The organism is Nocardiopsis akebiae, assembly GCF_018316795.1.
Lineage (GTDB): Bacteria > Actinomycetota > Actinomycetes > Streptosporangiales > Streptosporangiaceae > Nocardiopsis > Nocardiopsis dassonvillei.
This window is the reverse complement of sequence record NZ_CP074132.1, coordinates 2752185-2809150: the sequence shown is the minus strand read 5'-3', so window position 1 is coordinate 2809150 and position 56966 is coordinate 2752185. Positions and strand designations below refer to the sequence as shown.

At 72.6% G+C, this 56966-nt stretch carries 45 protein-coding genes (2 of these 45 cut by a window edge); 15 read left to right on the top strand and 30 right to left on the bottom strand.

Going from position 1 to position 56966, the window contains the following annotated elements:
• The 7 genes from KGD83_RS12115 to KGD83_RS12085 all read right to left on the bottom strand — a co-directional run.
• On the bottom strand, positions 1-3057 hold the 5' portion of the coding sequence (locus KGD83_RS12115) for a HelD family protein (protein WP_212643859.1). The gene continues 90 nt to the left of window position 1, outside the view; only the first 3057 of its 3147 coding nucleotides appear in the window; it begins with the start codon at positions 3055-3057; its stop codon lies beyond the left edge, outside the window.
• A gap of 412 nt (positions 3058-3469) precedes the next feature.
• Positions 3470-4231 carry a hypothetical protein gene (locus tag KGD83_RS12110; RefSeq protein ID WP_212643858.1) on the bottom strand — a complete coding sequence of 254 codons (762 nt, stop codon included), beginning with the start codon at positions 4229-4231 and terminating at the stop codon, positions 3470-3472.
• Positions 4228-6264 carry a protein kinase family protein gene (locus KGD83_RS12105; RefSeq protein WP_212643857.1) on the bottom strand — a complete coding sequence of 679 codons (2037 nt, stop codon included), beginning with the start codon at positions 6262-6264 and terminating at the stop codon, positions 4228-4230. Before KGD83_RS12105 ends, KGD83_RS12110 begins: the two co-directional genes overlap by 4 nt.
• Positions 6254-7099: a hypothetical protein gene (locus KGD83_RS12100; RefSeq protein ID WP_212643856.1), complete on the bottom strand. Its 846-nt coding sequence runs from the start codon at positions 7097-7099 to the stop codon at positions 6254-6256. The genes KGD83_RS12105 and KGD83_RS12100 overlap by 11 nt, the downstream gene beginning before the upstream one ends.
• Positions 7100-7213: 114 nt before the next feature.
• Positions 7214-7924 (bottom strand): Crp/Fnr family transcriptional regulator, encoded by a 711-nt coding sequence (locus tag KGD83_RS12095; protein ID WP_212643855.1) that lies wholly within the window; start codon positions 7922-7924, stop codon positions 7214-7216.
• Positions 7925-8088: 164 nt separating this feature from the next.
• Positions 8089-9105, bottom strand: a complete 1017-nt coding sequence (locus KGD83_RS12090) for an SEC-C metal-binding domain-containing protein (RefSeq protein ID WP_212643854.1) — start codon at positions 9103-9105, stop codon at positions 8089-8091.
• Positions 9106-9172: 67 nt separating this feature from the next.
• On the bottom strand, positions 9173-9880 hold the full coding sequence (locus tag KGD83_RS12085) for an MgtC/SapB family protein (protein WP_212643853.1): 708 nt from the start codon (positions 9878-9880) through the stop codon (positions 9173-9175).
• A gap of 264 nt (positions 9881-10144) precedes the next feature.
• Between KGD83_RS12085 and KGD83_RS12080 the strand changes: the two genes are divergently transcribed.
• Positions 10145-12382 (top strand): N-6 DNA methylase, encoded by a 2238-nt coding sequence (locus tag KGD83_RS12080; RefSeq protein ID WP_212643852.1) that lies wholly within the window; start codon positions 10145-10147, stop codon positions 12380-12382.
• 148 nt (positions 12383-12530) lie between these two features.
• Here the strand turns inward: KGD83_RS12080 and KGD83_RS12075 are convergent, their stop codons facing one another.
• On the bottom strand, positions 12531-13493 hold the full coding sequence (locus tag KGD83_RS12075; RefSeq protein WP_249352290.1) for a helix-turn-helix transcriptional regulator: 963 nt from the start codon (positions 13491-13493) through the stop codon (positions 12531-12533).
• A 63-nt stretch (positions 13494-13556) separates the two neighbouring features.
• On the opposite strand from KGD83_RS12075, the gene KGD83_RS12070 reads away from it, so the two are divergent.
• A complete protein-coding gene (locus KGD83_RS12070) occupies positions 13557-14699 on the top strand; it encodes an epoxide hydrolase family protein (protein ID WP_212643850.1) in 1143 nt (380 codons plus the stop codon).
• Between the two features lie 122 nt (positions 14700-14821).
• Here KGD83_RS12070 and KGD83_RS12065 read toward each other — a convergent pair whose 3' ends face one another.
• From KGD83_RS12065 to KGD83_RS12040, 6 genes are all read right to left on the bottom strand, one after another.
• On the bottom strand, positions 14822-16225 hold the full coding sequence (locus tag KGD83_RS12065) for a purple acid phosphatase family protein (RefSeq protein ID WP_212643849.1): 1404 nt from the start codon (positions 16223-16225) through the stop codon (positions 14822-14824).
• Between the two features lie 105 nt (positions 16226-16330).
• The gene (locus KGD83_RS12060) at positions 16331-17980 is read right to left on the bottom strand and encodes a hypothetical protein (protein WP_212643848.1); all 1650 of its coding nucleotides are present in this window, start codon (positions 17978-17980) and stop codon (positions 16331-16333) included.
• Positions 17981-18121: 141 nt separating this feature from the next.
• A complete protein-coding gene (locus tag KGD83_RS12055; RefSeq protein WP_212643847.1) occupies positions 18122-18556 on the bottom strand; it encodes a YchJ family protein in 435 nt (144 codons plus the stop codon).
• Between the two features lie 125 nt (positions 18557-18681).
• Positions 18682-19659, bottom strand: coding sequence for a serine hydrolase (locus tag KGD83_RS12050; RefSeq protein ID WP_212643846.1), 978 nt, complete (start codon positions 19657-19659; stop codon positions 18682-18684).
• 297 nt (positions 19660-19956) lie between these two features.
• Entirely contained in the window at positions 19957-20574 is a 618-nt protein-coding gene (locus KGD83_RS12045) for a DUF4352 domain-containing protein (RefSeq protein ID WP_212643845.1), read from the bottom strand.
• 504 nt (positions 20575-21078) lie between these two features.
• The gene (locus KGD83_RS12040) at positions 21079-21942 is read right to left on the bottom strand and encodes an SDR family oxidoreductase (RefSeq protein ID WP_212643844.1); all 864 of its coding nucleotides are present in this window, start codon (positions 21940-21942) and stop codon (positions 21079-21081) included.
• 200 nt (positions 21943-22142) lie between these two features.
• Between KGD83_RS12040 and KGD83_RS12035 the strand changes: the two genes are divergently transcribed.
• On the top strand, positions 22143-23045 hold the full coding sequence (locus KGD83_RS12035; protein WP_212643843.1) for a helix-turn-helix domain-containing protein: 903 nt from the start codon (positions 22143-22145) through the stop codon (positions 23043-23045).
• Positions 23046-23213: 168 nt separating this feature from the next.
• Here KGD83_RS12035 and KGD83_RS12030 read toward each other — a convergent pair whose 3' ends face one another.
• Complete coding sequence (locus tag KGD83_RS12030) at positions 23214-24059, bottom strand: alpha/beta hydrolase (RefSeq protein WP_212643842.1); 846 nt, start codon at positions 24057-24059, stop codon at positions 23214-23216.
• 436 nt (positions 24060-24495) lie between these two features.
• Between KGD83_RS12030 and KGD83_RS12025 the strand changes: the two genes are divergently transcribed.
• Complete coding sequence (locus tag KGD83_RS12025) at positions 24496-25164, top strand: hypothetical protein (RefSeq protein ID WP_212643841.1); 669 nt, start codon at positions 24496-24498, stop codon at positions 25162-25164.
• Between the two features lie 65 nt (positions 25165-25229).
• Positions 25230-26330, top strand: coding sequence for a helix-turn-helix domain-containing protein (locus tag KGD83_RS12020; RefSeq protein ID WP_212643840.1), 1101 nt, complete (start codon positions 25230-25232; stop codon positions 26328-26330).
• Positions 26331-26360: 30 nt separating this feature from the next.
• Here the strand turns inward: KGD83_RS12020 and KGD83_RS12015 are convergent, their stop codons facing one another.
• Complete coding sequence (locus tag KGD83_RS12015) at positions 26361-27407, bottom strand: glucose 1-dehydrogenase (RefSeq protein WP_212643839.1); 1047 nt, start codon at positions 27405-27407, stop codon at positions 26361-26363.
• A 341-nt stretch (positions 27408-27748) separates the two neighbouring features.
• On the opposite strand from KGD83_RS12015, the gene KGD83_RS12010 reads away from it, so the two are divergent.
• The 3 genes from KGD83_RS12010 to KGD83_RS12000 all read left to right on the top strand — a co-directional run bounded on the left by KGD83_RS12010 (position 27749) and on the right by KGD83_RS12000 (position 31514).
• A complete protein-coding gene (locus tag KGD83_RS12010; RefSeq protein WP_212643838.1) occupies positions 27749-29149 on the top strand; it encodes an acyl-CoA synthetase in 1401 nt (466 codons plus the stop codon).
• A 386-nt stretch (positions 29150-29535) separates the two neighbouring features.
• A complete protein-coding gene (locus KGD83_RS12005) occupies positions 29536-29955 on the top strand; it encodes a Fur family transcriptional regulator (protein WP_212643837.1) in 420 nt (139 codons plus the stop codon).
• A gap of 59 nt (positions 29956-30014) precedes the next feature.
• Positions 30015-31514, top strand: coding sequence for a catalase (locus tag KGD83_RS12000; protein ID WP_212643836.1), 1500 nt, complete (start codon positions 30015-30017; stop codon positions 31512-31514).
• A gap of 178 nt (positions 31515-31692) precedes the next feature.
• Here KGD83_RS12000 and KGD83_RS11995 read toward each other — a convergent pair whose 3' ends face one another.
• Positions 31693-32070 (bottom strand): ankyrin repeat domain-containing protein, encoded by a 378-nt coding sequence (locus KGD83_RS11995; protein ID WP_212643835.1) that lies wholly within the window; start codon positions 32068-32070, stop codon positions 31693-31695.
• A gap of 208 nt (positions 32071-32278) precedes the next feature.
• On the opposite strand from KGD83_RS11995, the gene KGD83_RS11990 reads away from it, so the two are divergent.
• Entirely contained in the window at positions 32279-33067 is a 789-nt protein-coding gene (locus tag KGD83_RS11990; protein ID WP_212643834.1) for an SAM-dependent methyltransferase, read from the top strand.
• Positions 33068-33322: 255 nt separating this feature from the next.
• Positions 33323-33757: a hypothetical protein gene (locus KGD83_RS11985; protein WP_212643833.1), complete on the top strand. Its 435-nt coding sequence runs from the start codon at positions 33323-33325 to the stop codon at positions 33755-33757.
• A 108-nt stretch (positions 33758-33865) separates the two neighbouring features.
• Here KGD83_RS11985 and KGD83_RS11980 read toward each other — a convergent pair whose 3' ends face one another.
• A complete protein-coding gene (locus KGD83_RS11980; RefSeq protein WP_212643832.1) occupies positions 33866-34867 on the bottom strand; it encodes a glycoside hydrolase family 11 protein in 1002 nt (333 codons plus the stop codon).
• Between the two features lie 391 nt (positions 34868-35258).
• Between KGD83_RS11980 and KGD83_RS11975 the strand changes: the two genes are divergently transcribed.
• Complete coding sequence (locus tag KGD83_RS11975) at positions 35259-35552, top strand: SelT/SelW/SelH family protein (RefSeq protein WP_212643831.1); 294 nt, start codon at positions 35259-35261, stop codon at positions 35550-35552.
• A 97-nt stretch (positions 35553-35649) separates the two neighbouring features.
• Here the strand turns inward: KGD83_RS11975 and KGD83_RS11970 are convergent, their stop codons facing one another.
• Together KGD83_RS11970 and KGD83_RS11965 are read right to left on the bottom strand one after the other, a co-directional pair.
• The gene (locus KGD83_RS11970; protein ID WP_212643830.1) at positions 35650-36837 is read right to left on the bottom strand and encodes an FUSC family protein; all 1188 of its coding nucleotides are present in this window, start codon (positions 36835-36837) and stop codon (positions 35650-35652) included.
• 490 nt (positions 36838-37327) lie between these two features.
• Positions 37328-38950: an IS200/IS605 family accessory protein TnpB-related protein gene (locus KGD83_RS11965; protein WP_249352288.1), complete on the bottom strand. Its 1623-nt coding sequence runs from the start codon at positions 38948-38950 to the stop codon at positions 37328-37330.
• 399 nt (positions 38951-39349) lie between these two features.
• Between KGD83_RS11965 and KGD83_RS11960 the strand changes: the two genes are divergently transcribed.
• Entirely contained in the window at positions 39350-40210 is an 861-nt protein-coding gene (locus KGD83_RS11960; RefSeq protein ID WP_212643829.1) for a styrene monooxygenase/indole monooxygenase family protein, read from the top strand.
• A 13-nt stretch (positions 40211-40223) separates the two neighbouring features.
• On the opposite strand, the gene KGD83_RS11955 is transcribed toward KGD83_RS11960, so the two are convergent.
• The 5 genes from KGD83_RS11955 to KGD83_RS11935 all read right to left on the bottom strand — a co-directional run bounded on the left by KGD83_RS11955 (position 40224) and on the right by KGD83_RS11935 (position 49842).
• Positions 40224-41474: a TIGR02679 family protein gene (locus tag KGD83_RS11955; protein ID WP_249352286.1), complete on the bottom strand. Its 1251-nt coding sequence runs from the start codon at positions 41472-41474 to the stop codon at positions 40224-40226.
• Positions 41465-45610, bottom strand: coding sequence for a TIGR02680 family protein (locus KGD83_RS11950; RefSeq protein WP_212643828.1), 4146 nt, complete (start codon positions 45608-45610; stop codon positions 41465-41467). The genes KGD83_RS11955 and KGD83_RS11950 overlap by 10 nt, the downstream gene beginning before the upstream one ends.
• Complete coding sequence (locus KGD83_RS11945; protein WP_212643827.1) at positions 45607-46797, bottom strand: TIGR02678 family protein; 1191 nt, start codon at positions 46795-46797, stop codon at positions 45607-45609. The genes KGD83_RS11950 and KGD83_RS11945 overlap by 4 nt, the downstream gene beginning before the upstream one ends.
• Entirely contained in the window at positions 46794-48425 is a 1632-nt protein-coding gene (locus tag KGD83_RS11940; RefSeq protein ID WP_212643826.1) for a TIGR02677 family protein, read from the bottom strand. Before KGD83_RS11940 ends, KGD83_RS11945 begins: the two co-directional genes overlap by 4 nt.
• Before the next feature lie 736 nt (positions 48426-49161).
• Positions 49162-49842: a hypothetical protein gene (locus KGD83_RS11935; RefSeq protein ID WP_212643825.1), complete on the bottom strand. Its 681-nt coding sequence runs from the start codon at positions 49840-49842 to the stop codon at positions 49162-49164.
• Between the two features lie 64 nt (positions 49843-49906).
• Here KGD83_RS11935 and KGD83_RS11930 point away from each other — a divergent pair, with 64 nt between their 5' ends.
• Positions 49907-50503: an HD domain-containing protein gene (locus tag KGD83_RS11930; protein ID WP_212643824.1), complete on the top strand. Its 597-nt coding sequence runs from the start codon at positions 49907-49909 to the stop codon at positions 50501-50503.
• Positions 50504-50740: 237 nt separating this feature from the next.
• Positions 50741-51682: a VOC family protein gene (locus tag KGD83_RS11925; RefSeq protein WP_212643823.1), complete on the top strand. Its 942-nt coding sequence runs from the start codon at positions 50741-50743 to the stop codon at positions 51680-51682.
• A 48-nt stretch (positions 51683-51730) separates the two neighbouring features.
• Here KGD83_RS11925 and KGD83_RS11920 read toward each other — a convergent pair whose 3' ends face one another.
• The 5 genes from KGD83_RS11920 to KGD83_RS11900 form a co-directional block, all read right to left on the bottom strand.
• Positions 51731-52090 carry an MmcQ/YjbR family DNA-binding protein gene (locus tag KGD83_RS11920; protein WP_047868143.1) on the bottom strand — a complete coding sequence of 120 codons (360 nt, stop codon included), beginning with the start codon at positions 52088-52090 and terminating at the stop codon, positions 51731-51733.
• 114 nt (positions 52091-52204) lie between these two features.
• Positions 52205-52753 carry a CG0192-related protein gene (locus KGD83_RS11915; RefSeq protein WP_212643822.1) on the bottom strand — a complete coding sequence of 183 codons (549 nt, stop codon included), beginning with the start codon at positions 52751-52753 and terminating at the stop codon, positions 52205-52207.
• A gap of 127 nt (positions 52754-52880) precedes the next feature.
• Positions 52881-54860: a caspase, EACC1-associated type gene (locus KGD83_RS11910; protein WP_212643821.1), complete on the bottom strand. Its 1980-nt coding sequence runs from the start codon at positions 54858-54860 to the stop codon at positions 52881-52883.
• Complete coding sequence (locus tag KGD83_RS11905; protein WP_212643820.1) at positions 54857-55237, bottom strand: effector-associated constant component EACC1; 381 nt, start codon at positions 55235-55237, stop codon at positions 54857-54859. Before KGD83_RS11905 ends, KGD83_RS11910 begins: the two co-directional genes overlap by 4 nt.
• A gap of 484 nt (positions 55238-55721) precedes the next feature.
• Positions 55722-56546 carry a peptidoglycan recognition protein family protein gene (locus KGD83_RS11900; protein ID WP_212643819.1) on the bottom strand — a complete coding sequence of 275 codons (825 nt, stop codon included), beginning with the start codon at positions 56544-56546 and terminating at the stop codon, positions 55722-55724.
• Positions 56547-56640: 94 nt separating this feature from the next.
• Here KGD83_RS11900 and KGD83_RS11895 point away from each other — a divergent pair.
• Positions 56641-56966, top strand: a protein-coding gene (locus KGD83_RS11895) for an IS5 family transposase (RefSeq protein ID WP_212643818.1); it runs 470 nt beyond the window's last position. Within the gene, positions 56641-56966 belong to an annotated coding region that runs on past the window's edge; the region does not span the whole gene.

Genomic DNA, 56966 nt, shown 5'->3' with positions numbered 1-56966 from the left:
CCCCAGGGCGCCGAGCAGCGCCGGGGCCGACCAGTCCTCCTCGGGAGGAGCGGGGAGGACGAGGCACACCCGGTCGGCTTCCGCTCCCCGGGCCCAGCGCGCCTCCAGCAACTCCAGGGCCTCGCGGCGCAGCCTTTCGTAACCCGTGTCCTCCTCGGGCAGAACGCGGTACAGCACGGACAGGCCGGAGAGATGGCAGAGTACGTCGCCGTTCTCCTGGTCGTCCGGTCGGCTCCCCGCCCGGTACAGGTCGGCGATGAGGCTGTGGCGCAGGAAGCCGTACACGCTCTGGTCCCGGGCCTCCTCCCGCTGTGCGATTCCGGCAAGGAAGAGGCGCAGGTGCTCGGCCGCGGTGGGGTCCTGGGGCCCGGGCTGCGGCGGAACCGGTGGTGTGGGCGCGCTCATCGGCTGCTCCTCGATCCGCTCGGTCGCGGTGTCACGGTGCCTTGTGGTGGTGTCGCTGTGCCTTGTGCGCTGGGAGATCCGGGAGCCGATCCCCGCCCTGTGCTGGGCCCAGCTGCGTTCGGCGTGCACGGTCTGGTAGTCGACCACCGACGCGGCGGACCGGTCCAGGACCAGCCGGTAGCCGTCGCGCTCCAGGTGCCAGCACCCGTCCGTGCGCCGGGCCTGTCGGCCCTCGGTCAGGAAGTCGCCGAGCATGGCGCGGATCTCCACCTCGGCCTCCCTGGCCGTGGCCCTGTGGCGGACCGCGAAGCGGGCGCGCGCCGCGGCGCTGACGGTGATCGTGGCAGCCCGTACGGAGGGCTCCAACCGGGCTCCGGTGTCCAGCCCGGCGGGCGAACCCAGCACGGTCGGCTGGCCCTCCGGGCGCCGGACCCGCCTGGTGCGGTAACCGTCGCATCCGGGCTGCCGGCACCAGCCGTCCGGGGAACTCGTGCGGTTGCGGCACCGCTGACCGTCGGCGTGGTGGCGGGTGCAGGTCCTCTCGTGGTCTGTCACGGGGGCGGAGGGGTCGACGAGGGTGTCGGGCAGAGGTCCGGTGTGCAGGACGGTCAGGGTCTGGGTGCACCGGGTCAGCGCGACGTAGAGCCGTCCGTGGCCTCCGGGGCCGGAGTCGGATATCTGGCGCGGCTCCACCAGGATGACGTGGTCGAACTCCAGGCCGCTGACGTCGGAGGCCGCCAGGGCTCGGACGGTGCCCTCGACGGGTGCGGGGCCGGTCGCCAAGGCGTCCGCGATCGACTGCAGGTACGGGGAGGCGTCGTCGGCGATGACCGCCACGGAGCGCTCGCCTCCCTTGGCCAGCAGTTCGGTCGCGCGCTCACGGACACCATCGATCAGGTCCTCAGGGGCGAGACGGGCCATGGTCAGCTCCCCGTCCCGGGGCTCGCGGAGCGTTTCGGGGAAGGTGGTCAGTTCGGAGGCGGCCACGGCGGCGGGGACGGCCGTGTGCATCACCTGGCTGGGAATGCGGTATCCGAGGGTGAGTTCCTGTAGTTCCCAGCCGTCGGGCAGTTCCAGGTGGTCGGTCAGGGCCGCCCAGTCGGTGTGGCTGTGCGTGCCCGTGGACTGGGCGAGGTCGCCCAGGATGGTGAGGGAACCGCTCGGGCAGCGGCGGGCCAGGGCACGCAGCTGCATGGGGGTGAGGTTCTGTGCCTCGTCCACCACGATGTGCCGGTAGCGGTCGGGGGTGTCTCCGTTGAGGAGGATCCGCAGTTCCTCCAGACAGAGCAGGTCGGCGCTGCTCCAGGACTCCTGCCCGGTCCGGTTGGCCGCGGGCCGGTACAGGGCGGACTGCTCCTCGGCGGTGAGGACGCCCTCGGACGCCTGTCCCAGGACCTGGGCGTCGCCGAGCAGCCTTCGGTAGAGGCGGTTCTCGGAGACCCGGGGCCAGGTGGCGTTGACTGGACCGGCCAGGGAGGACGTGATGCGACGGCGCAGTGCCTGTCCCTGGCGGCGGTGCCGGTAGGAGACCTGGTCGAGCATGCGGTCCACGAGCAGGTCGGTGAAGCGCTGGCGGCGGGTGTTGAGGGGTGCGTCCGACTCCAGCACCTCACCGAAGATCCGCTCGATGTCGGCCTCGGCCACGGCCAGGGGGCTCTCATCGACCCGGATTCTGAGCTGATCGCCGTCGAGGAACTTCGACCAGGCTCCCGCGCGTACCGTCTGGCGGACCGCCTGGCGCAGGACCCCGGCCATCCGGGCATCGGACTTGATCCGGTGCTGCTCGGCGGTGTCGTGGCCTCCGCTTCGCCCCGGGCACAGGTCGTCGACGCGCAGCGAGGTCACGCCGCGTGTGCCCAGTGAGGGCAGCACCTCGCTGACGTAGTCGAGGAAGTACTGGCTGGGGCCGACGACGAGGATCTGGCCCGGGGTGAAGTGGTCGTTGTCCAGCAGCCAGGTGACACGGTGCAGGCCGATCGCGGTCTTGCCGGTTCCCGGACCGCCCTGGACCACCAGTGCCCCGGGCCGGTCGTGGCAGACCAGGTCGAGCTGGTCGCGGTGTATCGTCTCGACGATGTCGCGCATGAGACCGTCTCGGGAGCGGTCCAGTTCCCGGAGGAGGAACGGGTCCTGTGCCGTGCCCGCCTCCTGCTCCTTCCGGGCCCGGATCGCGGCCGCCACCTGGGCCGGGGAAGCCTGCTCCGAGGAGGGGTCGTCGGCCTTGCGGACGAGTTCGTCGTGGTAGTCCACCACGCGTTCGCCGTGGCAGCGCAGGCGTCGGCGAAGCGTCACCGCGCCCTTCTCGGTTCCCCGCTCACGGCGCCAGCGGACCGCCGCCGGGCTGGACCACTTGATGACGAAGACGTTCCCGTCCTCGTCCCGGACACTTCTGCGGCCCACGTAGAAGGTCTCGTCGCCGCTCTCCTCCTGAAGGTCCACGCGTTGGACGACGAGCTGCTGTCCGCCGAGTTCGTACTGCGCGACCCAGCGTGCGTACTCCTCGTGCTGGGCCACGCTGTCCTTGGCGCTGGCGGCGGCGTCGGCGGTGGCCAGCCGTGTGGTCTGTCCGCGCTGCCGTTCCAGACATCGGTGGGCCCGGTCCACAGCGGTCTGTTCCTGCTCGATGATCCGTTGGCGGGCGTTGCTCCCCATCGTTTCGCCTCCCTCACGGAGAAAGGTGCGGTGGGCGGCGCCACGGGGGGCGTTGGCGTCACCCTGGTCGGACCGGTCACGGAACAGTCGGCATGCAGAGCCGGGGGGCTCGCGTTCGGAACTCGATCCGGTTGCCGGGGCTGTGTGCACTCACAGAAACCGTAGGTTCATGACAGCATAGATCTTCCTGTGAATATAGCCAACCATGATGACGAAGAAGTTTTTCGACTCTGGTGACCGTGTGTGGCCACACCACTGAGGCGCCCGTCCCCCCGCCCTCGCCTCGACCGCGACCTTCCTGGTAGCGGCACAGGGGACAGGACGGAGCAACCAGGCCTGAGGAAGCCACGGCAGCCCGCACACGGCGGGCCACGGACGCCCATGTCAGCGCCCATGGCCCACCTGTCTGGAGTCAGTCCTGCGGCCACCTGTTCCGAAGGCGTTCAACCAGGTCGCGGCGCTCGAAACCTTCCAGGAGGATGGCCAGCTTCTCCAGAACCGGAGGGACCTCCCACTCCTCCAGCCCGGACAGGAAGGCGTCCAGAACTGGATCGTCCGCCCTGCCCCCTTCGGTTTCCTCAGCTTCTCCACCCGGTGTGGCCATGGCGTCGAGGGCGGCTCCCGCTTCCTCGATGTCGTGCAGCAGATTGGGATTTTGCTCGTACCACCAGACCCGAGCGATCTGGGGGTCGCTGAGAACGTCACGGCGCAGCTCCCTGACACGCTCCATCCGTGCCTGGTGGAGTGCCTTGCGGACCTCGTTGTGGGGCCCCACGCGTTCACGTTCGCGGTCCAGTGCCATGTCCTCGTCGTCGACGGTCAGGGTCACCGACACCGCCACCTCGCGTACCGCCTCCTCGTGGACCCCCTTCATCTCCGCGACAGCGCAGGCGATGTCGGCTTCGGCGGTTCCCCGGTCTCCCAAGGCGAAACCGGCACTGACCTCAGCGGCGACTCTGATGAGTTCACGCTGGATTCTGGCCAGGGCTCGCGATCGCGCAGCGACACCCGACCCGTTCCAGGAGACCGTGACCTCGAAGGCGCCTTCGAACCACATCCCCTCGGCACTGGAGGGCACACGGGCTTGGAAGGTCCGTGTCTCGTCCGGGGGGCGGAAGGCGACACTCCATACCGGCACCTTCCGGCCACGGCCCTCACCTCGGCGTTCCGTCATCGTGTCTCCTCGCCTTCGCTCAGGGTGCGCAGCAGTTCCTCAAGGGCCGGGGCCCTTCTTGTGTGAGCGTGTTTCCACCGTCGGGCCCAACGAACAAGTTCGAGGCGTACACGGTCATGCCCGTGTGCGGCCTCCCGAAGGACTTCGAAAGCTCCGCCGGGTCTACCCAGAGTGTCCGCTAGGGCGTCGAACCATGCCCACAGCGCACGGCCCGCCTCACTACCGGCGTAGGAGGCCGCGTGCCAGGCGCGGACGAGATCGTCCGATGCCGCCTCACCCCGGTCGAGTGCGGCCAGAACCCTCGGCACGGGACCGTCGGTGGCACCCAACAATCGGCAGAGGGCCAGACGTGCAACGTTCGCCCGGCGTCCCCGCTCCTTCCTTTGGGTCCAGTCGACCAACGTCCCCAGCACCACGGCGGTGTTCTCCGGTTCCCCGGAGATGTCCTCCAAAGCTTGGAGCACGGTCTCATCCCAGTAAGCGGGCACTTTCTCCGCGATGAGTCGCACCCTGGTCAGAGCGGTGGCCGGTTGGACCCTGCCGTAGACCCTGCACACCTCCAGGACGGTACGGTCCCTCAGACTGACTCCCCACGACCGCGCGGTGCGGTACAGGAGTTCACGCACCTGCGGTCCGAACTCCGGTGCGACCGCGGCCTCGGCGATCACCGGTATCGCAGCCCACATGAGGGAACTGGAGTTTCCCCAGCGGTCGATAAGGGTTCGTACGGGCGTGGTGTCGCGATGACGCCGCGCCAGCCGCAGCCACCGTCGCGCCGCCTCCGCTCGTGGCGGGGCGTCGAGTTCGGTGACGGCCTCAGCGGCCCATTCCTGGACCGAGACACGCGTTTCCGGGTGTTCCCGCCAGAGGTAGTCGAGGACCTCGTCACCGAACATGCGACGATTGAAGTGAACGCGGTCCTCACGGACGTGGGCCCCGATCTCCCACAGGTGAGCGGTGAGCCCCTCTCCGGAGATGGGTGTCCGCCACATCGAGGGTATGTACCACTCCTGGGCCAGGCGACGCGCCTGACTCACGACCACTGTGCGGTCCCCACCCTCGAGTAGGGCCACTGTGGCCAGGAGGACACGTCGGAACTCCTTCTCAAGGTCGTGACGGGTGAACCAGCGCGCGAGTTCCTCGGTCGTGTCGTCGTAGTCCTCCAGGACGTTCTTGATCCAGTCGGCCTCGTCCTCATACGAGGAACGGAGCCGGAATGCCTCCTGCGCGAGTCTGATGGCCCGGGCGGGCTCGGCCCCCTCAAGGGCGTCCCGGACACCGGGGTCACGCAGCCAGTGGTCAACGATCTCGGCGCCGTACCGTTTCTCCATGGCTCTCTGGAAGACGTCGACGGCACGTGCGGGGGCATCGATGTGCAGACACACCGGATACTCCGTCAGGTACTCCTCACGCTGTCCGGGAGAGGCGATGAGAACGAGGAGCGCACCGGCTCTGTGAGCGTCATCCGCAAGTGACCGCAGCGCGATCCTCTGGGTGGGCGTGGGCGCTCCCAAAGGTGTCAGGTCGAGAAACCGCGAGTGCTCGGAGTCGATATTGATGAGGGAGACCCCGGCATCCCTCTCCGTCGGGTCGACCGACAACTCTTCGACAGGATTCGCGGGGCGGCAGGTGATCATGGCGTGCACGGCGGTGAAGGCACGGCCGGTTCCGGGTTTTCCCGTTATGACCCCCGTACCGCGCGACCGTAGTTCCTCCTGAAAGAGGGCGTACTTACCGGCGTCTCTGGGGCAGAAGGTGTCGCGAATCTCCTTCAGTCGTTCCTCGGAGACCCTGGCTGCGTGGCGAAGACGGCGTGTGGCCCCCTCTCCGATGTGTTCGTGGTAGTGGACGCCTCCGTCGATACGCGCGGCGTTGACTGCCTGTCCCTGGTTCCTTCTGATTTTGTTTCCCCAGGGTGACTTTCTCTGGGCCTTCCCCTCCTCCTCGCCCGCAGGAGACGGTTCGTTCTCCGAGGGCGGGGCGTCACCGCCCTCCGGCGGACTTTCCTTCTGTTCGACCCCGTCAGCGCTCATCGGTCATGCCCCCGAAGGAGACGCCGCCGTTGACCGTTCCGGCCTGGACCACCTGGCCGCGGTCGTTGTGGCCGACGCTGTTGCCCGTGGTGGGGGCGGTCCCACCCGGTGCGGCGGGGGCCGGCCCGGCCGGGCGACTCCGCTCCGGCTCGGGGGCCGCCTCGGCTTCGGCCTGCGCGCCGGGAACCCAGGAGGGGGTGGGCACGAACAGGTAGCCCTCGGCCTGGAAGTCCTTGGAGGGGACGGAGGCGTGCACGGGCCGCCAGCGGCTGGCGCGGACGGGGGCGAAACCGCCGAGCACCACGTCCTCGTAGACGCGGCGGGAGACGATGGTGGCCAGCAGGGTGGTGTCGGGGTCGGAGGCCTCCAGTTCGCGCCGCACGGGCTCTGAGTCCAGCAGCCGGTGGGTGCTGATCATCGCCTCGCCCATGGCGTCGATGCCGCTGCCGTCGCCGGTGTCGGGCAGGGGGCCGACGTCGATGCTGGCGCGCAGCCGCATGCGCAGGTTGCGGTCGAGGGCGGCGAGGTAGGGCTGGGTCCGTTCCAGCTCCTTCTGCAACTCCTCCAGGAAGGGGCTGATGAGGTAGGGCAGGTGCTCGGGCTCGGCTCCCATGACGTAGCCGTCGCCGCTGTGGCGGGGAAAGCGCGCGTCCTTCCACACCGGGAGCATGTCGGCGCGGGTGAACGCCTCCTCCAACACCTGCGGTATCAACCGGCCGATGTACTGCTGGTGGCGGGCGCTGCTGGCGCTGAACTTCTCCATGTCCACCGCCAGCACGGCGCGGTAGGGAGGGAGGGGCTCGCTCTTGCCGATGCGGGACAGGTCGATCTCCACCGGGGACTCCTCGGGGGTGCGGGGCCTTCTCTCTGGCCGGACGGGACCACACTCCCCGGCGCACGCGTCCCGTGGTGTTCAGTTCTGAACACAGGAGGCGCGGAGTGTCGGCTGTCACACCGGTTCGCCTCCGGCCGCCAGGGCCTCCAGCGCCTCAAGGTCGAGGATGGCCACGTACTGCCGTCCGGTGCGGATGACGCCCCGCTCCCGCAGGGAGGTGTAGGCGTGGTGGAGGGAGGTGCGCGACATGCCCGCGAATCCGGCGATCTCGCTCTGGGCCAGAGGGACCCCCAACAGGCATCCGCGCGTGACCGGTGCGCCGTCCTCGGACAGGGGCGCGGGGAGGGGTTCGCCCATCACCGAGGCGAGGTGGAGCAGGGCGGCGGGCAGCCTGCGGTCGGCGGGGAGGGAGGACTGCTGCACCCTGAGGCGGTCGCCCTCGTCCTGACGCATGAGGGCGCTGTGCCACAGCGCGTTTCCCAGATCGAGTTCGTCGACGACCCTGCGGAAGCGGTCCGCGGGGAGGAAGGCGGTCGTGCTCGGGCACAGGGCCGTGACCGTGGCGTTCCTGGGGCGCTCGGCCCCGGCGAGGACGGACTCCCCCAGCATCTCCCCGCGGGTGCGGAAGGCGAGGGGGACGCAGGATCCGTCGGCCCTGATGGAGACCACCTTGGCGCGGCCGTTCAGCATGAGGTGCACCCCTCCGCCGACCTCGCCCTGTCGCAGGAGCGCCTCCCCCCGGGCGAACCTGCGTGTCACCGCCGACGCGGTCAACCGCTCCCACTGTTCGTCGGTGACCAGTCCTCCGAAGCCGTGCCTGTCCACGCTCGCGACTCTCCTCTTCCCGGGGCTGCGACCGGCAGGGCGATTCTCACCGGTCGTGTCCGCCCGGGCACGGTGGTGGCCGGGTCCGGCCACCACCGGCAAGGTCCGGTTTCAGAGGGAGCCCAAGAGCGCCCGTGGGTCCTTGGCCTCGGAGGCTGCGCGGGTCACCGGTTGGACGGTGAGCCGCAGCACTTCTTGTACTTGCGCCCCGAGTCACACCAGCAGGGCTCGTTGCGGCCGGGCGGCCAGGACCGCAGCCTCGGGTCGTCCGCGGTGACCTCCCGGTCCGCCCAGGTCCGGACGGTGTCGTCGTCCGCCGGGTCCTGGCCGGAGCGTTCGGCGAACTCGACGACGTCCTCCACGCCGTGCAGTACCACGCTCCGCGGCGTTCCGGGGTGTTCGCGGTCGCGCTCGCGCAGGCTCCGTTCGGCGGCGCGGTAGTAGGCGTCGGCGTCGTGCTCGGCGGCCCGCCCCGCGAGCAGTCCCCGGGCGCGGGCCCCGTCGAAGGCCGCGCGGGAGTAGAGCGCCTCCACATCCCGGTCCGGGCCGTCCTCCTCCGGCCAGCCCTCCTCCCCGTAGGGCGGGCGCAGAGCGCCCTGCGCCTGCCGTTGGGCCACGGCCAGGGCCACCTCGTCGTGGCCGTCGTGCGGCAGGCCCAGTTTCATGCGCGCCAGCAGGCGGTTGACGATCGGGGACAGGGAGAGGTCGTCCTCGTCCGCGAGCTCCTCCGGCGGCTCGGCGAGCAACTGCCGGGCGGCGATGTTGAAGCAGCGCAGCGCCTCGTCCCAGCGCTCCAGCTCCCGCAGGTCCTCGCCGAGCAGGTCGGCGGGCCCCTCGTCCAGGTGGCCCGGGCGCAGCAGTTCGGAGGTGATCCGCTCCGCCTCCGCCCTGGCCCGCGGGTCCGAACTCTCCCGCAGCAGGTCGGCCAGTTCAACGGAGGCGTACTGGCCGTCCTCGGAGGTGGGAGGGTGCTCGCGCACGGTCTCCAGCAGGCGGCGGGCCTGGTCGTCGCGTCCCGCACGGCGCAGTTCCACGGCGGAGTCCATGAGGACCTCGCCGGTGTCGTCGGGGTGGGCGGCCAGCTCCTTCAGGACGCGGCCGGGCAGGTCCAGTCCCCGGAGCGCGGCCGTCAGGGGCGTGTCATCACCGGCCGTGGCGGTGCAGGAGGCGTGGTCGTTCATGGCCACCAGGCTAGAAGCAGCCGGAACGGCGGACGACCCGTTTCCCGGAACCGGGAGGCCGAGGCGCTCACTCGGCGTCCTCGTCCAGCTCCCGCCAGCGCACCGACGAGACCTCCGGCTCCAGGCTGAGCCTCCTGACCAGCTGTTCCACGGCCTCGTCCTGGCGTGCGCCCGCGAAGACGTCGGCGTACACGGACACCAGGTCCTCGTCCTCGTCCAAGTGGCGGCAGTCCAAGGAGCGCAGTGTGAACTCGGTTTCGGCCAGCGCCTGGAGCAGCAGGGCCCGTACGTGGGGGTCCTGGACGTTCGTGCACACGATCCGGATCCGGTAAACGGTCTCCTCGTCCTTGGAGTTGGCGGGCGAACTCTTCTGCAGCCGCCGGGCCACCGGGCGCAGCAGGACGTTGGCGGCCACCACCGCCACCGCGCCCATCGCCGCGACCGGGTAGACGCCGCTTCCGGCCAGGACTCCCACGGCGGCGGCGCACCAGATCGTCGCGGCCGTGTTGATGCCGCGGATGTTGATGCCGTCGCGCAGGATGACGCCCGCGCCGAGGAAGCCGATGCCCGACACCACCTGGGCCGCGACACGCGTGGGGCTGACCTCGTCCACGGCGTAGGCGGCCAGCAGGACGAACAGCGCCGACCCCACGGCGACGAGCGCGTTGGTGCGAAGGCCCGCCATCCGCGCCCGCCACTGGCGTTCGACGCCGACCAGCGCGCCCAGTCCGAACGCGCAGCCGAGCCGGAGTGCGGCCTCCCACCATTCCAACATCGGCCCACTCCCCCACAGGTCGCCCGTCCGGTCCGCTCCGAGGGGCCCGCGCGGTGCCGGAACGCCGACACGTACGCGACATCACGCCCACCTCACCGGATACTGGACACGGCTACCCGCTCCTCCCCCGCGTACACCCGCACTCCTGTGAAGCCGCCCAACCACCACAGCCCCCCAGATCAGAAGCCCGCGAACAGGGTTTTCACCCGACGCCTGTGTATAGTCGTGACCGGTCTGCTGTCGTCCCGGACGGGTGGGGAAGCCATGGGCACCGGTGAGGTGGAGGTGAGCTCGGCCGACATCGCCAGGATCGCGGGCGTGAAGCCGACGGCGGTGAGCAACTGGCGGCGCCGCCACGACGACTTCCCCGAACCGGTGGGGGGCACCGACCGCAGCCCCCGGTTCGACCTGGGGCAGGTGGAGGAGTGGCTGTCCACCCACCGCCGAACCCCGAGCATCGACCCCGACCAGCGCCTGTGGCAGGCGCTGGACTCCCTGCGCGGCTCCGTCCCCGTCGACGCGGTGCTCGTCCAGGCCGGGGTGCTGCTGTGGCACCTGAGCCGCGACCCCGAGGCCGGGGAGCGCGGCGCCGGGGAAGCCGGGGAACGGGACGGATCCGCGCTGGCGGTGCACGCGCGGTGGAGTTTCGAGGATCTCCTGGAAGGCGCGGGTCTGGCCGCTCTGTCCGAGCGCCGCCCCGAACCCGTGCCGGACGCCCAGCTGGGTCCGCTGGCCGACGCGGCGGTGCGCGCCGCGCGGGAGAGCGATCCGCGGGACGCCTTCGAGCGCCTGCTCAGCCGCCTGGACCAGCGCGCCCCCTCCGGCTCGCACACGGTCCCGCCCGAGCTGGCCGACCTCATGGTGCTCCTGGCCGGAACCGGGAACGCAGGGTCCGCCCCCGAGGACAGCGGAGACGAGCACGCCGGGGCGGGGAACCCCGGAACCGGCCCCGAGGAGACCGCGGCCCCGGAGGAGGACGGCGCCGGGAACGCGGACGGTCCCGCCGGTACCGTGGCCGACCCCGCCTGCGGGCGGGGCGGGCTGCTGCTCGCCGCCGCGCGCGGTGGACGGCGCGCCCTGCTGGGGCAGGACCGGGACGCGGCCTCGGTGTGGCTGGCCGCCCTGCGCCTGGCCTTCGCCGGCGCCCTGACCGGGGAGGCGGACCTGCGGGTGGCCGACGCGCTGCGCCTGCCCGCGTTCGCCCCGAGCACACCGGACGGCGCGGACGGCGCGGACGGCGCGGACGCGGTCGTGTGCGCCCCGCCCTTCGGCGAGCGCAACTGGGGAGTCGAGGAGCTAGCGGAGGACCCCCGGTGGACGTACGGGGTCCCTCCGCGCCTGGAGTCCGACCTGGCCTGGGTCCAGCACTGCCTGTCCCTGGTCCGGCCGGGCGGCTCGGCGGTCGTGCTGATGCCCCCGGGGGCCGCCCAGCGCCCCTCGGGGCGGCGCATCCGCCGGTCGCTGCTGCGCGCGGGTGCCTTCCGTGCGGTGGTCTCGCTCCCGCCCGGCTTCGCGGCCCACTACGCCGTTCCCCTCCAGCTGTGGGTGCTGCGCCGACCGGAGCGGGACGCGGTCCCCGCTCCCGTGCTGCTCGTGGACACCGCCCCGCACGAGCCCGGGCAGACCTGCCCGCCGGGCGAGGTGCTCGGCAGGATCGACCGGCTGTGGCGGGAGTACCTGGCCGACCCGGAGGGGTTCGACGAGCACCCGGGGACGGCGCGGACACTGGAGGTGGCCGACCTGCTGGACGAGGACGTCGACCTGACCCCCCGCGCGCGCCTTCCGGTTCCGCGCGCCTCGGCGGGCGGCCTGGACCTGTTCGCCGAGCGGCGCACGCGCCTGGAGGGCGCGCTGCGTACGCTGCGCACGCTCCTGCCCGAGGCGCCGCGGGTCGAGCCAGGCGGCGAGGCGGTCGGGGTGGTCACGCTCGGCGAGCTGGCCCGGGCCGGGTCGGTGACGATCCGGCGGCCCCTTGCCCGGCGTTCGGCGGAGGAGGCGGGCCCGCGCACCAGCGCCAGGGTGGTCACCGGTGAGGACGTGGCCCGCGGGCTGGGGGCCTCGCGCACGGAGGAGGTGGACGCCGACCCGATGCGCAACCCGCCGATCCAGGAGGGCGACGTCCTCATCCCGGCGGTGGCGCCGAGGCCCGCCGCGCGGGTGGCGACCGGGGACGACGCGGGAGCCTACCCCGGCGGCGGCCTGTACGTGGTGCGCACGAACCCGGGAGCGGTGGACCCGTGGTTCCTGGCGGGTTTCGTCACCAGCTCCGGCGAGAGCCGGAACATCACCCGGATGAGCAGCAGCATGCGGGGCCACCTGAGGATCGACCCGTCCCGGATGCGGCTCCCGGTACTGCCGGTGGAGGAGCAGAGGCGCTACGGGGAGCTCTTCCGGAGGGTGGCGCGGTTCCGGGAGGCGCTGCTGGAGCTGCGGGGGTGGGGCGAGGAGCTGGCCGACCAGGCCGTCGACCTGGTCGCCGGGCGGTGGGAGACCTCTTCCTAGCATCCGCGGGCGGCACCGGCCCGCTCCTTCGGGCAGGGGCGTCGCGACGGACCCCGGCAACCGCCCGGGTTCCGTCGGTCCGACACGTGCGGACACGGGCAGGCGGAGCGCGGACGGCCGAGCCCCGCACCGGGCCGTCGGCCGGGATTCACGTGGCGGACGCGCCGCCCGCCGCGCGGCGCAGCCTCGCCGCGAGGCGGTCGAACGCCGCCGCGAGCTCGTCTCCGTCGATCACCTCGACGTCGGCGTCCAGCTGCGTCATCCACAGCGCGAGCCGGTCCGGGTCGTCCGAACCCAGCTCGACGCTGCACGTGGTCTCGTCGACCACCTCGATATCGACCGGGACGGGCATCTTCGCGGCGACCCCGGCGGCGGGGGCGTGCACGAGTACCCGGGCGCGGTACTTCCAGGCCGCCTTGCCGACGCTTCCGACGACGTACTCGACGGCGTCGTCCCCCGGGATCGCGCGCGGCCGGAACCGCGCACCCGTCGGTGCGTGCGCAACCATGCGGTCGACACGGAAGATCCGCCAGTCGTCACGGTCCAGATCCCACGCGAGCAGGTACCAGAGCGGCCCCCAGCTCACCAGCCGTCGCGGTTCGGTGTGGCGGGCCGCCTCGCCGCCCCCGGGCTTGGCGTATCCGAACCGGAGCCGTTCGCCGCCGCGGACCGCGGCGGCGACAGCGCCGAGGACGGACAGGTCGAGCGGCGGTTCGGTCCCCGGAACGACGCTCGTCGCCTCGCGTACCGCCTCGACGCGTCGGCGCAGGCGCGAGGGCAGCACCTGCTCCAGCTTCGCGAGCGCGGTGAGCGATGTCTCCTCGACGCCGAGCCTCCGCGTCGCGACCACACCCAGTCCGACCGCGACGGCGACGGCCTCGTCGTCGTCGAGCAGCAGCGGGGGCATCGCCGTCCCGGCTGCCAGCCGGTACCCGCCCGCGACACCGGGACGCGCGTCCACCGGGTAGCCGAGCGAGCGCAGCCTGGCGATGTCGGCGCGCACGGTCCTGGTGCTCACACCGAGCCGACCGGCGAGCTCCGAGCCCGTCCAGCCGCGCTTGAGCTGGAGCAGTGACAGCAGTTCGAGCAGGCGGGCGGAGGTCTGCAACATGTTCCCCATCATCTCGGCGATCGCGGAAGCCCCCCTGCCGCATTGCCTGGAAACGTCGGTCCCATGAACGAGGACAACGCACTCGCACCGTTCCGCATCGACGTCCCCCAGGCCGACATCGACGACCTGCGCGACCGGCTGGCGCACACGCGCTGGCCGCTCCCCGTGCCGGGCCGGGACGACCGCACCGACTTCAGCCGCGGCGTCCCGCTGGTGTACCTGAAGGAGCTCGCCGAGTACTGGCGCGACGGGTTCGACTGGCGTGCGCAGGAGGAGGGGCTCAACGGGTACGGACAGTTCACGACGGCCGTCGACGGCCAGACGTTCCACGTCGTCCACGTGCGGTCGACGAACCCGGAGGCCGTCCCGCTGATCCTGAACCACGGCTGGCCGGGCTCGTTCGTCGAGTACCAGCGGCTCATCCCGCTGCTGACCGATGAGTTCCACGTGGTCGTCCCGTCGCCGCCCGGCTTCGGGTTCTCCACCCCGCTTTCGGGGACCGGCTGGGAGCTGGCACGGACGACGGAGGCCTACGCCGAGATCATGACGCGTCTGGGCTACGAGAGGTTCGCGGCCCACGGCACCGACATCGGCGCGGGCACCACCGGCCGCCTCGCGTCGCTCCACCCGGAGCGCGTCATCGGCACGCACATCGGCAGCGACCCGCGGTGGCTCGGGCTGCTCGGCGACAAGTTCCCCTACCCCGAGGGTCTGTCCGATGAGGAGACCGCCCAGATCGAGGCGGTGCGAGCCGAGGACGCGGCCGAGCGCGGGTACCTGGCGATGCAGGAGCACCGCCCCGACACGATCGGCGCGGCGCTCACCGACTCGCCGGTCGGCCAGCTCGCGTGGATCGCCGAGAAGTTCAAGACCGGGGCCGACGGCTCCTACCGGACGCCGGACGAGACGGTCGACCGCGACCAGCTCCTCACGAACATCAGCCTGTACTGGTTCACCCGCAGCGGCGCGTCGAGCGCGCAGTTCTACTACGAGTCCGCGCACTCCGGAACCGACTTGGTCACGGCCTCCGGCGTGCCGTCCGGATGGGCAGTGTTCGACGCCCACCCGCTCATACGCCGCGCGGTGGACCCGCGGAAGGCGATCGGTCACTGGAGCGAGTTCACCGAGGGCGGTCACTTCCCCGCGATGGAGGCGACGGAGCTGCTCGCGGACGACATCCGCGCCTTCTTCCGCGGCGTCTCCTGACTGCGCGTCGCGGCCCGCGGGCCGCGCAGACCCGCTCAAGGCCCGACCACGCCCGGGCGTGCGCCCGGGCGTGGTCGGGCGGCACCGGCCGTCCCGAGGGCGCGTGCGACGGGGACGGCGCCTCAGGAGCCGTCGGTGACGCGCTTGCCGTCCCCGTCCCGGACGATGGTGAAGGAGTCCACGAGCCGGCCGTCGGCGGTGCTGGACCGGTACTCCAGGGTGTCGCCGTCCACCGAGACCGTCTGGAAGGTCTGGGTGTCGGTGCGCTGTACGCGCACCTCGGCGCCGTGGTCGGTCCAGTTGCCCTCGGCCGCGTCGTAGGTCTTGGGGCCGGTCACCGCGACCACGTAGACCGGGCCGGTGTGCGTGCCGGGGTCGCCGGTCCGGTGCTCGGCCACGTTGCCCCGGGTGTAGGAGTGGTCGTGTCCCTGGAGGACCAGGTCCACGTCGTACTCCTCCAGCACCGGCAGCCACGCCTCGCGCAGCGGCTCGTTGTCGCGGTCGGGGTCGGCGGAGAAGACCGGGTGGTGGAAGGTGACCACGGTCCACTCCTGGGGGTTGTCGGCCAGCACCCGCTCCAGCCACCGCCGCTGCGTGTCCAGCCACCGCTCGGCCTCCTCCGGGGGCACCTCGCGGTAGTTGGAGTTGAGCACCGCGAACCGCACGCCCTGGTAGTCGGTGTGGTAGACCGTCCCGGCCAGGTCCGCGCCCCGGTCGGGGCCGTTGCCCGCGCCGCGGAACTGCGGAACCCAGTGTTCGCTCAGTCCGCCGTCGTACTCGTGGTTGCCGGGCGTGGCCACGTGGTTCATGCTTCCTGCGGCCGGGCCGAAGGCGTCGAACCACTCGTCCCACTCCGAGCCGTTGTCGGCGGAGTCGACCAGGTCGCCGGAGTGCACGGCCAGCTCGGCGTCGGGCGCGGCCTCCAGCCCGGCCCCGACCACGGGGGCGGCCTCGTCGGTGATGTCGTTCTGGATGTCGCCGAAGTACAGGAAGCTGAAGGGTTCGGCCCCCTCGGCGGCGGTGGTGAAGGTGCGCCAGTCGCTCACCGCTCCGCCCGCGTCACCGCCCCCGCCGCCCCCTCCGGCTACTTCACCGCCTTCGCCGTCCGCACCGATCCGGTAGCGGTAGGCGGTGTCCGGTTCCAGGCCGGTGGCCGTGGCCGTGAAGGTGGAACCGGGCTCCTCCCCTCCGGTGGCCCGCCCCTGGATCCGGACGGGTTCCGCCGACTCGTCCTCGGGGCCGATCTCCAGGAAGGCCTCCCGCGCACCGTAGGCGCGCCAGGTCACGGTCTGGGAGGTGCCGGGGTCGGCCGTGGGTGAGAGCAGGACGCGGTCGACGGGCCGCTCGGGCGGGGCCTCGGGGGCGCATGCGCACAGCCCGACCGTGAGGACCGCGCCGCCGAGGGCCGCGAACGCGCGGAAGGGAGCGGAGCGGGACCGGAGCGGGCCGGACCCGGCCGAGCGGCCCCGCGGGGATCGGGACGGCGCCGGGCGGGGCCGCGGAGCGCGGGACGGAGCGTCGGGCATGAGGAGGACTGTCCTTTCTGACGGCGGACCGGCGCCGCTGGCGCGAAGGGGCGGCGGGCGGCGGGGAGCCCCCCGTGCGACGGCTCCCCCGGTCTACCAGGCCGGCTACCCGACCAGGGAGTCGAGCATGGGCCCGAACTCCTCGTCGGAGGTCAGCAGTTCCACCGACCTGTTCTCGTGGTCGATCCTGGCCCCCACGGGACGCAGGTCGGGCGGCGTGCCCTGTTCGCGCGAGCCCGAGCCGGGGTGCCACCAGTAGAGCTGGGCGCTGACGGGCTTGTCGCCGTCGGCGGTGAACCGCTCGGCGATCTGCTGCATGTGGTCCAGGGCCGCGATCGGGTGGCCCTGTCCCAGGGGGTGGGCCAGGAGCACCTCGGGGACGGGGAAGGCCACGAGCGCGCCGTGCGGCAGGTCGCCGAGGTAGCGGTCGAGGGCGTGCGCGTGCGCCGCCGCGTAGGGGTGCCGGCCGCCGATGTGCACGATGTGCGCCCCGTCGAGCTCGCGCTCGCTGACCTCGACGGTCTCGGCCACGGAGGCGGCCACCGCCTCGGCGAAGACCTCGCCGTCGGGGCGGCCGGAGCGCTCGTGCACCTGGCGGGGCAACGGCCTGAGCGAGTCGGCGGCGTCCACGACCACGGTCTGCCACAGCCCGGGGGCGACCTCGCGGGCCAGGAGGGATTCCAGCGCACCCTCGGGGAAGGCGGAGGCGGGGTAGAGGCGAACCCGGAGCCGTCCGTCGGTGTCGCCGCCGCCCTGCCCGGTGGCCTGGCTGAGCTGTTCGACGGACGTGCGCGCGAACTGGGCGGTGTTGTGCGCGATCTGCTCGGGGGTGGCCCCGCTCAGCGCGGAGCGCAGTCCGCTGATGTCGGCGCTGGCGTGGTTGCCGTCGGTCAGCGTGACGACGAGCGTGTCGGCTCCCTGGAAGGCGGCGCCGACCCCGGCCGCGGCGAAGGCCGCCGCCAGGGAGACGGCCACCGTGTCTTCGGGGTCCGGAGCGGAGGGGGCGCCGGTCGGCTCCGCGTCCCCCGTACCGGTGGAGGGCGACTCGGCGGAGGACCCGTCGGCCCCCTGCTCCCGCTCACGCGCGGCGCCGGCCATGAAGTCGGCGAAGCGGGCGGCCAGGTCGGTCCGCTGCTCCTCCGCGGCGATGACGGCCTGGTCGAAGGTGTCCCCCATGTCGGCCTCCATGAGGACCGCGCCCCCGAAGTCGAACACGCGCAGGCGGGTCGGCGGCAGGAAGACGGCGCGCAGCCCCTCCCGCTCGCACGCCCGCACCAGGGCCGCGCCGAACTCCTCGCGCGTCCGTTCGGGCTCCAGTTCGCGCGCCTGCTCCAGCCGGGCGCCGAGCCAGTCGGGGATCCGGTCGTGCGCGCGCGGAAAGCGCTCCAGCTCCTGGTCGTAGACGAGCGGGCTGGTCCCGGGCGGCAGGTCGGGCTCGGTGTCGTGGTTGTACTCGACGTTGAACCGGTGCGAGTGGTGGACCGAGAGGACCATGGAGAGCCAGGTGCCCGCGCCCTCCTGGAATCCGGACCGCTTGAGCGTGTCGACCAGGCCGCCGACACCGCCGGGCACCTCCAGCTGCCGGACCCGGCCGTCCGCCTCCTGGACGGCGAGCATGTCGGCGCGGTACGCGCCGATCACCCTGGCCAGGTAGGTGAGCTGCTGCCAGCCCTCCGGGACGACCGCGACCAGTCGCCCGGCGAGGTCCTGGAGGACATCGCCCTGCTCCAGGGGGCCGGGAGGTTGGGGAGTCATGCGGGGCTCCGTGTCCGTGTGGGTGCGTTCGGTCGGTTGCGCCCTCCCTTCCTATCGTGCCGGGGGGACGGAGCGTGACCTCGCCCGCACCTGACGCTGCGCGCCGCGTACCGCCGCCCGTTCACGCGGTCCGGCGAGCCCTCAGTCCGCGAGCGCGTCGAGGTAGACCCAGGCGCCCTCGTGGCGCACGAAGCGGCTGTTCTCGACGAGCGCCTCGTCGCGGGCGCCCTCGCGGTAGGAGGCGCGGAAGGCGACCGTGCCCTCGTTGTGGAACGGGGTGCCCTCGGTGGTGGACAGGATCTCCAGGCGCACCCACTCGGTGCCGGGATCCGGGTCCAGGCGCCGCGGCCTGGTGCTCGGGTGCCAGGTCCGCAGGAGGTGGTCGCGGTCGCCGACGGCGAAGGCGCTGTAGCGGGAACGCATGAGCTGTTCGGCGGTGGACGCCGCGGCCCGCCCGCTGTGCAGGCGGCCGCAGCAGTCCCGGTAGACCGACGGGCCGCCGCAGGGGCAGGGCGCCTGGGGATCGGCCGCGGGGCGGGGCGGGGACGTGCGGTGGCGGGTTCTGCGCTGCGACATGACCTCCATTGTGGCGTCCCGCCCCCGCTGGCGGTGACAGGTCCGGAGCGGGGGCGCCGCGGAGCCGGGCCGGGTGCTGGCCCGGGTCTGACCGGTGTCGGCCCCCGGGGAGACGGGTCCCGTGTTCAGGCGCGGCCCGAACCGTCGGAGCCGTCCGATCCGTCGGACAGGGGCCGCGTCAGATCCGTCGGCGGCGTCCCGATCCGCACGTCCTGGCCGGTCAGGCCGGAGTGCACCTCGGCCGCCACGGACTCGACGGTGTCCACCCCGTAACGCATCCCGTCGTTGTCGTCGGTCAGGACGACGATGTCGTAGTCGCCGACCGGGGTGTCGCGGAAGCCGCCGATGCTGTGCACCCGCCAGAGACCGGTGTCGGTGTGGGGCAGCCAGCCGTTCTTGAGGTGGACCTGGGCGTCGGCGGGTGCTCCCGAGGGCACGCCCCAGCGCTGTTCCCCGATCACGTCGCCCATGAGGCCGCGCGCGAACTCGCGCTCCTCCTGACCGAGCACGTCGTTGTCGGTGCGCAGCAGGCGGAGCAGGGTGAGCTGGTCGGAGACGGTGATCCCCATCAGCCCGACGTAGCCCTCGGGGTCCGGTTTCGTGGCGTCCATGCCCGCCAGGTCGAGGAACCGCTGGATGCGCTCGGCGCCGACCCGGTTGCGCAGCTCCGTGGCGGCGTCGTTGTCCGAGACGGTGATCATGGCGGTCGCCAGGTCCCTCTCCTCGGCGGTGAGCTCCCGGTTCTCGTCCATGGCGGTGCGCAGCAGCGCACCGAGGACGACGACCTTGCCGACGCTGGCCGCGTCGAACTCCGCGTCGGGGTCGAGTCCGCAGGTGAGGTCGCCGCCGTGCGCGGAGACCCCCACGGCGACGGTCCCCTCCCGCTCGTCCACACGCTCGCGGATCCCCTCGTCGAGCCGTCGCGCGAGGTCGGGGTGGGACTCGGAGGTGCAGATCGGCTCCTGCGCTGCGGCCGTTACCACGGCGGCCGGAGCGGCGGCAGCCGGAGCAGCGGCCGACCCGGCGGTGAGCGCGGCGGCGAGGACCAAGGCGGCGGACCGTGCCGGGCGTCGGTACCCGGCGGGTGTGCGGTCGGCGGACATGGAAGGGGCCCTCCCTCGTTCGGCGGGTCGGAGCGGCGGAACAGGCCGCGGACGGGCCGGCGGACACCCTGCACACCCATACGGGCACACAGGGTGATCGACCGGCCCTTCGATTCTCGGTGTCCGGGCTCCGCCACGCGCGAGCGACACGGGGTACCGCGCCTCCGCGAAGCGGTAGCGCGGAGGGGGCACGAGGAGAGCCGCACCGCGCACGGAAAGGCGCGGACCTCCGGTCGGTTCCCACTCGCCCTCCGACCGGAGGTCCGCTGGAGACGGCCCCCGTCCGGGCCGTCCGCTCTACCCCACCTCGACGGTGTAGGTCTCACCCAGGCCGAGGGGCCCGCCGAACTCCACGCTGGCGGGGGTGAAGGCCCCTTCGGCGGTGACCACGCCCTCGGCCCGCTGACCGGGGCTCAGGGTCAGGGTGTCGATCTGGTTCTCGTCCTCGCCCAGACCGCCCGAGGTGTCGTGCTTGGTGCCGTCGTCGGCGACGAGCGCGAAGTAGAGCGGGTTGACGTCGACGTTCTCGTCGCTGTTGTTCTCGACGGTGACGTACACACTCGTGAAGTCACCGCCGTCGTGGAGGATGCTCGGTGTGAACTCGGTGGTCTCCGCCGTCAGGACGACGTCCTGCTCCTCGGCGGCGGTCTCCTCCGCGGCTGTCTCCCCAGCGGGTCCCTCCGCGGGGGCCTCCCCATCCGCCCCACCGCCCGCCTCCTCCCGGGTGGCGGCGGGCTCCGGGGCCCCGCCGTCGAGGTCGTCCCCGCCCAGCACGGCCACGCACCCGACGAGCAGGAACAGGAAGAGGAGGACGCCGAGGCATCCGCCGCAGCCGAGTCCGACCTTCTTCCCGGTGGACATGCCCCGGTTGGCGGGCGGGGGCGGCGGGCCGTAGGGCGGCTGGGGCGAGGTCATGGTGTGCTCCGGTCTGTGTGCAGGGGGCAGCACGGGGCGCTGCCGGAATGTGCGCCGCCCACCGGGCGGATGTGCTCGGCGGGCAAGGGCAGAGACAGGAATGCGCATACACACCGGCCTTCGCGAGACCCATTGAGCTTCGCTGTGTTCTCACCATACACAGAAGTCGTGAATATAGCCAACCACTATCTTGTACACGCGCGTTCACAGCTGCCCACTCGCACAGTGACCCCTGGGACACGGAGTGCGTCTGCCACGGGCAGCCCACGTCCGCACGAAACCGCAAGAGTCCGTGTACGGTCCCCGCCCTCGCCGCCAGCACCCCCGCGCAGCCCGCCGTGGCAGCACGCGGCCTCCGGCCGGACCCCGCGCCCCACCCGCACCAGGACCCGAACGCACCAAGGAGACCGACCGGGCCTTCACCGAGGTGCGGGATCCGGCGGAGACCGGTCATGACGCACCGCCGGCAAGATCCACCCCTCAGATGGTGCGGGTGTCGGAGAGTCAGGCAGCGGGATGGTCGGTGAGGGGCGCGGTCCGCGCGGTGGCGTCGAGGTTCGCGCGCAGGGCCTCGACCTTGTCGGTGACAAAGGCGTGCGAGTCCGAGCCGAGCACCTGGCGCAGCGGGCCCTCGGCGCCGCTCACGACCCGCTCGATGATCGCCGTGGCGCCCTTGACCGGGTCGCCGAGCTGGCTGCCCTGTAGGCCCAGGTGGTTTTCGACCATTTCACGGATGCCCGGGTAGGCCTCGGTGGTCTGGGCGGGCAGCGCGAGGGAGTCCCGGGTGAGGAAGTCGGTGCGGAAATAGCCGGGCTCGACGATCGTGACCTTGACGCCGAAGTCGGCGACCTCACCGGCGAGGGCCTCGCTGAGGCCTTCCAACGCGAACTTGCCGGCACAGTAGAGCGCCCACCCCGGAAGGGAGACCAGCCCGAGCACCGAGGAGACGTTGACGATGTGACCGCTCTTCTGCTGACGCAGAACCGGCACGGTGGCACGCAGGACGTTCCACACGCCGACGACCTGGACGTCGAGCATGTCGCGGACGTCGGCGGGGTCGGTTTCCTCGACCGCGGCCAGGTAGCCGTAGCCAGCGTTGTTGACAACGGCGTCGAGGGTGCCGAAGCGGGCGACGGTCTGGTCGACGGCCTGCTTGACAGCAGCATCGTTTCGCAGATCGACGGCCAGGGGGAGCAGCCGTGACGTGTCGACGCTATCGCCGATCGCCGACAGCAGCCGGTCGGTGGATCTGGTGGTCGCCGCGACGTTGTCGCCGCGCTCGAGCAACTGGGTGACCAGCTCAAGGCCCAGGCCGCGAGAGGTACCGGTCACGAACCAGGTCGACGGACGATTCGACGGAAAACCCATGGTCATCCTCAATCTCGGAGTTCGGGGAGACGCCGACGGGTGGTGTCCCGTGCCGGCGTGACTCCAAGACTGGTTCACGGCACAAGGCCGCGGGGACTGATCTCGGGCCCTGTGCGACCTCGCACGCCGGAACCTAGGACTCGGAGGTCCAGTCGCAAGCGGCCCAGGTGGATTCTGTCGCCCCCGTGGATAATGGGGTCGTGGCACAGACGAATCGCGAACTCGCCGATTTCCTACGCCGTGCTCGGAGCCAGGGCGACCCGTCACGGGCGGGACTGCCGCCCGACGGGCGCATACGCCGCGTCCCCGGGCTGCGGCGCGAGGAGGTCGCACTGCTGGCCGGGGTGTCCACCGACTACTACGCTCGTCTCGAGCAGGGCCGGCGTATCACGCCCTCCCCGGCCGTGATCGAGGCGATCGGTCACGCGCTCGGACTCGACGCCGCAGGACGGACACACCTGGAAGACCTCATCGGGGTGACGGCGGCACCGACCCGGCGACGGGCCCCTGGCGTCCAACGCGTGCGTCCAGGGCTCCACCAGCTCCTCGACGCCCTCGACGGCGAACCCGCGCTCGTCCTTGGACGTCGCACCGACGTGTTGGCGGTCAACAGGATGGGCGCAGCGCTTTTCGCCGACTTCGAAGGCATGCCTCCCGCCCACCGCAACTACGCGCGCTGGATATTCCTCGACGAGGAGGCCCGCACACTGTTCGTGGACTGGGACGACCAGGCCCGCGCAGCGGTCGAGAGCCTGCGGTTCGAGGTCGGCCGGGATCCCGACGACCGCGCCACCATCGCGCTCGTCGCCGAGTTGCGCGAACACAGCCGCGAGTTCGACCGGTGGTGGGAGCAGCATCGGGTGCACCAGCGCACCCACGGCTCGAAGCGTCTTCGCCACTCACTCGTCGGCGACCTGACCGTCGAGTACGAGACCCTCAACCCGCCCGGCGACACCGACACCACACTGTTCATCTACACCACTGAGGCCGACTCGCCGTCACGGCGGGCTATGGACATCCTCGCCAGCTGGACCGCGTCCAGCTCGGGAATCGGGATACAGCGCCAGAGCCAGGGCACCGACGGCGTCACCGAACAGGACTGAGCACCGCCTCCCGGAACACGGCCCGGAACCGCGCTGACACTCCCTCGGCCACCGGACGAACCGTGTGCAGCCGTTCGCCCGTGTGCGCGCCCCAAGACCCCCGCGCTCCCCTCGGGCGCGTGCTCCCGGACGGCGGCCGCCCGTCCGGGAGCGCGGGGGGTCGGTGGCCTACCCGAGGTTCTTGCTGTCGGTGTCCCACTCGGTGGAGCACAGACCGCAGTCGTCGCCGACGAACTCCTGCCGGGCCCGCTGGTCGCCCTTGAGCTGCCACTCCAGCCAGGCGACGCCGACACGGCCGTACTCCCCGCCGTCGGGCTCGGCGAAGGTGCCGTAGTGGCCGACGTCGAGGTGGCCGATGAAGGCGGGCAGCCCCTGCGGCAGGCGGTCGTAGTCGTCCAGGGCGTTCTCGTAGGCGATGTCGCCGGGGCCGCCGGTGAAGTAGGCGACGGGGGCGTGCAGGTCCTCCAGCAGGTCGTTGTCGCGGTCGGTCAGCAGGCCGCTGTTCCACAGCACGGTGGTGTCCACGCGCGGGTCGTCGGCGACCTCGTAGGTCTCCAGGCCGCCGCAGGACTGGCCCATGATCGCGACGCTGTCGGTGTCGATGTGGCCCCGGTACTCGCTGAACAGGCGGTCGTTCTCCTCGATCGCCCAGTCGACCGCCTCGGTGAGCATCTCGGGGTCGGTGCTGCCGAAGCCGCCGGGGCGGCCGCTGGCGATGACCAGGAAGCCGTGCGAGGCGAACTCGGTGAGGATGTTCTCGAACCACGTCCCGTCGGCCCGGCAGGCGCCGTTGCCCCAGGCCACGATGGGCAGCCGTTCGCCCTCGGGCAGGTCCACGGGCCGGTAGACGGTGTGGTCGCGCAGGCGCAGGGTGGTGACGTACTCGGCGTCGTAGGGCCCCGTCCCGCCCAGGACCCGCACCGGGTCGGCGGCGGCCGTCCCGGGGGCGAGGGCCGCGGCCGTCGCCAGGCCGAGCAGGACGGACGCCGTTCGGCGTGCCAGCGGTGATCCCATCTCATTCTCCTTGGGGGGTGCGTGAAATGCGGGGTCGGTCTTCCAGCGCGCTGGACACCGAATATCGGACGCCCCGCAGGGGGTGTCAACACACCCCCGCGCACGACACGTGGTTCCACCGATACGACCGCAGGGCCTGCGTTTTCTCCGCTCGGTGACGACGCGTGCACCTGACCAGGAAAGGAGCGGACCCGGGAAAGGGAAAACGGCTCCGCGCGAAAAGGCGACGGTCTCTCCGGCTCCGCCGGGAACAAGGACGGGTTCTTCCGCGACCGGAACGGCACGGCGCCGACCGACCGCGCCGCTGCGGCCCGTGCGGACTGTCGGCGGTCGTCCGCACACTGGGGGAAGCCCCCGCACCACGCCCCGAACCCGAAGATCTCCGACCACGATCGCGGTAGTGTTTCTTCACGTTGAGACTCCCGGAGGGTGCTCTGTGCTCATCGACCCCCACCACCGAGACGACCGGCTGGCCCGGATCGCAACGTCCTGGACGATCCTGGAGAAGGCCCTGCGCCGGGGCGAGGAGGGCTGGCGCAGCGCCACCCCGAGCCACGGGGTGGACGCCCCCTCCCAGTACGCCCACCGCTGGCGGCTCGCCGCGCTGCGGGACGAGCAGAAGCTCCACCACGGCTGGGACAACGCCCGCCTCCTGCAGATCGAACTCACGGTCGACGCCGAACGCACCACCGCCATCCAGACCCTGAGCGGCGACCACCACACCGGCAGCCCGAACCCGGCAGCCGTACCCCGCAACCGGCACCCGCGCGGCCCCAAGGGCCAGCGCCTGCTCACCGGGCGCGGCGGACACGAACAGCTCGCCCTGTTCCCCGAGACACCCCCGATCAGGCACAACGAGGTGTCCCTCGACGGCTGCGAGGAACTGGAGGTGTGGGTGCTCCTGGTCCACCGTGTGGACGACTCCGGGGACGGCCGCGTCTTCTGGCATAGTGAGTTGTCCCGGCCCCACCCGCCCGACGCACGGGGCTACATCACCGGGTGGCACGAGCGCGTCCCGCTCCCCGCCCTGGAGATCGGGGCCGTGGCCCTCCCGGAGGGCGACGAGGAGCCGGAGGGACTCGACGTCCCCGTCAACTTCCGCTAACGACGACCGTGCCCGGCGGGTCCGCGCCCGCCGGGCCGTGGACAACGACAAGGCAGCCGCACACCATGGTCACGCCGTCACGCATCCGGCTCGCCCGGGAGCGCAGGGGACTCACCCTCGCCCGGTTGGCACGGATGAGCGGGATCTCGCAGCAGAGCCTGTCGGGTTACGAGAACGCGCACGCCGTCCCCACGGCCGACACGCTCGCCGCCATCGCGGGCGCCCTCGGGTTCCCCACGGCGTTCTTCACCGCCGACGAGGTCGAGGAGGTCCCCTCCGAGGCCGTGGCCTTCCGGGCCAGGACCAAGACCTCGATGCGCAAACAGAAGGCCGTGCGCTCCCAGGCCGCCCTGGCGATCGAGCTCAACGACTGGATCGGGCGGCACCTCGCCCTGCCCGAGCCCTCGGTCCCCACCTACGGCAGGCCCTCCCCAGAGGCCGCCGCGGAGATGGTCCGCTCGCTCTGGGAGCTGGGCGACACCGCGGCCCCCAACATGGTGCACCTGCTGGAGGCGCACGGGATCCGGGTCTTCTCCCTGGACACCGAGCACCAGGAGGTGGACGCCTTCAGCTTCTGGCGCGACGCGGTGCCCTACGTCTTCCTCAACACGGGCAAGAGCGGCGAGCGGGGCCGCTTCGACGCCGCGCACGAACTCGGCCACCTGGTCATGCACGGCCACGAACGCCCCTCCAGCGGCCCCGGGGCCGAACGCGAGGCCAACCAGTTCGCCAGCGCCTTCCTCATGCCCCGCGCCGACGTCGTGGCCCGCATGCCCGCGGGCGCCCAGATCGACCAGGTCCTCAAGGCCAAGTCGATCTGGCGGGTGTCGGCGATGGCCCTGGCCCACCGGCTCCACGACGTGGGGCTGCTCACGGACTGGCAGTACCGCTCCACCTGCCGCCAGCTCGCCGAACTGGGCTACCGCTCGGCCGAACCGGACGGCATCGCCCGCGAGACCTCACAAGTGCTGCCCAAGGTCTTCTCCCTGCTGCGGAGCAGCGGCCGCACCCCGGCCTCGGTGGCCGCCGCGCTGCACATCCCCCTCTCCGAACTGCACGCGCTGATGTTCGGGCTCTCCATCACCGCCCGCACCGGCACGGGGTCGGGAACCGCGGCCCCCGCTGAAAGGCCCGTGCTCCGAGTCGTCCCCGACTCGCGGCGGTAGGGCGCACCGGAGTCCGCCCGGCGCGGCGGCTCACAGCTCGATGACGGTCTTGACGTCGTCACCGCCGGGCTCGAACGCCTCGTGCGCGCGCTCCAGCGGCAGCCGCCGGGTGATCACCCGCTCCAGCCAGGAGTGGTCGGCCCGCGCCAGCGCCCGCGCGGCCATCTCGTAGTGGCGCAGGTTGGCGTTGACCGACCCGAAGAGCACGTCGTTCTCCAGGACCAGCCGGCGGTTGATCTCCCCGGCGTCGACGTCGATCGTGCGCCCGCCCGACGAGATGCCGGTGAGGCACACGATCCCGTAGGCCGCGTTGTGGGTCATCGCGTCGAGGATGACACCGGAGGCGCCGGTGGCCTCGATGACCACGTCCGGCTCGCCCGTGGCCGCGACCTCGGCGACGCCCCCGGTGTGGTAGGTCGCCCCGAGGGCGGCCACCAGCTCGGGCTTGACCCCCTGCTCCACCCGGTCCAGCACGTGCACGTCCAGACCGCGCTGGACACCGATCATGGCGGCGAGCAGACCGATCGGCCCGGCTCCGGTGACGAGCAGGCGGCGCGGCTCGAACCAGGCGCGTCCGCCGATCCGGTCGATCTGGTCCCACGCCTTGGCCACGACCGTGGTCGGCTCCATCAGCACGCCCACGCGCTCCAGCGACGGGTCGAGCCGGACCGCGTAGTCGGCCTCCACCGTCCACTGCTGGGAGCCGTAGCCGTGGAGCTGCTTGATGCCGCGCTCGGTGAACCGGCCGTTGCGGCACATGTCGAACTCGCCGTGCGCACAGGCCCCGCACGGCACGGGATCGGGCCTGCGCACCACCCCCACCACCAGATCGCCCGGGGAGAAGCCGCTGCCGTCGGGGGCCTCGCGCACCCGGCCCAGCGACTCGTGCCCCAGGACCAGGCGCTCGTCGCCGGGCGGCGCCTCGCCGTACTCGGCGGCCGCGATCTCGCGGTCGGTGCCGCAGATCCCCAGCGCGACGCCGTCGACGAGCAATTCCCCCGCCTCCGGCACGGGCGCCTCCACCTCGCCGACCCGCACCGAACCCGCCTGCGACGGCACCACTGTCAGAGCACGCATGGCCCTCCCCCTCACCTGACGCACGTGTCGACCCCGGCCCCGTGTACCGGGGCGCCCCCGGAACGCCGATCCGGGGTCGGGAACGGCCTCCGGCGCCCGCACCGCTTCCCGGGGATTCTGCCAAGCGGCTACCCGGACGCCGCTCCCGACACACGAGGCGGGGCGCGAACGTGCCGGGGCGGAGCGGGGGCGGGACGCGCACGTGCCCGGGCGCGAACGTGCCGGGGGGCGAGCCGAGCCGATCGCCGGCGGGCCGGGGCGTGAACGGGCCGAGGACGCTCCCGCACCGCTCCTGTGGTGTACTGGCCGACTGGACAGGACACGACCGGAAGGGGCGCGAGGTGCTGCTGGGTTCGGGCGCGGGCGAGGGGACCGCGGTGAGCGTCGGCGGGGCGGGGCTGGACCGCGAGGGACTGTGGTCGGCCGCGGCCGCCGTGGCCGAACGGGTGGCGGGGGCGGACGCCGTCGCCGTGCACGGCGAGGCCTCGCTGTCCACGGTCGTCGCGGTGGTCGGCGGCCTGCTGGCCGGGGTGCCCGTGGTCCCGGTCCCCGCGGACTCGGGGACCGCCGAGCGCCGCCACATCGTGCGCGACTCCGGCGCCGCGCTGTGGCTGGGCGCCCCTCAGGAGGACGTCGACCTGCCCGTCGTCCCCGTGGACCCGGCCGAGCGCTCCTCGTTCACGCTCCCCGAACCGCCGCCCGACTCCACCGCGCTGGTCATGTACACCTCCGGGACCACCGGACCGCCCAAGGGCGCCCTCATCCCGCGCCGGGCCGTGGCAGCCGACCTGGACGCGCTCGCCGACGCCTGGGACTGGACGCCCGACGACGTGCTGGTGCACGGTCTGCCGCTGTTCCACGTGCACGGCCTGGTCCTGGGCGTGCTGGGGGCACTGCGCGTGGGCAGCCCGCTGCTGCACACCGTCCGCCCCACCCCCGCCGCCTACGCCGAGGCGGCCCGCGGGGCTCGGCGCGCGACCCTGTTCTTCGGCGTGCCGACCGTGTGGTCGCGGATCGCCCGCGACCCCGACAGCGCACGCGCCCTGTCCGGGGCGCGGCTGCTGGTCTCGGGCAGCGCCCCGCTGCCCCACACGGTGGCCGACGGCCTGCGGGGGGCGTGCGGCCACAGCCCCGTGGAGCGGTACGGGATGACCGAGACGCTGATCACCGTGGCGGCGCGCGCCGACGCGCCCCGGCGCACCGGCTGGGTCGGGACGGCGCTGCCGGGTCTGGAGACGCGGCTGCGCGGCGAGCGCGGCGAGCCCGTCGCCTGCGACGGTGAGAGCGTCGGTGAACTCCAGGTGCGCGGCGCCACCCTGTTCGGGGGCTACCTCGGGCTGGCGGAGGCCACGGCCGCGGCGTGGACCGGGGACGGCTGGTTCCGCACCGGCGACGCGGCGGTCCGCGACGGGGACGGCTGGCACCGGATCGTGGGCCGGATGTCGGTGGACATGATCAAGACCGGCGGCTACCGGGTCGGCGCGGGCGAGGTCGAGTCGGTGCTGCTCGGGCATCCCGGGGTGGCGGAGGCCGCCGTGGTGGGCGAGGCCGACGACGACCTCGGCCAGCGGATTGTGGCCTACCTGGTGGGCGAGGGCATCTCCCCCGAGGCGGTCATCGACTTCGTGGCCGAGCGCCTGTCGGTGCACAAGCGCCCGCGCGAGGTGCGCGTGGTGGACACGCTGCCGCGCAACGCGATGGGCAAGATCCAGAAGAAGCTGCTGGGCGACGCGCCCGCCTGAGCGCCGGCGGGGCGGCGGCCCGCCCGCCGGGACGGGGCCGGGGAACGCGAGCCCGCCGACGGTCGCGGGCCCCCGCTGGAACGGGCGCGGGGCGACCCGCGTGTGATCGTGGGCTGTGGGGCCACAGGCCCCTCCCCCTCTGAAGTGCTTGACCAAGCGGCACTTTTACGGCGTAGATCATAAAAGGGACATTCCGACAGGCACCGGGACGCGGTGGTCCACCGCCGCGGACCGACCAGCCGCGCACCAGCGGGGGCGGCGGGAACCGGGCGAGGCGCGCGGCGGGGCGGTTCCACCGGGGCCGCCGGGACCCGCCGGACGGGGGTCGGCGCCGGGTTAGGCGCACCTTTGTTGGAATCATTCCAGAAAAGTGGTTCAATGGGCGCATGCACCAGACGGAGACCGAGGCCCTCCTCCGGGGGGCTTCGCTACGCGTGACCCGACCCCGGGTAGCGGTCCTGGAGGCGGTCGGGGCTCATCCGCACGCCGACGCCAGCACCGTTCTCCAGGCGGTCCGCGGCCAGCTCGGTGCGGTGTCCACACAAGCGGTGTACGACGTGCTCAAGGCTCTGACGGACGTCGGACTCGTCAGGCGGATCGAACCGGAGGGGTCGCCCGCGCGCTACGAGCGCAGGGTGGGCGACAACCACCACCACGTGGTCTGCCGCGACTGCGGCACGATCGCGGACGTGGACTGCGCCACCGGCGCCGCGCCCTGCATGACGGGTTCACAGGACCACGGTTTCGCCATAGACGAGGTCGAGGTCACCTACTGGGGAATCTGCCCCGACTGCCAGAAGGCCTGACACACGCCCGGTGCCCTGACCGCGGCACCGAAAGATCCCACCTTAGGACCGAGGAATTCATGTCTCAGGACAACACGAAGCCGCTGACCACGGCCAACGGCGCCCCGGTAGCCGACAACCAGAACAGCCTCACCGCCGGACCTCGCGGCCCGATGCTGCTTCAGGACCTGTGGTTCCTGGAGAAGCTCGCGCACTTCGACCGCGAGGTCATCCCCGAGCGTCGGATGCACGCCAAGGGCTCCGGGGCCTTCGGCACCTTCACGGTCACCCAGGACATCACCCGGTACAGCAAGGCCGCGATCTTCTCCGAGGTCGGCAAGCAGACCGAGATGTTCGCCCGCTTCTCCACCGTCGCCGGTGAGCGCGGCGCCGCCGACGCCGAGCGCGACATCCGCGGCTTCGCCCTGCGCTTCTACACCGAGGAGGGCAACTGGGACGTCGTCGGCAACAACACCCCGGTCTTCTTCTTCCGCGACCCGCTGAAGTTCCCCGACCTCAACCGCGCCGTCAAGCGCGACCCGCGCACCAACATGCGCTCGGCCGAGAACAACTGGGACTTCTGGACCAACCTCCCCGAGGCCCTGCACCAGGTCACCATCGTGATGTCGGACCGCGGCATCCCCGACGGCTACCGCCACATGCACGGCTTCGGCTCGCACACCTTCTCGTTCATCAACGAGGCGGGCGAGCGCTTCTGGGCCAAGTTCCACTTCCGAACCCAGCAGGGCATCAAGAACCTCACGGACCAGGAGGCCGCCCAGGTCGTGGCCGGGGACCGCGAGTCCGCGCAGCGCGACCTGTTCGAGGCCATCGAGCGGGGCGAGAACCCCAAGTGGACCTTCTACGTCCAGATCATGCCCGAGGCCGAGGCCGCGGACTACCGCTTCCACCCCTTCGACCTGACCAAGGTCTGGTCCAAGAAGGACTACCCGCTCATCGAGGTCGGCGAGTTCGAGCTCAACCGCAACCCGGAGAACTACTTCGCGGACGTGGAGCAGGCCGCCTTCACCCCGGCCAACCTGGTCCCGGGCATCAGCTTCTCGCCCGACCGCATGCTCCAGGGCCGCCTGTTCTCCTACGGTGACGCCGCCCGCTACCGCCTGGGCGTCAACCACCACCAGATCCCGGTGAACTACCCGCGCGGCGCCAAGCTGGTCAACACCTACCACCGCGACGGCACGATGCGCGTGGACGGCAACCAGGGCGGCGTGCCCGGCATCGAGCCCAACTCCTACGGCCGCTGGCAGGAGCAGCCCTCCTACGCCGAGCCGTCGCAGGCCATCGGCTCGACCGCGGACCGGTTCGACTACCGCGAGGACGACGACAACTACTTCGAGCAGCCGGGCAACCTGTTCCGCCTGATGAACGCGGACGAGCAGCAGCGCCTGTTCGAGAACACCGCGCGCGCGATCGACGGCGCCTCCCAGGCCACCATCGAGCGCCACATCGGCAACTGCGCCAAGGCCGACCCGGCCTACGGCGAGGGCGTGCGCAAGGCGGTCGAGGCCCTCCAGGCGGGCAAGGCCTCCGCGACCGACCCCAACTCGGACGCCGTCTGAGCAACGCCCGAAGCCCCGACCGGGGCGAGGGCGTGAGGACCCCGGATCCGGGTCCGATCCACCGAGCCGACGCGGCCCCGACCGCGTCGGCTCGGCCCGTTCCGGGGCCCGGGCCCTGGGAGGGCGCCGTCGGGCCCGGGGGCCGCGGCGGCGCGGCCCCCGGATCGGGATCAGGGGATCAGGGCAGCAGGTGGGAGCGGCCGAACATCTCGGCCGCGGCGCGGGCGCTCGGCGTGCCCGCGTCGAGGTCGGCGCCCGCCGCGACGAGCAGCGCCACGATGCCCTCCTCCCCCTTGAACAGCGCACCGGCCACGGGAGTCTGGTCCCGGTCGTTGCGCAGGTCCACGTCGGCGCCTCGGTCCACGAGGGCGCGGACCACGGCCTCCCGGCCGTGGTAGGCGGCGAGCATCACCAAGGTGTTGCCCTGCTCGTCGCGGGTGTCCACGGGAAGGCCGTGGTCGAGGAACTCCAGCAGCTCCTCCGTGCGCCCCTCCCGGGCGAGGTCCATGGCCAGGGCGATGACCCGGCCCGTCTGCTCTGCGGAGAGTTCGTTCATGGGTTCCATGCTAGACATCCCCACCTGGCAGAACGCGCACACGCGGGCGCGGCGGGGACCGGGCGGGCGGAACCGGGGGCGCACGGGAGTGGCCGAGGGTGCGGATCCCTGCCCGCAAACCCCTGTGGCGCAAGGGTTTCGTGGTTGCGGTGGTGCCCGCCGTGCCAGGAGAATCGCAGCGCGACACCCACTTCCCCGAGAGGACGCCATGACCGCCACTCCCCCCATCGACACGTCGGTCCCCCACTCCGCACGCGTGTGGAACTACTGGCTGGAGGGCAAGGACAACTACCCCGTCGACCGGGAGCTGGGCCGGCAGATCGCGCTGGCCTTCCCCGAGATCGTGGAGGTCGCCCGCGCCGACCGGCAGTTCCTCGTCCGCTCGGTCACGCACCTGGTCGAGGAGGAGGGCGTCCGCCAGTTCCTGGACATCGGCACCGGCCTGCCCACCGCCAACAACACCCACGAGGCCGCCCAGGCCGCCGCGCCCGAGTGCAAGGTGGTCTACGTCGACAACGACCCCCTGGTGCTGACCCACGCCCGCGCCCTGCTCACCAGCAGCCCCGAGGGCTCGACCGAGTACGTCGACGCCGACCTGACCGACCCCGGCCCCCTCCTGGAGCAGGCCCGCCGGTACCTGGACTTCTCCCGGCCGATCGGGCTGACGTTCATGGGCACCCTGGGCCACTTCCCCGCGGACGAGAGCACCTACGCCCTGGCCCGCGCCTACGTGGACGCGCTGCCGTCGGGCAGTTTCCTGGCCCTGTGCGACAGCACGAGCACGAGTCCGCAGATCATCGAGGCGTCCAAGGCGTGGAACGAGGGCGCGAGCCAGCCCATCCACCTGCGCACCGCCGAGGAGATCGAGCGCTTCTTCGACGGCCTGGAACTGCTGGAGCCCGGCGTGGTCTCGGCGTCCCTGTGGCGCCCGCTGCCCACCGAACTGGGCGAGCCCAAGGAGGTCGCCCAGTACGGCGGCGTGGCGCGCAAGCCCTGACCGCGGACGCGTGCGCGGGGGCGCCGGGCCGGAGAAACCCCGATCGGGGAACGGGGCCGGGCGGTCCCGCGCTCACCGGGGGACGGGCGAGCCGGACGGACGGCAGCGGGGTCGGGCGGGCGGCCCCGCGGTCCTCGGCGGGTGAGCGGTACGCGGCGCGGTCCGCGGACCGGCCTCCCCGAAAAACCGGGATCCGCCCCGGTCAGGCCTGTGGACAACCCGGTCCGGCGGTGTCCGCGCGCGCATACTCAGAGCATGCTCTCCTCACACGCCTCCGCCCTGCTGTCCGCCCTCCTCGACGACCTGCCCGGCGCCAAGCACGTCCTGACCCTGCACACCCGGCACGCGCTGGCCACGTCCGTCGAACGCCGGGAGGAGGGCTTCGACGTCGAGCACCCGGCGGTGGTGGAGCGGCTGTGCCACGCCATCACCGGCGGCGACCCCGCGGCGGTGGTGCTGCACAGCCCCACCGACCGGATCTCCCACACGCTTCCCGACGGGGTGGACGTCCCCGTCACCCTGGTGCGCGGCTGGACGGTCGCCGACCGGGCCCTGGTGCCCCTGGACGAGGCGCGGATGTTCGACGCCCACTGCACCGACTCCGCGTCGGGAGAGCCCGTCCCGCCGGAGCCGGGCGTGGTGTACACGGACGCGCCCGCGGTCGACCTCACCCCCTTCCACGGCACGTGAGGGCCCCCGGCTCCGCGCGGTGCGGTGCCGGGGGCCCTCACGTGCCGCCCGGGGCGGCGCGGCGGCCGCGGCCGCCGCGCCACGGGTGGACGCCGACGGCGTCCGGGGTCAGTTCGCGTTGCAGGAGACCGTCGGCCAGGTCCAGTTGCCGTTGTGGTCGATGGTCACGCCCCAGTCGTTGCCGTTGCCGTTGGGCCTGGCGGTCAGCACCTGGGAGCTGGGGTAGTCGGCGCCGACGTTCCAAGTGGCGCTGATCCTGGCCGGGGACGGCACGTTCATCGTCACGGTCCAGTCGTTCGAACCGCTGACCGAGACGTTGAGGTTGTACCGGTCGCTCCACTGCTGCCCCGCGGACAGGGTAGCGGTGCAGCCGCCGCCACCGGGGTTGCCGCCACCGCCGTCATCGCCGCCGCCGCTGGAGCCCACGGTGATGTTGGAGCTGCCGCTGCTCTGGTAGCCCTCCGTGGCCATGATCATGTAGTCGTGGTTGCCCAGGTTCATTCCGGCGCGGGCCCACGCGTCGAAGTGGTTCCCGGAGGTGATGGTTCCGCCCGTGCGCCTGGACTGGCGCACGCTCCAGTACTGGGGGAAGGTCTGGATGCCGTCGATGGAGGGGGCGTCGTAGCGCATCGTCCGGTAGATGTCGTACGTGCCGCCGTCGCTGGTGACCGTGCCCATGTGCGTTCCGGTGGGCCGGTAGGTGCCCCAGTTGTCGACGATGTAGTACTCCACGAGCGGGCTCCTCGTCCACCCGTAGAGCGTCAGGTAGGAGTTTCCGGACGGGTTGAAGCTGCCCGAGTAGGTCACCGCCCTGCGCCCGCCGGTGGGCCAGCCCTTGCCGGCGACGAAGTTGCCGGTGTTGCGCCATGAGGTGGTGTAGTTGCCGCCGGAGCCCAGCTCCATGGAGACGGTCCCCTGGCTGTCGGTCCAGAAGGAGTAGAAGTAGCCGTTGTGGGTGCCGGTCTGGTTGGTGGTGATGGCCGCGCTGGCGGTGCCGGGCAGCAGCGCCAGGGTCGTGACCAGCGCGACCGCGACGGCGCAGACCCGGCCGACGAGCGTTCTGGCGCGACCGTCCCGGCGGCTCCGCGGGGGTGCGGGGGAAGGGTTCATGAGTGCTTCCTCCTCGTGGATGGGGGGTCAGGAGGCGTGCGGAGGACCGGATCGGGGGTGATCCGACCCGACGGGGACCGTGATCCCCGTCACGGGGTTAGTGTCCGCCCGGCTCCGTTACGTTGTCAATAAATTCCGGAAGATTCCGGACAACTGGACGGGGGACTCTCCTGGCTTTCGGTGTCTGCGCTGTTCAGCGACATGGGGGTACCACGCGACCGCGACCGATCGCCTTTACTTCCGGAAGGCTTCCGGATCAAGGTGGGCGGGGAGCCGCCATCCCACTGGCGCGCCGAAAGCCCGGCAGGCGCGGGCAACGCCTTCCCGCGCGGGCCGCGACAACGCGCTCCGGCCTCCCTCACGGGCCAGGGCCCGTGCCATGCTGGGAGTCATGGAGGTCAACGAACCGCGGCTGGAGATCGAGTACTGCACCCGGTGCCGGTGGCTCCCGCGGGCCACCTGGATGGCACAGGAGCTGCTGACCACGTTCGAGGCCGAACTCGGCGAGGTCGCGCTCGTCCCGGGCACCAACGGCGTGTTCGAGGTGCGCCTGGACGGGGAGAGCGTGTGGTCGCGCCGGACCGACGCGGCCTTCACCGACGCCGCCGAACTCAAGCGCCTCATCCGGGACCGGATCGCCCCCGAACACCACCTCGGGCACTCCGAGCTGCCCTCGGACGGCTAGGGGCCGGGGTCAGGCCCGTCCGCGTCCGGCGCGAACGGGCCCCTTCAGGAGCGCCGCAGGACCGGGGCGGCGACGGCCGCTGCCCGACCCGGACGGTTCAGGAGCGCCGGAACGGCCGGCGGCGCCGGTCCCGGCGCCCTGACCGGGCACGCCCCCGGGGCGCCCACGGCAGCCACGGTTCGCGCGGCGGATGGGCGACCCGCGTCTGTTCGTCCTCTCCGGCCAGCGCCCGTTCGGCTCCCTCGGGTTCGAGCCCGGCGAACAGCATGATGTCGGTGGCGACCATCCGCACGTACAGGCGGGCCGCCCCGGTCACGGGGTCCTCCAGGGCGTCGTCGTCGAAGGGCCCGACCAGGGCGAGCACGCGGTCGACCGCGCGCTGGCGCGCCGCGCGGTCTCCGAGGCCCTCGGCCAGCACGTCGAGCACGGAGGCCATCTCGCACACCACCGGCGCCAGGCGCCGGCGCTCGCCGGTCTCCGTGGCGGCGGTGGTCCGCGCGAGGGACAGACAGCTCTCCCCGAGGATGATGAGCCGGTCGATCCGCTCGTCCTCGTACCGCAGCGGCTCGGGATCGGTCCACCGCGCCCTGGACCAGCGCACCGCGCGGTGGCTGTTCTCGCGTGCGCGGCTGAGGTCGGCCATGGGCCTGCTCAGGGCGCCCAGGCGGTCCACCGTCCACAGTGAGGGGTCCTCGTCCTCCTCCAGCGCGCGGCCGGTCGCGCCGAGCAGGCGGACCATCTCGGCCAGCGCGGCCGCCTCGGCCCGGCGCAGCCGCGAGACCACCCGGGCGGGGAACAGGAGCTGGCTCACCACCAGCGCCACACCAGCTCCGATGAGGGCGTCGGTGAGCCTGCCGGTCCCGGCGAAGGCCACGGTGAGGATCGCACCGGCCGCCGCCTGGGCGATCACGAGCCTGGCGGCGCCGACGGCGACGGCGATCGCCATCGCCACGCCGGTGGCGGCGGCCAGGGCCCCGTAACCCCCGCCGGTGGCGGCCAGGGCCAGTTCACCGACGACGATGCCGATGACCACGCCGAGCAGCATCCGCACGGCGTTGGTCCCCCGCTCCCCGCCCGCGGCGTTGAGCGCGATGACCGCGGCGATCGGCGCGAAGAAGGGGGAGTGGTCGCTGACGAGGCCGCCCGCGATGATCCACGCCGCGGTCGCGGCGAACGTGGCCTGCACAACCGATCCCCCGTCCGCGGTCAGGCGGTCCAGCGCCGCCGACCCCGCGCGGGCCGCCGACCGCGCTCCGGCGCGGACGAGGCCGCTCAGAGACCGCATGCCCCTCCCGACGCCTCCGGGTCCGGCGGGCTCCGCACGCCCGCGTGGACACAGCCACTGCCCCCACAGCTACTCATGAGGATCACATGATCACCCTGCGAAACAAAAGCTCCGCGCGTCACTTGAGCAGAAGTCGGCCGCGCCGCTTGCCTCGCAGCGGCACGGGCTCCCCGCCGGAGCCGACGGAATCCGCGCGGGAGTCCGCGCGGGAAGCGGTCGGCCCCGGACGGCGAACCAGCCGACCGACCGCGCACGCCTCTGGCCGAGCGGGCACATGTTACGTACGCTTACTCTCAGTGAAGGAAAGCGCGCCTGCTCCGGCCCCCGCTCACCGGGCGCCTCCCCTCGCCCGCAACCACCCCCTGCCACCAGGAGAGACGTGAGCAAGAGGATCGGTATCGTCGGCGCCGGGACGGCGGGCCTGCACCTGCTGCGGCACGGTGTGGAGGTCACCGTTCCTGAACAGTGATCAGAAGTGACCCCCGGGGGGTCACTTCGGCACCGCACCCACCCCGAACGGTGCTGGATGGGCTGGGTCACCGCGTTCCTGCCCCGTCCGGCCACGCGCATCGCGTGCACGCTCCGTGACGGGAGGGCGGTTTCCCTCACGCCCACAACTCCCCGGTGCGGCCTGGACGGTCCGATGCCCCACACCATCACCCTGGTGGTGTGGGGGCGGTGCCGTCCGACGCCGAACCGGGTGGCCCTGAGCGCGCCGCCCGACCGCGATGCTGGCCGCATCGTGCCGGGAGACCTTCCTACGTTTAGTGGACAGGGGCTTTTGCCAGTGCTGGGCACCCCACCGGGAGGTGTAGGCCGGGTCCACGGCGATGACCGCCACCCCCAGGGTGTGGGCCATCGACACCAACCGGGACCGCAGACGAGCGGTGGGAAAACCACTGATCAGCCGCCGGAACTTCTTACGCCGTCCATGCTTTTCCCGGGACTTCTCGCGGGCGAAGTCCAGGTCCTCCACCGCGATGGCTCGCACACCGTGTGTGGTGGCCCAGCGCAGCAGCCGGGACAGGGCGTGGCGGACCTGCGCGTCCCGGTGGGACGCGCTGCCGGACAACTCGAAGGCGAACCGGTGTGGGTTTCCGATCGGGTTGCCGTGGGTGTCGAGTCGCCAGGCGGCCAGGTGGTCGGCGTTGGCGTCCACCCCCACCACCCCGCGGGCCAGCGCCGCCTCCCACGGCACCTGTGGGGCGGGGGTGGGGGTCCAGGACGCGCTCACATACCACCGGCCCCGACCAGAACCCCGCCCGGTGTCCAGGTGGAGGCGGTAGGCCACCGCCCCGTCGGCCTCGACCCGATCAGCCCACTCGGTACCCCGGTGGGCGAAGGCCACCCGACCCGAGAGCACATACCGACCGTGCGCGGCGTTGGCCAGATGCGCCAGCGGAGCGGGCAGCCGGATACTGACCTGCCCCTCAGGGGTGATGCGGATCGTTTCGTTGCCGTGGCGTTTGCCGGACTCGCCATCAGCGGACAGGAAGAAGCGGGCGGCCTCCCACCGGGCCCGCCACTCTTCCTCGGTCAGCTGTGCCCGCTCCAGGTGGTGGCGGGTGTGCAGCAACCGTTTGCCGCCACGCACCACCCGTACACGGCCCTCCTCCCAGTCCGCCGCCGCCACCGCATGGCGATGCTCCAGAGTGGCCAGGCGTCGTGACTTGGCATGCCACTCCCGCCGACAGGAGTACCCACCCGGGGCGCCCTTGGTGCCCTTGACCCCGAGGGGTTGGGAGAGCCGGTGGCGCAGGGTGTCGATCCCCGTTTGGAGGCGGTGCAGGTGGGCGAGCTGGCTGCGGCGGGCCAGCGCCCACTGCTCATGGGAGGCCTTGGTCAGGGCTCCGGCCCACCGCGACGAGGACTCAGGGGTCAGTTCCCGTTTGCGGGCCGCCCAGGAGTCCTTACCGTGGTCGGTGCCGTGCGCACACCGGGCGGCCAGGTCCGTGGAGGCCAAGGACCCCAGGTGCGCGCCCACGGCCCGCAGGACCGCCTCGTCCCGTGGGGTGAGGCCCTTGAGCCGATCACGCACACTCACACCGGTCGGTGCGGGGGCCAGGAACGGGTCGGCGAGGGTCCGCAACCGCCGCATACTGGTACCTGCCATCCCTTCCCACCTCCCGATCCTGCCGGTTTCGTCGCTGTGTTCGAGACGACCGTAGCCAGGACCGGGGGCGCTTGTCCGGAGAATCAGCGAACTCCTCGGACGGAATTTCACCGGCGGGCCGTCCAACGGAGTGAGGGCACACACCACACACCGCTTTCCGACAGCAGCACAGGATGACTCCTGTGCCCTTGTGTGCGTTCGAGACGCCTCCCGACCCAACAGCTAACAACCCCGGGCACGAGTACCGGGTGGGCCCCGGCCCGGAGCCCACCGCCTTCCGGGGCCGCTTCAGCGCGCCCAGCCGGGCCGTGGACTACCGGATCTACCAGCCCCGGCTGACCGAGGACTTCGCCGAACGCGGCGGGGAGCTCGTGATCGGCCGCCTCTCCCCCGACGACCTTGCCCTCCCTGGCCTCCCGGTTCGACCTGGTCGTGGTGTGCACCGGACGCGGCCCGTTCGCGGAGGTGTTCGGGCGCGACCCCGCGCACCCGGCCTCCACCCGCCCCGGAAGGGCGCTGTGCGCCGGCCTGTTCACTGGCGTCGCCCAGCAGCCCGTCCCCCAGGTGACCTTCCACGTCTCCCCGGGCGCGGGCGAGATGATCGAGTTCCCCACCTGGACCGACGGCGGTCTGGTCATGGCCCTGGTCATCGAGAACCACCGCGGCTCCGCCCTGGAGGCCCTGGCGACCACCCCCTACGAGGAGGACCCCGGGGCTTTCCGCGACCTCGCCCTGGAGCTGCTGCGCGAGCACTACCCGGACTGCTTCGAACGGATCGACCCGGTGGAGTTCGGCCCGCTGGACGGACCGCGCGGCATCCTGCAGGGCGCGGTGACCCCCGTGGTGCGCCGCACGCACACGGTGCTGGACGACGGCACCGTCGTGCTCGCCCTCGGCGACGCGCACGTGACCGTGGACCCCCTGCTCGGCCAGGGAGCCAACATCGCCTCCCACGCCGCGTGGGTGCTCGCCGAGGAGATCGTCCGCCAGGACGTCCTGGACCGCCGCTTCGTCGAGCACGTGGACATGCGCCGACAGGACCGCGTCCTGTCGGCGTTTCGCACCACCAACCTGTTCATGGAGAACCTGGAGGCCCTGCCCGCGGACTTCGTGGAGTTCCTCGGGGAACTGGGCCGCAGCCCCTCCCTGGCCGACGAGTTCACCGAGTGGTTCAACTACCCCGAGCGCTTCTGGGACGACCTGGCCGACCCCCGGCGCACGGCGGCCTGGATCGCCCGGCACGCCCCCGCCTCCGGCTGAGGCGGGGCGGGCCTCACACCGGACCGAGGTCGGCCAGCAGGTCGTCCAGGACCGTTTCCTCCTCGACCCGTACGCCGTGCGCGGCCATCTCCTCGGCCAGGAGTGGATCCCAGCCGGTCGGGGCGGCGGTGCCCGACAGCGGCCGCGCCCGCTTCCCCAGAGAGGAGCGGTAGTCGGCGGCGGTGAGCCGCCACGGCCGCCACGGCACCTGTCGGGCCAGTGCGTTGGCGATACGCACCCCGCCCCAGTCGAAGTCGGTGTGCAGCCGGGTGAGGGCTCCCCCGTCCACCGCCTGGCGCAGCAGGGTCAGGGCTGCCGCGCTCGCCCCTCCCTGGAGGCAGACCAGCGGCGCGCACGCCGCGCCCCAGTGATCGGCGGCCGCGGCGACCACGACGGGGTTCTCACACACCGAGACCGTCCGGCCCGGCCACGGGGTGTGCCGGGGGTCGCAGACCAGCTGTCGCAGGGTCAGCACGGCCGGCTGTCCCGCCTCGGCCAGGGCAGCCAGCGCCCGGCCCGTGGCGGTCGCCGGGTCCCCGGGCAGGTTGAGGACCAGCACGGTGGAGGAGAGTTCGTCCTTGAGTACCCCCACCGAGGCCCACACGCGCCGCCGCCAGGCCGCGCCCTCGCCCCCGGCCTCACCGCCCAGCAGACGGGCGGCGCCCAGGACCAGGGTGGTCACCGAACGGTCGTCGTCCAGGGCGTGGGCGTCTCCCAGGACCCCGGCGGCCAACTGGGACAGGGCGACACCGCCGGCGGGAAGCGCGTCCACCGTCCGGGCGACCGCCTCCACCAGGGGGGCGGCCTCCTCCGGCCCGGTGGTCATCCGGCGCACACGGCCGTCCCCTCGCACGTCGGCGCACCACGTCTCCAGGGCGGGAGCACGGGCGCACACCCGTTCCAGGGGGGCGAAGACCCGGTCCCAGGCGCGCTCCTCGCGTTCTTGCTCCTCCTCGCGCACGCTGACGGGCCCGGTGAGCAGTTCCACCGCCGCGGCCAGGCCGCCGGGGCAGGCGCCGCTGCGCCGGAGGACGTCGTCGATCCGTTCCAGACGCACACTGACGTTGCTTCCGCGTCCGATCCGGCGGCCCACCAGAGCGGCGAGCGCGGCCCGCTCCTCCTCCGTCGCACCGCTGCGGGTCACGGTCCCGGTCAGGGGTCTGCCCTCGTACAGGCGGCGGCGCGAACGCTCCAGGAGCCAGGCCGTGGCCGGGGTGCCGAGCAGGCGGCGCAGGCGCGGCAGGTCGGGTCCGGTCACTCCCACAGCCCCTCCTGGGCCGGCTGGCCGCCGTCCGCCCCCGAGCGATCCCCGGCGGCCGCTCCCCGCGCGGTCTGCCGTCCGGACCCGTTCGGTTCGTCGGCGAGGAGGCGCTCGCGGCCGTTCCACTCCCACCGGGTGACCAGGACCGCGGGAACCCCGTCCACTCTGGACAGCTGGGCGATGGCCAGGCCGGGGACCTGCGGGTAGCACCCCCACTCGCGCTCGCTGGTCATCACCACGTCCAGGTCGAAGGCGTGCAGCAGCCCCAGGCACTTGGCGCGGGAGTCGTCGTCGACCCCGGCGAAGGCCTCGTCCAGCATGATCAGGCGCGGGGCGTGCGGGTTGGTCGTGGTGGCGTAGTAGGAGGAGGCCGCGGAGAACAGCGGGATCGACGCCGAGAGCACGCGTTCGCCGCCCGAGGCGGGGCCGGTGGCGCTGTTCCACTGGCCGTGCTGGTGGCGCTGCACGGTGAACCGGTGCCAGGAGCGGTAGTCCAGCGCCCTGGCCAGGCGGTCGAACCACGGGGCGCCGGGGTCCCGGTCGCGTTCGCGTTCGATGAGGCGCTGGAGGAAGTCTCCGACGGCCGCGCGGTCGTCCGCCGACCACGCGTCCGCGGTCTGGCGCAGAAGCCGGTTGCGGGCTGCCGCCACGCCCTCGGGGGCGTCCCGGTTGAGCCGCCACAGCAGCCGCAGCCGCATACCGGTGCTGGTGGGGCGTTCCTCCAGTTCGGTGTTCATCCGCTCCACCTGGTGCTCGGCCGCGCCGATGAGGTTCTGCAGCGTGCCGGCGACCTCGGTGAGCAGGTGGTTCTCCAACACCTCGCGTTCGCGTGCCGAGAGCAGTTCGCGCCGTGCCGCCACCTCCCGGGCCAGCGCGGAGGAGAGTTCGGGGACGGGCTGTTCGCGCCCCTGGAAGGTGACCCGGACGATGATGGTCCCCGCCTCGGGCCAGGACGCGGCGCTGTGCCCGTGCTGGGACAGAGCGTCCTGCAGGTTCTTGAACTGCTGGGACAGGTTCTTCTGGAGCCGGTCCCAGGTCTGGTCGGAGTCCTCGGTCGCCTCCAGGGAGCGGTCGACGGCGCGCGCCAGGCGTACGGCCGGGTCGGCCGCCCACTCCCTGGCCGGGTCGGGTGTCTCCAGGTCGGGCAGGGCGATGGCGAGCACGCCGGTGGCCGCGAAGGCACGCAGGGCGTCGACCGCCTCGGCCCGGGCACGCGCGCTCTCGGCGATGTCGTCGTCGAGCCCCTCCACCCGTCCGGTGGCCCGCCCCCTTCGGTCCAGGGCGTCGGCGCGCTCCCGGTCCAGGAGGGCTGAGCGCTCCTGGCACTCCTGGAGCTGTTGCGCGACCCGGGTGAGCATGCGGTTGAGCTCGGCCACCGCCGTTCCCACGGTCCGGCCGAGCGTGTCACGGCGCTCGGCCGCCTCCTCGGCCTCCAGGCGCAGTTCCCCGGCCCGCTCCGCCAGGTCGGTGGCGAGCCGGGCGGCGCGCTCGGTCTCCTCCTGCTCGCCCTCCCGCGCCCGGTGCGTGTCCAGGTGCGTGCGGACCGCGGGCCACAGCTCGGCCAGGGCGACCCGGTAGGAGGACAGTGACTCGCGTTGGGCGGACAGTTCCGCTTCTTCGGTGGGTGTGCCCAGTTCGGCGGCGGTCTCGGCGAGTTCGGCCCGTGCCCGGTCCAGCCGGGCGCGGAGCCGGTCGAGTTCGGCGGCGCGCTCGTGCCTGCGGCGGGTGAGGGCGACGGTGGCGCGCACGGCGTCAGCGACCCGTGCGTGTGCGGCGCGCAGGGCGGCGTCGTCGGGCAGGGCGTCGAGCTCGGAGCGCAGCACGCGGCGGCGCTCGGCCAGGGCGGCCAGGGCGGTGTCGATGCCCGACAGGCGCTGTTCGACGGTGTCGAGTTCGCGGGTGATCTGGTCGAGCCGGTCGCGGCGGGCCTGTTCCCGTGCGCCCTCTCCCAGGTGGCGGGCCTCGTCCTTGGTCCAGCTGCCGCGCAGGGCACCGGCGCGGAAACGGCCCTCGACGGTGACCCAGGTGGTGACGTCCTCGCGTTCGGAGGTGCCGACCGCGGCCAGGAGGGCCTCCACCCGCGAGGCGGCGACCGCGTGTGCGCCGGGGTCGTCGGGGTCGATGGCCGGGCGCAGGAGCAGGCCCAGGTGGGGGCCGGGTACGGGGGCGTCCGCGACGACCAGGGTGTCGTGTCCCTCGGCGGTGGTGAGGGAACCGTCGGGTGCCACCCAGGCGTCCAGGAGTCCGGAGGCCTCCAGTGCCGCTTCGAGGCGGGCGCGTTCGGGGGCGGTGAGGTGCTCGGCGAAGTCGACGAGCTTCCACAGGGGCGCGCCGGGGCGCTGGCGACCGCGCGGGGCGGTGCGGGTGTGCGGAACCGGCGGGGGCGCGGGGCGTCCGGCCCGGAGCTGTTCGCGTTCGTCCTCCAGCGCCTGCCGGTCGCGGCGCAGGGTGTCGCGCTCCACGCCCAGTTCGGCCTCATGCGCGGCCAGTGCCGTCTCCACCCGTTGGGCGTGGCGCCGGGTGCCCTGGCGGACGGGGTCGGGTCCCTCCAGGGTGGTGGCCCAGTCCGCGGCCTGGTCGAGCATTCCCGGCAGGTCGTCGGGGCGCAGCTCCGCGCAGGAGTCGAGGTGGCCGCGTACGGAAGCGACGTGGTCGCGGGCTGCCGCGTCCAGGTCCTGTTCGGCCTGGGAGCGGGCCAGGTCCAGGTCCGCGAGTTCGGTCTCGGTGTCCTCCAGGCGGGTACGCGCCTGAAGGTGGTGGCCCTGGGCCTCGTCCGCGGAGCGCAGCAGTGCGGCGGTGTGGTCCAGGGCGCGGGCGCGGCGCTGGACCAGGTCCTCGGCGTCGCGGCGGGCGGGTTCGGCGTGATCGGGAAGGGCCCGGTCGACCGTGTCGCGGTGCTGGTCGCCCAGGCCCGCGAACCGGGCCTCCGCGCCCGCCCGGGCCCGAACGCGTTCCAGGTCCAGATCCGCCTGTTCGGCGGCCCCGGCCGCCTGGTCGAGCCGGTGCCGGGCGCGGGCGGCGTCGCCGCGGGCGCGTGCGGCGTCCGCGGCGCCCCGGTCCGCACGGTGCGCGGCCTGGTCGGCCTCCGCGCGTGCCCGGTCGAGGTCGCGCGCGCTGTCCATCTCGGGGCTGCGGCGCAGGGACTGGTCCTGCCCGCGCAGGCGCGCGGTGCGCGAGGCCAACTCGTCGGCCTCGGTGTCGATCCGGTCCAGGTCGGCCTGGGCGGTGTCGCGGGCGGCCAGCGCGGCGGTGCGTTCGGAGGTGAACCTCTCGTACCGGGAGTGCTCCTGGCGGGGCGGGCGGGCGGCGCGCCTGGCGGCCACGCGCGCGTAGTGGCGGTAGTGGTCCAGGAAGGCGGAGGAGGCGCGTTCGGCGTCGGCCATCGCCTCCAGTTCCTCCTCGTCGTCCTCCAGTTCGCGGTAGGCCTCGGCGACGTCGGCGATGACCGCCTGGTCCACCGGCGGCAGCGCCTCGGTGAGCGCCTTGGACAGGGCCGCCTCGCTGGGGCGCTTGGACAGCTGGGGCTGGCGCAGCTGGATGAGCAGGTCCACCAGGGAGCCGTAGCGTTCCTCGCCCAAGCCGAAGAGGGCCTCGTCCACGGCCCTGCGGTAGTCCCCGGCCTGGTCGTAGACCATGCCGCGGCCCTCCACCGCCTCGATCAGCCGGTCCCGGGACAGGGCGGTGCGGGTGGCGTCGAGCAGGCTGAGCCCGTCGGGTCCGGCGCCGATCCGCTGGGTGGTGGAGAAGTACCAGCGGCGGGCGATACCGCGCCCGGTGACCGCCTTCAGACCGCATCCCAGGGTGCGGTACTCGGTGGTGCCGTCGGCGTCGCGGCGGCCGAATTCGATCCAGGTGTAGCCGAGCCGCTCGTCGTGCGGGTGTTCACCGCCCAGCAGCAGGTTCCACTCCATGCGCTTCTTAGGGTCGCCGTCGGGTTCGACCCGGTGGGCGGCCAACTCCCCGTCCAGCAGGAACGGCAGGGTCAGGGCGAGGACCTTGGACTTGCCGGTGCCGTTGTTGCCGCGCAGCAGCAGCCGCCCGTCGCGGAAGTGGAACTGCTCGTCCTCGTAGTAGAACAGGTCGACGACGCCCAGGCGCAGGGGCTGCCAGCGTTCCCGTCCGGGTTCGGGCAGGGTCACGGAGTCTCTCCCTCGGGTGTGCTGACGTGGGGTTCGGCGACGGCGTAGCGGGCCAGGGCCGGGCGCGGCGCGACCGCGGGACGGCCGTCCACGAGAACCGTCTCGACCAGACCCAGGCCGCGCAGGCGCTCCACGGCGGTGGCCACCAGCGCGGGTTCGTTGCCGGGGGCGCGGGCCGACTTGGACCAGTAGGAGGAGTGCTCGCGGGCCAGTTCGCGCACCTTGTCGCCGAGTTCGTCCAGGGTGAGGGGACGCCCGGCCGCGGCCAGGTGTTCGGCCAGGAGCAGGGTGGCGTGCCCGGGGGTGCCCTGTTCGGGCATGCGCAGGTCGGTGAGGGCGTCGTCGGGGTCGACCATGGCGATGCCCTCGGCGCGGACCTCGGCGACCAGGCCGGTGAGCTCACCGATCCTGCGGGTGATGGCGGCGCGCTGGCTGACGAGGTAGGCGTGCTCCTCCTCGGTGAGGGTGTCGAAGTACAGGACGGGGTCGTCGAGCAGGCGCCGGGTGAGGCGGTGGCGGATGGCGGTGTTGCGCAGGTCGTCGCTGTCCAGCTGGTGGGCCACTCCGTCCTCGGCCAGCGCGGACAACCGCGCGGCGTGGTCGGTGTCGGCGATGGTGGAGGGGCCGCGCGCGCCGGCGAGCATCCCCGTCAATACGCGCCGGTCCACGTCGTAGAGGGCGTCTCCCCGGTCTCCGACGAAGGCGCCCTCGTCCCCGGCCACCCGGGACAGCACCCCCAGGCTGACCAGGAGCCGCACCACCGCCACCAGGTCCATGCGCTGGTCCCGGGTGGACAGGGTGAAGCCCAGATCGGCGAACTCGGGCGCGGAGGCCTCCAGTACGACCTGTTCGGCCAGGCGGCCCAGGGCGGTCTGTGCCTCGGCCCGCTCCAGGACGGCCAGGGATAGGCAGAGCAGGACGTAGCGGCGCCGGTCGAAGGCGAGTCTTCCCCTGCCCTCCTCACAGGCCGGGTGGGTGGCGTCTACGGGGTCTCCGGGGACCTTGCGCAGCCGTGCCGTCTCGGCGTCCACGTGCAGGCGCCAGCCGGTGTTGCGGTCGAACCACTGGCGCAGTCCGAGGGCGTGGTCGCGTACCTGCCGGAACTCGCGGGGGTGGGCTGAGGAGCGCAGCAGCGGTTGGCGGAGCAGGGCGCGAGCGGCCCGGTGCAGGTCCTCCTGCGTGTTCATCCGCCCCCGCCGGTCAGGTCGACGATGCGCACCAGGTGGTCGGGGCCGTGGAAGGTGCCGCCGGGGGTGCGCACGGTGGCGGTGCGGCCGTCGTTCAGGGCGCTCAGGTGGATCTCCATGGTTCCGTCGTTGCTGGTGGCGACGGTGTGTTCGGTGTCGGGTCCCCAGCGGGACAGGGCGTCGCCGAGCAGTTGGAGAAACAGCCCGAAGGCGACGGGGTCGAGCTCGGCCAGGTCCGACAGGCGCACCCGGCCGCGGGTGGCGAGCCGGGCGCGGGCGGCCGCGGCCTCCTGGGCCTGTTTGCGGGCGAGCTCGGCCAGGTAGCGGCGTTCGTCGCCGCGGTCGATGACCTTGCGCGCGCGGCCGCGCCGCTCGTAGCTGCCGGTGCGGCGCAGGCGCGGGCTGATGGTGAGGCGGTCGGCCTCGGCCCAGGGCGTGGTGGGGGCGATGGGTTCGCGTTCGCGCTGCTCCGCAGTGGCGGGGTCGACGGTCAGGTGGCGGGAGGAGTGCAGGGCGAAGGCCGTGCGCCACAGCCGGTGGCGGGCGTCGTCGTCGGGGGCCTCGGCGAACCAGCGGGCCAGGGTCCGAAAGTCCGCGGACCGGTCGGAGCGGCCGGTGCGGCGCTCGTTGATGACCGCGACCACCCGCAGCAGTTGGGGGATGGCACCGCGGGCGCTGACCCGCAGGCGCTGCGCCTGGGCCGGGGCGCCGGGGGCGGACAGGAACCAGGAGCGCAGTCCCTCCCAGCGGCGCTGCCAGTGTTCCAGGGCCCGGTCGAAGTCCGCGCCTCCGGTGGCCTCGGTGCCCGGGTCGGCGGGTCTTCCGTCCGGGGCGGCGTCGGCGGCCTCGCGTGCGGCGGCCACCCGCAGCAGGTTCCCGACCGGCCCGGGACGGGAGGCGGTCCCGTCGAGCTCGGCGAGCAGGAGGGCGATCTCGCCGCCCCGGGTGATGAGGTCGCCGATGAAGCGCTCCAGGTAGGAGATGAGGCGGTCCTTGTAGGCCAGGAAGGCCTCGACGTCGGCGTCGTGGAGGTCGATGGTGCGCTGGAGGGACCCCATGAAGGCGCGGGCGTTGTCGGCCAGGTCGGTGAAGCGTTCCACGAGACCGAGCAGGGTCAGGTGGACGACCGCCTCGTCGGAGGCCTCATGCGCGGCGAGTTCCCGCAGGGCTCGCAGCTGGGTGGCGATGTCGGCCAGGGCGACGGCCTGGAGTGAGCCCTTCTGTCCCAGCGCCTCGTCGTAGGCCGCGAGGGCCCGTTCGGCCGCCTCGCCCTCCCGGGTGAGCTGGTAGATGTGGCGGCGCCGGTAGAAGTCCTCCACCGCCGTGACGCGCTCGGTGTCGGGGTCCTGGCGCAGGTTGCCCCACGTGTAGAGGCTCTCCAGGGCCTTGGCGACCGGTTCGGCGGAGGCGGGCCGCACCTCCTGCGGCAGGCCGGTGTGGACCTCCTCGGGGCGAAGGTGCACGCGGAACTGCTCCTTGGCCCGGACGAACACCCCCATCACCGCGCGGTAGAGATCGTTGTTGGGAGCTGTGAGGTGGGCGAAGACCGCGTAGGGCGTGTGGTCTTCGGGAGGGCGGGAGGGAGCGGTCCCCTCCGAGAGCGGCCCGGATCCAGCGGGAGGAGTCATCTCCTCCAGTATCGGCCTTGGGGGCTGCGGCCGGTGCGCCTTCGTGCGGGTCGTCCGCCCGGCTCGGCGGTGACGGTCCCGTGCGCAGGCGGTACGGCCGGGGGCGTCGGCTCATGTGGCCGGATGCGGACAACCGTCAGTAGACCTGCGGTGGCGTCTGTCCGGAGGAGCCCGCCGACAGTGGTCGCCACAGGCATCAGTTTGTCGCACGGTCCACCCGGCCCTCCTCGCGCCCGGACGTGTGACGGATTCCGGAATGCCGACCCCGGACGACGCGGCCCTGTCTCAACCCCCTCTCCCCGGGCAGGGGACAGTGCTCCCGTACACGCCGACGGGTGTGGTCGATGAGGAGGGCCACCAGATCCGCCGACGTGAGCGCGCCCCCGGGGTGGCCGACGCGGCGCGGCAGGCGCCGTGGTCAGTACACCGCGCTCCCGGCCCTGCTTGGCGAAGGCCGGTGCGCTGCGGAACGGGGTGTCGGACATGCCCGGGACCACCCTCTGCCAGGAGCTGAGCAGGTCGAAGGTCAGCGGTGCGCCGGAGGCCGCGTCGGCCCTGGCCCGTGCGAGTGCGGCGAGCATCCCGGCCGCGCGCTCCGGTGAGCAGGCGCCGTCGAAGGCGCGGATGTCGTGGACCGCCCCGGCCCGGACGGGGGCGGCCGGGCCGCTGCCGACGGCGCGAGCCCCTTCCCAGGGCACGGTGTCACGGATGGCGGGCCGGACGCGCAGGCGGTCCGTCACGCATTGTCCCCGTCCCACAGCACGTCGGCCAGGAGCCCGACCACCTCCCGCACCACAGGCTCCTCCGGTACGACCCAGCTCTCGAACCGCTCTTCGAGGATTTCCTCCACCTGTTCCCGGACCGTCTGCCACTCCACGCCCCACCTCGTCAGGTACCAGGTGAGAACCAGCTCGCAGTGCGCGTACCAGGCCTCCGAAGCGTGTGTGCGGTCCAGGACACGGGTGGTCAGAAGGACGGCGGCGCGCTCCCAGGCGTGCTCGCGGTCGGTCTCGCCAATCGGGTAGCGCTCGAAGAGTTCGGCCAGTTCCTCCAGCCACGTGCGCCACTCGCACAGCGCGTCCACGACCCGTTGGACGGTCTCCTCGGGCGTGGTGATCGAGTGCTGGGGGCAGCACCAGCCGGACACGGGACCGCCTGCCCCGTCGCGTGACCACTGCCAGCCGACGCTCCACCGTCCGAAGCGCCCTGCCAGCGCCCGCGTCATCTCCAGCGTCCAGGGACCCGCCACCTCACGGCTCCAGGTGATGCGCGCGTCCACCTCCGTGGGTCCGACCGGGACATCGGCGGAGGGCGGCAGAGCGGTGGTCTCCGCCGGTGCGGACGCGTGGTCGAAGGCGTGCACGCGCGGATCGGCCTCGCTCCAGAGCAGGGTGTGAGGTGAGAGTCGGTGGCCCATGTGCTGAGCGTGTCGCACCGAGGCCCCGTCCTCAAACGGTTTCCGTTCCGGTTACCGTCGGGGCATGGTGATCCCGAGCGACGAAGAGATCCGCGCGCTGCACGAGAGGTACGCGCCCACGCGTGAGGCGTTCGACCTCGTTCACACCCACTGCGAGATCGTGTGCGCGATCGCCGAGCAGCTGCTCGACCGCTCCGGCCCGGCGCTGGACCGCGCCCTGGTCCGGGCGGGGTGCCTGCTGCACGACATCGGGGTCTACCGGCTCTACGACTCCTCCGGGCGGCTCGACCACGCGCGCTACGTGAGCCACGGGGTGCTCGGCCACGAGATCCTCGCCGGGGAGGGGCTGCCCGAGGCGCTGTGCCGGTTCTGCTCGCACCACACCGGGGTGGGGCTGACCCGACAGGACATCCGCGACCAGGGGCTTCCCGTTCCGGAGGGGGACTACGTGGCCGAGTCCGCCGAGGAGGAGCTGGTGATGTACGCCGACAAGTTCCACAGCAAGCGCAACCCGCCGGTGTTCTTCTCCGCCGACTCCTACGCCGCATCCGTCGCCCGCTTCGGCGAGGACAAGGTGACCCGCTTCAAGGAGCTGCGCACGCGCTTCGGGGTTCCCGACCTGGCCCCGCTCGTGGCCGCCCACGGCCACGCCCTGCTCTGAACCGGGCCTGTCGGCCGACGCGTCAGACGATGCGCCCGTTCACGGACCGGCGCCCGTGAACGGGCGCTCCCCTTACCGGGCGCTGTTCCCCGGGGACCGGTGTGAGACCGGCGGGGAGAGCCGCACGACATTTATTTGACAAGGAAGAAACTTCCCTAGGATGGTGTTGTTGGGGCAAAGCAGCCCCGACCTCCGAGGCATGGGAAACCCCTCGGACCTACTGACTGGGAGAGCACCATGTCCGACGCGACCGAGTCGACACCGCGGACGTCGTCCCCGGACGAGCGCAACCTGAGCGACGACACGGGCATGGACGCCGTGACCCTGCGCGTGGGCGACCTGGAGTCGATGACCTCCTACTACGCGAACGCGCTCGCCCTGGAACCCGTCGAGGAACGGGCGCACGGCCGGGAGGTGCACCGCGTGCTCGGCCGCGGCCGGACCCCCATGGTCCGGCTGGTCTCCACCCCGGGGCTGCCCGCCGTCGACCCGCGCCAGGCCGGGCTGTTCCACACCGCGTTCCTGTTCGAGACCCCGGCGACGCTCGCCGCGACCGTCTACCGCGCGGCACAGGAGCCGCGCAGCCGGTTCGCGGGCTCCTCCGACCACCTGGTCAGCGAGGCCTTCTACTTCACCGACCCCGAGGGCAACGGCATCGAGCTCTACACCGACCGGGACCGGTCGGCCTGGAGATACGACCAGGGGCGGCTGCGGATGGGCACGCTGTACCTGGACCCCAACGACTACCTGCGCACGCACCTCGACGAGGCGGTCGTCGCCGAGGGACCGCACCGGGCGGGCAAGGTCGGACACGTGCACCTGCAGGTCGGCGACATCGAGACCGCCAGGGCCTTCTACGTCGACGCGATCGGGTTCGAGACCACGGTCGACACCTACCCCGGCGCGCTGTTCGCCTCGGCGGGCGGCTACCACCACCACGTCGCGATGAACACCTGGCAGAGCGCGGGCGCGGGTCCGCGCGCCGCGAGCCTGGGGCTGGGCGACGTGGCGATCACCGTGCCCGCACGCCAGGACCTCGACGCGCTCGTCGCGCGCCTGAGGGAGCACGAGCTGGACCACGCCGACACCGGCAGATCGGTGGTGCTCCGCGACCCGTGGGACACACAGGTGACGGTCGCCCTTCCCGGCACCAGCGCCGAGGAGCTCCTGGACCGCTGACCACGGCCCCGCGGCCGGGCCGGACCGGGGACCTGTCCGGGGTCCGGGTCAGGCCCGGACCAGGGAAGCCGGGGTCGGCGGGGCGGCGATCAGCTCCTCGGGGGCGGTCAGGTACCAGGCCTCCAGGGTGAGCTCGCTGAGTTCGTCCAGGTCGATCCCGTCGAGGTGGACGACCACCCAGCCGAACCCGCCCGCGGTGAACTGCACCTCGAACACCTCGGGCCGCTCGGCCACCAGCGCGGTCTGTTCCAGAAGGGTCTGCTTCAGCCCCACGGTGGCGGTGCGCGGCCACAGGTAGCCGAAGGGCCTGCCGCGCACGCGGAACGTCGTGTACTGGTCCGAGTCCTTGGACTCGCACTCCGGCAGCGCGCTCACCAACCGCACGAACCGCTCGATCTCCACACCCATGGGAGGAGCCAACCACACGCCCCCGACAGGTCGGCACGCGGCGGGCGGCCATCCGTCGGCGCCGCGACCGGGCCCGGCGCCGGTGAGTCCCGCTCGGGCGGGAGGAACCACAGGTCAGGCCAGTGCGGCGACCACCGCCCGCTCGCCGCCCCAGCGGGCGAGAAGCCGCACGCTCCCCTCGGGCTCACCGTCCAGGACCCGCTGGACCAGCACCCGCCCGCCCCGGGAGGAGCCGGTGCCGGGCTCCCTGGAGACCACGACCTGCTGGGGCCTGTTCTCCAGGCGGCGGCCCTCCTCCCAGACCTCCAGTTCCGCCTGCTCCTGCCCGCCCTCCAGCGCCCGCCGGAAGCAGGCGAGGGACACCTCGTCCTCGGTACCGTCGTAGACCCAGCGCGTTCCCAGGACCGAGTGCTCCAAGGTGCCGACGAGGTGGTCCTCGTGCCCGGGCAGGGGCGCGCCCCGGTAGGTCAGCGGCAGGTGGAGCAGACGGTCCCCGCGCCGGACCAGGAACACCTCCACCCCGACCTCGCCCTCAGGGTCGTCGAACCGGTACGCGCCGAGGATCTCGCCGGGTCCCTGGCCCGCCCACGGCTGACCGTCCAGCCAGGCGCCGATCAGCTCGGGTTTGCTCGGTGTGAGAGTGGCCTTGTAGATGATCGCCATGGGCCCAGTATCCGGCACCGGCGTCGGCGCGGGAAGCCGTCCGGCATGCGCGCCCCCGGCCGTCCGGACGCGGGAGCGCACGGGACCGGCGCCCCGGCGCGTGTGCGCCGCTGCGTCCGGCCTCCGGTCAGCCCAGGTCGACCGCGAGCGAGTAGAGGCGGGACGCCTGGCTGTGGCGCCCGTTGTCGTCTGAGACCAGGTACAGGACGCGGCGGCCCTCGTAGGGGGTCTGCCTCATCACGGGGCCGAGGGCCATGCCCTCGACGTTGGCCAGGATCTGGTTCTGCTGGGTCTCGTCGGAGACGACGTCGCCCTCAGGGCAGTCCGCCATGTCGAACAGGAGTTCCTTGTGGGCCAGGAGGTCACCCGCGTTCCTGCTGAGCGTCCTGCCGGTCACGTCCTGGGCGGCGCCGAGGTTGACCTCGTACACGCGGATGGCGTTGCCGAGCCCGCTGAGGTAACCGCGTTCGAGGGCGAGCAGGTGGTGCTCGTCGATCGCCGCCAGCTCCGCGAGGTAGAGGCCCACCTCCGTCTGGTACCCGTACTGGCGGTCGAGCGCGTAGGAGCCGCCGGGCTCGCCCCGGTAGCGCTGGATGCGCAGCTGGTGGCGGCCGTGCACGTCCGCGTCGCCGAAGAGCGGCCCCTCCATGCCCGCGAAGAGGTGGGCGCCGTCCGAGGTGGCGGTCAGGGACTCCAGGTTGCGTCCGGGCTGCGCCTCGCCGAGAGGAGCCGGCAGGAAGGACTCGGGCAGTGGAAGGGGGTCCCCGATCTGACCGCCGTCGGCGGTCCCGAAACGGCGGATGGACGGTTCGTGCTCGGCCGCGACCAGGATGCTCTCACCGCCGTTCTCCACGACCAGCCCCTCGCCGTCGAACGCGTCGAAGGACGCGCCGTCCGGGCCGTAGAGGACCTGCATCCCCGTGACGGTGGGGGCAAGGGACTCGGGGTCGCCGAGCCCGAGGGTGAAGAACTGCGCGGGCTCGTTGTCGCGGATCACGAGGGCCTCGGAGCCGCCGCCGGTGAGGGCGAGGGCGGACAGGCCCTCGACCGGACTCCCCAGGTGCTCGTTCTCGGGCGGCTGGTCGAGCTGGTCGGAGACGTCGAGGAGCTGCGCCCGGCCGTTCGTGTCGCAGGGCCCGGGGAACGGTGCGGTGCCGAAGCGCGGGTCCGTCCACTCGCGGAGCTGGTAGCCGCCCAGCCCTCCGAGGAGGAGGCCGGGGATCAGGGTCGCGGCGGCCACGGAGGCCATCGTGCGGCGCGGCAGCGCCGCGGGGACCGGCGCGGGGGAACGCGGACCCTGCCGGTTGCGCACGAAGGGCAGGTCGCCGACGCCGTTCCGGTCCATCCGCTGCGGTTCCGGGAGGCGCTCGTCGGCGAGCCTCGTCCTAAGCAGTCGGTAGATCTGGTTGAGGGTGAGCAGTTCCTGCTGCTTGTTCCCGGGATCGCCGTTGGTCAGGATATCGATGAGCGCACCGGTGAAGGCGGTGTGCCTGGCCTCCGGAGGGGCCTTGGCCTGACCGTTCCCGGTGGTGGAGGTCAGGACGTAGGAGCCCTCGATCTCGATCTGCTGTTTCTCCGGAACCCTCGCCCCGTTCCCGGTCATGACTCCGTCGAGCGCCCTGCCGCTGTAACAGCAGTCGAGGATCACGATCTGGCGCTTCACGCGCTGCTTGGACTCCCTGAGGATGTTCCGCAGCATGCCGTAGGCGAGCGAGGTCTCGCTGCGGTCGCGCATGGAGCTGGAGAGCGTCAGGTAGAGCTGGTCGTCGCGGATCTCCAGGAGGCCGTGCCCGGCGTAGTAGACGAGCAGGGTGTCCTCGGCCTTGTCCGCGGCGTCGTAGATCGGCCCGCTCAGTTCGCCAGGCAGGGAGGGATTGCGCACCACCCATCGCCGGTCCGCAGGAACGCCCCAGAGGTCGGTGTCCGCCAGCACCCGGTCCAAATCCTTCAGGTTCTGCGGCACCGAAGGCAGATTCGGCAGATGCTGGTAGGAGTCGACCCCGATCAGGACACACGCCGACCGGGCGGGGTCCAGCCGTACCCGCCCACCGCCCGCGGCGTCCGGCCGCTCCTCGTCGGGCGGGTTCGGCGCGGCCCGCTCCGTCACTCCCCGTCCTCCGGCTCGTCCGCGTCCCGGAGTTCCTCCAGGGCGCGCAGCACCGCGGGCAGGTCGTCGAGTTCGGCTTCGGTGAGGGTGATCTTGACACCGTTGCGTTCGAGGGTGAACGAGGAACGGGCCGGGTGCGCCCGCCGCCAGGACGCGATGGCCACGGCGAGCGCGCCGTACTGGGCTCCGAAGTCGCAGACGAACTGCACGACCTCGAAGGCGCCGCCCATGACGTCGGGTTCGTCGGGGGTTCCGCCCGTGTGCTCCATGGTGATGCCCGCGGCGCGCAGGTTGCCGCCCTCGCCCCTCAGCCACCGGTACAGGGACCTGAACTCGGCGTCACTGGTGGGACCGTGCACCGACAGTTGAACGTTCATCTCACAACCTCATGACATCGAAGGCCCGCATCGCCGCCTGGAGCCGGCTCGCACCCGGGGGCTGGTGCGGAAGCCCCGGGACCGGGGGGCCGACGCCATCCACAAGGATGCCGGTTCCCCACTCCCGGCGTCCGGGATTCGCCAGGATTCCCGGCGCTCCGGGCGGTGGTGCTCCGGGCGCCGCGGGCAGCGGCCGGGAGCGCGTGTCCGGGCTCATCGCCCGGGGCTCACCGCTCTTACGGGGAAGAGCGGACACGGGGGCTCGGTGTCCGCCGGACAGGAGGGGCTGCCGGTTCCACGGGACCGGCGGGCCGGGTGCGCCTAGGTCGTGCTCCTCGGATCACTTCGGGCTCGCGACCACCGGGCTGCCTCTCGCTGCGCCGGTTTCGCTTGAAAAACCGACCAGGCCGACCCGCGTGAACCGTCTTGTGAGAGATTGCCCGGACGGCCGCTCGCTGATCCCAAAGCCTCCGCGGAACACTCCCTAGCGGGAGAAGTCGTGCGGCCCCCGGGCTGGCCCGTGGTAGAACTCGCGGTCCGGCTCGTCGTCGGGCACGGGCGGGTAGGTGGGGCCGTCCTCACCCGGCTCCCGGCGGGCGGCGATGGCGATGCCCAGGGTCCGCATCGTCTGGGCGGCCCTGTCGCGCAGCTCGGGAAGCCTGGAGTACAGCACGTCGCCGGGGCAGGCGGTGGCGTTGAAGTCGCGGTGGCCCAGGATGGCGCTGTGGGGGTTGAGCCGGTAGGCGCCGCACAGCCACGCCAGGGTCTGCACCAGCGCGTCGGTCAGGGCGACGGTCGGGCCCACGCTCGTGTACAGGCCCTCGTTCTCGATGCCGATGCAGGTGTTGTTGTTGTTGGCCACGTGGGCGCCCACGACGTGGTCGCCCGCCGCGATGGCCTCCGGCGTGCGGTCGCGGCCCTCCATGACGTGGCCGCCGCGGCTGATGGTCAGCTGCTGTCCGGTGTCGCTCCACCCGTTGGTGTCCATGTGGTGGTTCTGGATGGACCTGGACAGGTTCAGGGCGTGGTCGAGCGAGTAGTCGGTGCTGTTGGGCGTCGCGGTGTGGTGGACCACGATGTAGCGGGGCGCGGCGGCCAGGACCTGGATGGGGCTGCTCGGCGGGCGTGCGCCCCAGGCGCCCCGCCAGTACAGGTAGGGCTGGGCCGCCTGGACGGCGGCGCTCGTGTCGGCCGACCGGGCGAAGGCGCTTGTGGCGACGACCGCGCCGAGGGCGGCAGTGGCTGAGGCGATGGTGGCCGCGCGCAGGATGCTGCGCCTGTCCGGACCTGACCCGTGGGTGTTGGTCATGGGGATCCTCAGGGGATAGCGGGGGTTACTTGCCAGTTAGAGCTCATCTCAAAAGCCCTGCGAGGTGGCCCTGCGCCTGGCATGATCACGTGCTGTGAGTGATGTGTTGCCCGATGGGCTCTGGGAGATCGTCCAGCCTCTGCTGCCACCCGCGCCGAAGACCGGCCGCCCCCGAGTCGACCAAAGAGCCGTGTTGACCACGGTGCTGTTCGTCCAGGCCTCCGGCTGCTCCTGGGAGAAGGCCGACGGCCTGTTCGGCGTCACCCGAGCCACCGCCCACCGCTGGTTCCAGACTTGGACCGAGGCGGGCCTGTGGCCCACGATCCACCGCACCATCCTGGATGAGCTGGGCAGGCGCGCCCTGTTGGACTGGTCCCGCGCCACCGTCGACTCCCAGTCGATCCGCGCAAAGAGAGGGGG

What these genes read in the sequence shown, in the direction of transcription:
- KGD83_RS12110 (WP_212643858.1), bottom strand. Translation starts at nt 4,231, where the DNA reads ATGACGGAACGCCGAGGTGAGGGCCGTGGCCGGAAGGTGCCGGTATGG.
- KGD83_RS12105 (WP_212643857.1), bottom strand. Translation starts at nt 6,264, where the DNA reads ATGAGCGCTGACGGGGTCGAACAGAAGGAAAGTCCGCCGGAGGGCGGT.
- KGD83_RS12090 (WP_212643854.1), bottom strand. Translation starts at nt 9,105, where the DNA reads ATGAACGACCACGCCTCCTGCACCGCCACGGCCGGTGATGACACGCCC.
- KGD83_RS12085 (WP_212643853.1), bottom strand. Translation starts at nt 9,880, where the DNA reads ATGTTGGAATGGTGGGAGGCCGCACTCCGGCTCGGCTGCGCGTTCGGA.
- KGD83_RS12080 (WP_212643852.1), top strand. Translation starts at nt 10,145, where the DNA reads ATGGGCACCGGTGAGGTGGAGGTGAGCTCGGCCGACATCGCCAGGATC.
- KGD83_RS12075 (WP_249352290.1), bottom strand. Translation starts at nt 13,493, where the DNA reads ATGTTGCAGACCTCCGCCCGCCTGCTCGAACTGCTGTCACTGCTCCAG.
- KGD83_RS12070 (WP_212643850.1), top strand. Translation starts at nt 13,557, where the DNA reads ATGAACGAGGACAACGCACTCGCACCGTTCCGCATCGACGTCCCCCAG.
- KGD83_RS12065 (WP_212643849.1), bottom strand. Translation starts at nt 16,225, where the DNA reads ATGCCCGACGCTCCGTCCCGCGCTCCGCGGCCCCGCCCGGCGCCGTCC.
- KGD83_RS12060 (WP_212643848.1), bottom strand. Translation starts at nt 17,980, where the DNA reads ATGACTCCCCAACCTCCCGGCCCCCTGGAGCAGGGCGATGTCCTCCAG.
- KGD83_RS12055 (WP_212643847.1), bottom strand. Translation starts at nt 18,556, where the DNA reads ATGTCGCAGCGCAGAACCCGCCACCGCACGTCCCCGCCCCGCCCCGCG.
- KGD83_RS12050 (WP_212643846.1), bottom strand. Translation starts at nt 19,659, where the DNA reads ATGTCCGCCGACCGCACACCCGCCGGGTACCGACGCCCGGCACGGTCC.
- KGD83_RS12045 (WP_212643845.1), bottom strand. Translation starts at nt 20,574, where the DNA reads ATGACCTCGCCCCAGCCGCCCTACGGCCCGCCGCCCCCGCCCGCCAAC.
- KGD83_RS12040 (WP_212643844.1), bottom strand. Translation starts at nt 21,942, where the DNA reads ATGGGTTTTCCGTCGAATCGTCCGTCGACCTGGTTCGTGACCGGTACC.
- KGD83_RS12030 (WP_212643842.1), bottom strand. Translation starts at nt 24,059, where the DNA reads ATGGGATCACCGCTGGCACGCCGAACGGCGTCCGTCCTGCTCGGCCTG.
- KGD83_RS12020 (WP_212643840.1), top strand. Translation starts at nt 25,230, where the DNA reads ATGGTCACGCCGTCACGCATCCGGCTCGCCCGGGAGCGCAGGGGACTC.
- KGD83_RS12015 (WP_212643839.1), bottom strand. Translation starts at nt 27,407, where the DNA reads ATGCGTGCTCTGACAGTGGTGCCGTCGCAGGCGGGTTCGGTGCGGGTC.
- KGD83_RS12005 (WP_212643837.1), top strand. Translation starts at nt 29,536, where the DNA reads ATGCACCAGACGGAGACCGAGGCCCTCCTCCGGGGGGCTTCGCTACGC.
- KGD83_RS12000 (WP_212643836.1), top strand. Translation starts at nt 30,015, where the DNA reads ATGTCTCAGGACAACACGAAGCCGCTGACCACGGCCAACGGCGCCCCG.
- KGD83_RS11995 (WP_212643835.1), bottom strand. Translation starts at nt 32,070, where the DNA reads ATGAACGAACTCTCCGCAGAGCAGACGGGCCGGGTCATCGCCCTGGCC.
- KGD83_RS11990 (WP_212643834.1), top strand. Translation starts at nt 32,279, where the DNA reads ATGACCGCCACTCCCCCCATCGACACGTCGGTCCCCCACTCCGCACGC.
- KGD83_RS11985 (WP_212643833.1), top strand. Translation starts at nt 33,323, where the DNA reads ATGCTCTCCTCACACGCCTCCGCCCTGCTGTCCGCCCTCCTCGACGAC.
- KGD83_RS11980 (WP_212643832.1), bottom strand. Translation starts at nt 34,867, where the DNA reads ATGAACCCTTCCCCCGCACCCCCGCGGAGCCGCCGGGACGGTCGCGCC.
- KGD83_RS11975 (WP_212643831.1), top strand. Translation starts at nt 35,259, where the DNA reads ATGGAGGTCAACGAACCGCGGCTGGAGATCGAGTACTGCACCCGGTGC.
- KGD83_RS11970 (WP_212643830.1), bottom strand. Translation starts at nt 36,837, where the DNA reads ATGCGGTCTCTGAGCGGCCTCGTCCGCGCCGGAGCGCGGTCGGCGGCC.
- KGD83_RS11965 (WP_249352288.1), bottom strand. Translation starts at nt 38,950, where the DNA reads ATGGCAGGTACCAGTATGCGGCGGTTGCGGACCCTCGCCGACCCGTTC.
- KGD83_RS11945 (WP_212643827.1), bottom strand. Translation starts at nt 46,797, where the DNA reads ATGAACACGCAGGAGGACCTGCACCGGGCCGCTCGCGCCCTGCTCCGC.
- KGD83_RS11940 (WP_212643826.1), bottom strand. Translation starts at nt 48,425, where the DNA reads ATGACTCCTCCCGCTGGATCCGGGCCGCTCTCGGAGGGGACCGCTCCC.
- KGD83_RS11935 (WP_212643825.1), bottom strand. Translation starts at nt 49,842, where the DNA reads ATGGGCCACCGACTCTCACCTCACACCCTGCTCTGGAGCGAGGCCGAT.
- KGD83_RS11930 (WP_212643824.1), top strand. Translation starts at nt 49,907, where the DNA reads ATGGTGATCCCGAGCGACGAAGAGATCCGCGCGCTGCACGAGAGGTAC.
- KGD83_RS11925 (WP_212643823.1), top strand. Translation starts at nt 50,741, where the DNA reads ATGTCCGACGCGACCGAGTCGACACCGCGGACGTCGTCCCCGGACGAG.
- KGD83_RS11920 (WP_047868143.1), bottom strand. Translation starts at nt 52,090, where the DNA reads ATGGGTGTGGAGATCGAGCGGTTCGTGCGGTTGGTGAGCGCGCTGCCG.
- KGD83_RS11915 (WP_212643822.1), bottom strand. Translation starts at nt 52,753, where the DNA reads ATGGCGATCATCTACAAGGCCACTCTCACACCGAGCAAACCCGAGCTG.
- KGD83_RS11905 (WP_212643820.1), bottom strand. Translation starts at nt 55,237, where the DNA reads ATGAACGTTCAACTGTCGGTGCACGGTCCCACCAGTGACGCCGAGTTC.
- KGD83_RS11900 (WP_212643819.1), bottom strand. Translation starts at nt 56,546, where the DNA reads ATGACCAACACCCACGGGTCAGGTCCGGACAGGCGCAGCATCCTGCGC.